The sequence below is a fragment of the Mesorhizobium sp. M5C.F.Ca.IN.020.29.1.1 genome (genome assembly GCF_003997375.1).
GTDB lineage: Bacteria > Pseudomonadota > Alphaproteobacteria > Rhizobiales > Rhizobiaceae > Mesorhizobium > Mesorhizobium wenxiniae.
On record NZ_RZSW01000003.1, the window covers coordinates 1 to 44,894 of the forward strand.

Below are 44,894 nucleotides of genomic sequence, written 5' to 3' on the forward strand. Positions count from 1 at the left end.
GCTCATACTGGGGAAGTGCAGGACGGCGATTTACGGCTTCGGCGGCGGTGGGGTTGCTATCACCAATAAGTCGCCTCCCAAAGCCAACGCCAGACAGTCAGAATCTCTGTGCACTTCCACTTAGCAGAAGGCGGCAGGGGCTATCTGTCCGGCTCCGCGAGGCCTGCTCACGTCGCTTTGCCGACGGCAGCGTCCATTCCCATCTCCTCGGAAATGTCGTCGAACGAAGCGTAGTTCATGTTGTAGAGACGGGCGTAGAGGCCTTTTTTTGCCATCAGCTGTTCGTGGTTGCCGCTTTCGACGATCTCGCCGTTCTGCAGCACGACGATTCGGTCGGCGCCGCGGATGGTGGCCAGGCGATGGGCAATAACCAGCCCTGTCCGGCCTTCCAGCAGTTTTATCAGCGCCTTCTGGATCAGCATCTCCGTATAGGAATCGATGCTGGCCGTGGCTTCGTCGAGCACAAGGATCTTGGCGTCGGCGACCAGCGCCCGCGCGAAACTGATCAGCTGGCGCTGGCCGAGCGAGAGATTGCCGCCACGCTGCTCGAGTTCGGTGTCGTAGCCATCGGGCAAGTTCTCGATGAAGTCGTGCGCGCCGACGGCCAGTGCGGCGCGGACCACCTCCTCGCGGCTGGCGCCGGTCTTATGATAGCGGATGTTGCGAAAACGAGAGCGGGTGATGCAGGGCTTCCGGTCGCCAGGAAGCCTGCAGCGTTTCGTCTCGATCTTCTCGGCTCTGCGCAACCTCTTCGTTCCACCTCGCTCAAAACGCTCCGCTCTCGCCACACATATTCACCGCCTGCAGGCCATGGCGGAATGGAAAGCCGTAACCGTGGTCAGCTGACAACAGCGCCGCAGCTCTCAGCGCGTTCATGGCCAGACAACGTGACATCGCCGCCGAGAGGATCGATGACCCTGCAGTGTCGATACCGGATCAATACTCCCCAGAAGTGCCGTTTGAATCTTCCCCAGTTTAGCGCCGCCGCCGGTCTCCCGGGGCGCGCTCCGGGAGACCGGCGGCGCGTCATCGCCGATATTTCTTCCGATGGTCGGGAGAGAGGTTTCGGTGGTCAAGATCGGGGAGATTGTGATGATATTGGATTTGCATCGGCAGGGCCTGTCGGTGTCGGCAATCGCCAGACAAAGCGGCATCGACCGCAAGACGGTGCGCAAGTACATCGAACGGGGTTTGGAGGCGCCCGTCTACGGGCCTCGCCAGCCGCGCGAGACGGTGATCGATCCCTTCACGGCCTATCTGCGCGAACGGGTGACGCGATATCCCGGCCTCACAAGCAAGCGGCTTTTCCGGGAGTTGAAGGAGCTCGGCTATGGCGGCGGCTATACGGCCGTCACCGACTTCCTGCGCGACGTCCGCCGGCCGCGGCGCAACGCGGCTACGAGGTCCGCTTCGAGACCCCGCCCGGCGAGCAGGCGCAGGTCGACTTCGCCCGCTTTCACGTCGTCTTCACCGACGAGCCAACGACGCCGAGGATCGTGTGGTTGTTTTCCCTCGTGCTCGGCTTCAGCCGCCTCATCTGGGCGCGCTTCGTCGTCCATCAGGATCTTCCGACGGTTTTGCGCTGCCATGCGAGCGCCTTCGAGGCGCTGGGCGGCGTTCCCCGCGAGGTGCTCTATCATCGGATGAAGACCGCCGTCATCGGCGAAGGCGAGGCTGGCGGGATCGTCTACAATCGCGCACTCGTCGACCTCGCCCGCCACTACGGCTTTCATCCGAAGGCCTGTCAGCCCCATCGCGCCAAGACGAAGGGCAAGGTCGAGCGGCCGTTTCGCTATATCCGCGAGGACTTCTTCCTGGCCCGCTCCTTCCGCAATCTCGACGACCTGAACGCGCAGCTGCGCCATTGGCTCGACACGGTGGCGAACCCGCGGGTTCACGCCACCACCAGACGTGTCGTCAACGAAGCCTTCGCCGAAGATCGGGCGGCGCTGCGGCCGCTGCCCCTGGCGCCGTTCCGATCGGTCCTGAAGCTTGAACGGCGCATCAGCAGGGAGGGGATGGTCAGCGTCGGCGGCAATTTCTACAGCGTGCCCGATGCTACAAGGCGGCGGGTCGTGGAGGTGCACACGCTCGCCGACGAGATCCGCATCTTGGAGAACCGCGTGCTGATTGCCACCCATCCCGTTCTCGATGGCCGTCATCAGCGCCACGTCCTGGCCGGTCATCGCGTTGCTCAAGCTCGCCCGCGTCGGCAAAGATCGGAATCCGGGGAGATCATCCTTCACGGCTCCGGCGACAGGGTCGTCCAGCGACCGCTGGCCTTCTACGACGCCGTTGCCAGAGCGATGGCCCGGGAGCAGCGGCCATGACCGGCGCGCTCGACACCACGCCGTCGACGATCGACCGCATCCGCCATGACCTGGTCGGTCTGAAGATGCCGCGCGCGCTGGAAGCGCTCGACCATGTCGTACGCCGTCTCGAGAAGGGCGAGATCGCCGCGCTCGAAACCATCGACATCCTGCTTTCGGAAGAACTGACCCTGCGCGAGAACAGCCGCATCAAGACGGCGTTGCGCATGGGGCGCCTGGCCACCATCAAGACGCTCGCCGGATTCGACTTCTCCTTCCAGCCCTCGCTCGACCGCGACCGGATCTTCACGCTCGCCCAGCTCGGGTTCGTCGCCGTTGCGAAGTCGTTCACTTCCTCGGACCGCCCGGCACCGGGAAGAGCCATCTCGCCATCGCGCTGGCCGTTGAGGCCGTGAAGGCGGGAAAGAGCGTCTACTTCTGCACGCTGGCCGAACTCATCGCCGCACTGGCACGGGCCGAGCGCGAAGGCCGCCTGCAGGAGCGCATACGCTTCTTCTGCCGGCCCGCCCTCCTGGTCGTCGACGAGATCGGCTACCTCCCCGTCGTCCCCGGCGGCGGCAACCTGTTCTTCCAGCTCGTCAACGCCCGCTACGAAAGAGGCGCCATGATCCTCACCTCGAACCGCGGCTTTGCCGAATGGGGCGAGGTCTTCGGCGATCCCGTCGTCGCCACCGCGCTGCTCGACCGGCTGCTGCACCATGCCGTCGTCGTCCAGATCGAAGGCTCGAGCTACCGGCTCAGGCAGCACGCCGAACTCATGCCGGAACACCTGCGATCCAAAGCCGCCATCACGCCGCCGGCGATCAACCCGGCGCCGCGGCCGCGCGGAAGACCACCGAAAAATCCGCAACTCTCCGCGACGAGCTGAGCGGCCGAACTGGGGAAGTTTACTTCGGCACTTTTGGGGAAAATTCACGCGGCATTGACATGCAGATCGCGTCCGGGCCTTTCGAGCCCTCACGGGAGGCGAGTCGCCGCTTGCGGCCGAGCTAAGACCGCGTCTGAATGTCATTGCGAACGGTTTTGCCGAGCCGGAGGATCGGGCTCGGCCCCTGGCAGCGCTGTTGCCCACTCGGCAATAATCAATGTGAGGCAATGCGCGTCAGCGCCAAACGCGGTCCATTCAAGAGATCGTTCAAGTGGCCCGTTATTTGCTGGGTGATCTCGGATGAAGACCATCCGGCACATCCGGCTTGCGCCGGTCACAAACCAAAGGTGAGAGAAATCATGAGGGATTTTGACGTGCGAGGTAAGGCGCCCATGCCTATCGCCTTGGAAGCTGACATCACAAACGATTCTCCAGCCGAGCCGGTTCTTGAAGTTGAAGGACCGGGCCAATCATCCACTTCTGTGGTGGAGCAGACGCACTTTGAGCCGCAAGCGGCGAGCGGCGCTTCCTCCTCTCGTCGCAGGCAGCACACCAGCAGTCTCCTTTCTCTCCCACAGAACGCGCTCAGTAACATTGCCGACAGGCTCAGGCCAGTGGATGTGCTGAGCTTGGCGTCGTCGAGCCGTGAGCTGCAGACTGCCGTCCAGCAAACTCCGCTCGCTGAAATAAGGCGCCGGACGGCTAGGCGGGTTCAGGCCATCTGGAACGGATTGATCAGATATGACGTCGATAATCCCTTTGCCGCGCTGATGTATCCCGGCGTGACCGAGTCACTCGCGCCGAATTTCGATTGCCTCACCAGGGCGCAGCAGGGGCGTCTCGTCGCGTTCATCGAGGGGCAGCTTGGCCCGGAACGGAACTCGGTACTGAACGACATCGGAGCGAACTTGGCAGGATTAATGCCCGAGCTCCAGGAGCGCCTAGTCGCGCTGGTCGAGGGGTTACAAGACCCCGAGCATCGCGGCTTGGCCTTGCAGGCCCTCGGAGGTGGCGCACCAGCAGTTGCAGCTGAGCTACAGGAGCGTCTCGTCACGGTCGCCGAGGGACTCGACGGGTACGATCGCTCTTTGGGCGTATGGGGCCTCGGACTCGGCGTGGGACGGCTCTCGCCCGAGTTTCAGGAGCGTCTCGTTGCCCTCGCCGAGGGACTTCATGAAGCTGAGGATCGCGTCTACGCCCTGCGGGGCATCACACTAGCAGGACTTCGCCCCGACCTGCAGCAGCGCCTGTTCGTCCTCGCCAACAGCATCAACGAAGCCGAGCAGCGCGTTTGGGGACTTGCGGCATTCGCACAGGAAGTGGCGTCGCTTGCGCCCGCCCTTCAGCAGGAACTTGTCCGCCTCGCGGAGGGCCTCGGAGAACAAGATCGCGCTTCGGTCCTCAGGGGTTTCGGAGCGGGCGTGGCGTCGCTTGCGCCCGCCCTTCAGCAGGAAGTTGTCCGCCTCGCGGAGCGCCTCGGAGAGCAAAATCGCGCTTCGGTCCTGAGGGATTTCGGAGCGGGCGTGGCAGGGCTTGAGCCGAACCTCCAGAAGCGTCTTGTGGCCATTGCCGAACGGCTGGCATCGGCTGCAGACCGCGCCTCGGCTTTGGAGGGCCTCGGAACCGGCATGGCTAGGCTTGCGCTTGAGGTCCAGGAGCGTCTCGTCGCGCTCGTCGAGCGGCTCGACCAGACCGAACGCGCTGCGGCTCTGCAGGCCCTCGGGGCGGATCTGGGACGGCTTGCCTCCGAGCTCCAGGAGCGTCTCCTCTCAGTTGCCGAGGGAATCCATCACCGTGCAGATCGCCTCCGGGCCTATCGAGCCCTCACGGGAGGCGTGTCGCCGCTTGCGGCCGAGCTAACACCGCGCCTGACTGCTTTTGCGAACAGTCTTGCCGACCCGGAGTATTGGGCTTGCGTCCTGGCAGCGATGCTGCCCACTCGGGAACAATCAAAGTGAGGCAATGCGCGTCAGCGCCAAACGGATCCTATCAACAAGTGGCCCGTCATTTGCTGGGTGATCTCGGACGAATACCATTCGGCACATCCGGCTTTCGCCTGTCACAAACCAAGTGAGGGAACTCATGAGGGATTTTGACGTGCGAGGTAAGGCGAGACCCGTGCCGGCCGACAGGGACGTATCGCCGACCATCTCACTCGGCTCGACTTCGTCGTGTTGGATGAACTCGGCTATCTTCCCTTCGCCCAGGCCGGCGGGCAGTTGCTCTTCCATCTCGTCTCCAAGCTCTACGAGCGCACCAGCGTCATCATCACCACCAATCTCGCCTTCGGCGAATGGCCGAGCGTCTTCGGTGATGCCAAGATGACCACCGCGCTGCTCGATCGCCTTACGCATCATTGCGAGATCGTCGAGACCGGAAACGACTCCTGGCGCTTCAAGAGCCGCTCTCAAAGCTAAAGCCAATCAGCCGCGCCCGATCAGGCTGTGCAACCCCGACCAGCTCCGCCTGATCGGGCGCTCATCGGCGTGCCCTTCACCGCCCCAAAACCGGGGTCCCTTTTGCGCGAAAATGCGGGGTCCCGATTCCACGGTCATTGACAAGCATCGGCCGCACACGGCGCTTGATGCGCCGGTGGTCCTGCTCGATCCTGTTGTTCAAGTATCGACTTTTCCTGACCGTGATCGGTTTCAGCCAGCGCCGGGAACGATCCTGCAATCGATTTGCCGTGTCGCAGGAAGTGATGGCTTCGTGATTGGTCTGGCTGCCGTTGATGACGATGCGATCGGGCCGGCCATGGCGCTCCAGGGCTTTCCTGAAGAAGCGCTTGGCCGCCAGCAGGTCGCGATGCTCGCTGAACCAGAATTCGACCGTGTCGCCGACGCTGTCGATGGCGCGGTAGAGATACATCCACTCACAGCGAACCTTGATGTAGGTTTCGTCGACACGCCATTTGCCGGTGACGGCACGCTTGCGGCGGTTGAAGCGCTCCAGCAACCGCGGCGCGAAATGAATGACCCAGCGATGGATCGTCGAACGATCGACGCCGATGCCGCGTTCGGCCATCATTTCTTTCAAGTCGCGCAGGCTCAGATCGTAGGCCAGATACCAGCGCACGCATAACAAGATGACGGACTGGTCGAACTGACGGCCTTTGAACATCTCGAACCTCGCGAAAATTGATGCAGGGTTCTCCCACGCGACCAGTTACCAAAACTTTGCAACACAACCTGGCCGCTGCCATCCAACTGGGGCAGCAGCGACGTCACGGTCCGATCGTTGCGGTAGCGCGCCAGCAGATTGTAGACTTGGCGGGTCGAGAGGCGCAGCTCGGCCGCGGCCCGGTTGATTGCCGCGCGTCTTGGCCCCGAACCGTCGAGAATCCTGTCGAGCTCGCGAGCGAGTCGACGTGCCGCCGACCATGCTTCGTCGGAATGCGACGTGCCGGGTGCGGCTTTGCGGTTGTGCAATCGGTGTGGCAAATCGAGCAGTCAGTGAAATCGTTAGCGAAAAAATCGAGGGCTGTCGTAGCGCCTAAACCTAAACAATACCTGACTTTTCCCTGTTTGAAATCGGGAAGTAAAAGCGACAGCCACCGAGGTTTTGGCCCGCCTTGACGAGCGGCTGGCTCGTTCCCCCGTCCGCGACGGTTTTGTCGAGCGCCAGCACTTCGCCGACGCTGCCGGCGCGCTCTGGCTCGAAGGCGAGCTCGTCCACCTCGAGGACCTTGTCCTGCACGACGCCCACATGGACATTCGCACCCTGACCCACGAACTCACCCGCGCGCACGCCGTGCTGCGTACCCGTCGGCGCATTTTTGTGCAGAAGCCGGACTGGGCGCTCAGTCGCGACGGTTTTGGCTCTGACCGGTCGGGACGGCGCTACGCCTGCGGCGGGACAAAAAAGCCGGGAAGGGGAGGGGGCCAGCCCCATTGAGGCTGATGGTCGGGATGACGCTGACGACGATCTTCTGGCCGAAGAATTTGCCGAGATCGATGCTGTCCTGGCACGCTCGTCAAAGATTCTCAGCGGCGCCGACGTGCATGGTCGAAAGCATGAAACGTCACGACGTGACCAAAACGGCCTGATCTACGATCTCGACTGGAATGAAGAAGAACGGCTGGCCGAATGGCGGGATGTGATGGCCAAGACCCGCGATCTGCCGGTCGTCCTGCGCGCCGCGGTCCTGCTCGAAGCCTGGTCGGACATCGAGGTGCTGCAGCATGCCACGTGGCTCGGGGCCGCTGTTCGTCGCCGCGCTGCTGCGGCAGGAGGGTCTTACCCCCAACCATCTCGTCAGCCTGCAGCTCGGCGCCAAGAACATTCCACGAGAGCGGCGGCGGGCGCGCAATCGCTCGGATCGGTTGTTGGCTTTTGTCGATGCCATCCACGAGGCAGCGCTCGCCGGGTTGAAAGAGCATGACCGGCTGGTGATGGCGAAAAGCCAGATGGAACGGCGGCTGCGGGAGCGGCGCGTCAGTTCCAAACTTTCCGACCTGATCGAGCTGGTGCTGTCGCGGCCACTTGTCTCGACTGGCATGGTTCAGAAGGGGCTAAAAGTGACAAAACAGGGGGCGCTGAATCTGGTCGGTGAGCTTGGGCTGCGCGAGATGACGGGCAGGGGAAGGTTTCGGGCGTGGGGAATTGTGTGAGCCTCAGTCGGTCACGATAACAATTCCACCGCCTCTACGAAATTATCGAACTTGACGAACTTACGATCTGTAACCATATTGGTGACAGCAGGAGGTTGTCATCATGGCCGCTCCAAAACGCAGCAATCATAGCGGGACCGCATCCCATGCGGGAGTCGCCCTGAGTTTTACCACGAAGTTGCCGGCACAGGCCGATTTCAAAAAGGTGTTGCTCGAACGCTATCAGGAGGCGATCGCACGCAGCCGCAAGATCGGCCATCGCGTATCGTTCCGGGTAGAGGTCGATCCGGCCGCCGGCGCGCAGACGATCACGCCGGTCGAGGAACAGCCGAGCGCTTCAGATGAGATGTTTCCCGTCGAGGATACGGGCAAGGCCGACGCTGAGCTTGAAGCGGCGCTCGCCAAGGCGCGCGAACGCGGTCGCAAGCGTGTTGCCGAAATTGTGGCCGCCGAAGACATGCTAAGTGCCGAAGCTTTTGCCAAGCTGCTCGGCACGTCGCGGGTGACGGTCAACGCTAAGCGGCAGCGCGGGCAGGTGCTCGGGATCGATGGCGCCAAGCGCGGCTTCCGCTTTCCTGTCTGGCAGCTCGACAAGCATGGCCGGCCCTTCGGGGCCTTGCCGGCGCTCCATGCGACGTTGCGCAATAATGCCTGGGTGGTCTATCGGTTTCTGGTGTCGCGCCATGGCGCGCTCGATGGGCGGACGGCACTCCGAGCCCTTCAGCAAGGCGATGACGGCTCGGTGTTGGCCGCGGCGGAAGGCATAGCCAGGGGCGATTTCGACTGAATGCCCGGCGTTCCACCTCCACCCGATTTCGGGCGCGCAAAGCTCGAAATCGAGACCATACCGCCGGGGCGGACATTCGGTCGGATCTACTGGAGCACCTATCCTGATCCCCTCGGATACGGGAAGTCGGCGAGCCGTTTCATCGATCTGCGGCGTCGTGTTGCTGCCAACCGTTTTGGCGTTCTCTACCTCGGCGACTCTCTGAAGGTTTGCTTCCTCGAGACCGTGCTCCGAGATCGGCGCGAAGGACTATTCGACGACCTCCCGATAGAGGAGGTGGAACTGACCCAACGGCGCTATGCGGAGATCACGACTACGGCGGAGCTTCGCCTGATCGATCTCAGGGGCGACAATGCGGTCAGGATGGGTGTTCCCACGGACGTAGTTCGGGCGCAGCGCCAGAACTTGGCTCGCCGATGGTCGGTGGCGTTTCACGAGCACTCGTCTCGGCCCGACGGCATCATTTACCCCTCTCGCCTCAACGGCGCGACCAATCTCGCCATCTACGATCATTCCATTGCAAAGCTTCAGCCGAAGCGCATTTTGGCGCTTCTCGGCGCGCTAGGGCTAGCTCAGGTTCTGGAGGATTTCCGGATCGGCTTGGCGTAAGGAAGCAGCGTCGGTTCGCGGGGTGAGGGATCTTCGGCCTTCAAAGGCCTGCAGTTCAGCAACCTCTTACAGTAGCTGTCCCTCATTGGTACGGTGTCGCGATCCATCGTTCACTCCCGAGCGCGGGTCGCACGCTCTCACTTCAGGCGATCGACCTGTTGCTCAAGACCGACCGGGCGCTCCAGAGCTTGAGGCGAAAAGTAATGTACGCCCTCATTCCCACCGGGAGGGTTTCATGCCAACTTGCCCAGTGATAGTATGTCATATACTTGGGGGGCACGTTTGGAAAAGTTGTTGCTGGATCTCGAGCATTGCTACGGGATCAAGAAGCTGAAAGCCGATCTGGATTTCAGCAAGAAGAGCGCGATTGCGATCTATGCGCCGAATGGTGCAATGAAGTCGTCACTAGCAAAAACGTTCCAAGACATCGCTGATGAGGAAAATAGTGGCGACCGGATCTTCAAAGACCGCATCAACAAGCGAGTAGTCACCGACGAAAAGGGGACAGCGTTACCGCCGGAAAGCGTTATGGTCGTGCTTCCTTACGAGGAAGCGTTCGGTCACAGCGAGAAGACGTCCACTTTGCTGGTGAACAGCAAGCTTCGCGAGGAGTACGAAAAACTCAACCTCGGCATGAAGACGCTAGGCAGCGGCTACTCGCCGCCCTGAAACAGCACACAGGCTCGAAGAAAGACTTGGGACGCGAGATATCTTCGACCTTCACGCAGGGCGAGGACCAATTCTACAAGGCTCTTTTGCGCGTTCAGGGACGAACTCTTGAAGCAGAAGACCGCGCCGTTTGCTACGGTCAGATATGACGTCATTTTTGATGACAACTTTTTAGCCTTGCTGGACAACGCAGATGTTAAGGCTAGCATCGAAAATTACATCAAACAGTACAATCAACTAATCGGAAAATCGACGTATTTCAGGAAGGGGAGGTTCACTTACTATAATGCTTCGGAAATCGCGAAAAACTTAGCTGACAACGGGTTTTTCAAGGCCAAGCACTCTATTAATCTTAACTCAGGGGCGAAGCTGGAGATCACGACCGAGAAGCAGCTGAAGGAGCTGGTGGAAAAGGAAAAGGAGGCGATCAGCAACGATCCAGACCTGCGCAAGAAGTTCGCCGCCGTTGAAAAGCTGATCACCAAAAACGTCAACGTCCGGCAGTTTGAGACCTACCTGACCGACAACGAGGACCTGCTACCCCACTTGGCAAACATGCCGGCGTTCAAGGAAGAGGTCTGGAAGAGTTACCTGTTCGCGTTCCTGGATCTCTACAAGGACGTCATCGAAAGGTACCAGGCTGCGGAGAAGCGTCGCGGCGAGATTGAGCAGAGGCTGCAAAAGAACGGACGCAGTGGGCGGACGTGATCGAGATATTCAACGACCGCTTCTTCGTGCCGTTCAAGCTGGTGCCTAAGAATTTCAGGGAGGTGGTACTCGGCCAGGAACCAATACTCAGCGTCGGTTTCACATTTGAGGATGGGGCGGACACTGCGTCGGTAGAGCACGCCGATTTGTTGGCTACGTTCAGCACGGGCGAGAAAAAGGCACTCTACATCCTAAATATCATTTTCGATATCTGGAGTGCCTGCGAACCGGAACGGAATTGGACAGCGGCGGCTGATCGCTACCAACCGCTAGATCACACCACACAAAGCCCACATCCTGGGACTGCATGAAGCCCCATCTTATGCAGCGTCCTTTGCTTAGGCGCGGAACCATACGGAGCGATACGGGAAGACTTCTGATTTTGGCCCGCCAAGACAATGAAATCAAAGCTCTTGATACATCCGGCAACTTTTTTTGAGTACTAGGTAAGCCTGCAAATGGGTGCTTCTCCATGAAGGGTGCCGCTTCATCCGCGGCGTCCGCCGGTACGCCTGAAAGTGGTGGACGCTACCACAGATACGTCGGCGAGGCATCAGGTCTGAGAGGCGGCTTGTACGGTCGGGTCGGCTTCCTCTTCGAGAACGTCGTCGAAGGACGAGTAGTTCAGATTGTAGAGTTTGGAATAGAGCCCACCCATAGCCATCAGTTTGTCGTGGTTACCGGTTTCACTAATTTGGCCATTCTGAAGTACGATGATTCGATCGGCACCGCGGATTGTGGCGAGCCGGTGAGCGATGACAAGCCCAGTGCGGCCTTCCAGGAGTTTTGTCAGAGCCTTCTGGATCAGCATTTCCGTGTAGCTGTCGATGTTGGCGGTGGCCTCGTCAAGAACTAGGATCTTGGCATCGGCAACGAGAGCGCGGGCGAAACTGACAAGCTGACGCTGGCCGAGAGAAAGGTTGCCGCCGCGTTCGCCGAGCTGGGTATCATACCCGTCGGCAAGGCTCATGATGAAGTCGTGGGCGCCCACCACCTTGGCGGCCTCGATCACTTTGTCCCGCGTGGCTTCCCTCTTGTGGTAGCGGATGTTCTCGAAGACCGTCCCGGTGAACAGAAACGGCTCCTGCAGCACCATGGCGATCTGGAGCCCGAGCGATTCCTGGGTGAGATCGCGCACATCATGTCCGCCGACCAGCACTTGGCCTTGCTGAACATCATAAAAGCGGTGGACGAGGGCCATCGCGCTCGATTTGCCAGAGCCGGTCGGCCCGACCAGGGCGACCGTCTCGCCGGGATTGACGCCGAAGGAGACGTTTTTCAGCACCGGATTTTTGGGATCGTAGCCGAACGTGACGTTCCTGAACTCGACCGAGCCGTCCATTTCGGGCGCAAGGACCTTGGCATCCGGTTTGTCCTGGATCTCGATCCTGACGTCGAGCACATCGGTCAGGCGCTTGCCGGAGGCCATGGCGCGCTGCATGACGGAATATTGCAGAGTAAGTGAGCGAATTGGGTCAAAGAAGCGTTGGATATAGAGTATGTAGGCAACCAATACCCCCACACCGACACGGCCATTCACGATCATGGAGCCGCCGACCACAATGACGACGGCCATGGCGAGACCCGTGAGGCCATCAACGATCGGCACCATGACCTGTGCATACCTGGCAGCGACCAGGTGTGTCCTGAGGTCGGCATGTGCCTTGTCGTCATACAGCAGGAAGTTTACCTGCTGGCGGTCCATGGACTGGACGGTGCGCACGCCGTGAATGGCTTCGGCCAACGCGCCGTTGACGACTGAGTTGGTCTCGTGTGCAGCCATGAAGGCCTCGCGGGCACGCGGCAGCCAGACGATGCGGATCATCAACAGGGCCGGCAAGATCGAGAGCGTGAGAAAGCCCAGGCTGAAGTTGACGTACAGCATTACGAAAACGATGCCGAAGAGAAGCGCGATATCGCCTACGGAGTAGATCGAGCTTTCGAGGAATTCGTGTATAGAGTTGACGTCGCCTTGAAGGCGGGACATCAGTCGTCCGACCTCGGTCTTGTCCATGAAGGAGAGCGACACCTTCTGCAGATGGGCAAACATGGCGCGCCGGATGTCGAAGAGGACGTTCTCGGCCATTTTCCCCACCACGGTTTCCTGCGCGTAGGCGGCGCCGAAGTTAACCAGAATGGTGAGCGCAAACGCGCCGGCGGCCGCGAGAACGGCCGAGCGATCAACACCTCCCGGAGTTGTGGCGTGATCGATCGCGTGGCGGATGATCAGCGGGATGAGAAGCTGCGTGCCGGTGAAAACCAGCAATGCGGCAACCGAGACGACTGCCATGGCTCGGTAGGGACGAACGAAGGCCCAGATGCGCCGGATGATTTTCTTGTCGAAAGCCCGGCCGAACATCTCCTCCTCGACGCGGTGGGAGCCGACGACCGCGCGCGGGGGGCGCCTGCCGCTGTCATTGGGTTCGGTTTCGATTTCGCTGGCATGCACCTTGGCCATCAGGGCGCGCCTCTGGACGTGGTCGCAATGTGATCTTCCGGGCGCAACTGAAGATCATGAAGGGCCTTATAGCGCCCCCGCTTGGCCAAAAGCTCCTGATGGGTGCCGCATTCCACGATCTCGCCATTGTCGACAAACAGGATACGGTCGGCGTGCTTGAGCGAACTGAGCCGGTGGGCGATGATGATCGTCACCCTATCCTGGGCGAAACGTCGTATCGCCGCGCGGATGCGCTGCTCGGTGGCGGCGTCGATCGAGGCCGTTGAGTCGTCGAAAATGACGATTGATGGGCGCAACATCATCGTGCGAGCTATGGTGAGACGCTGGCGCTGGCCGCCAGAGAGAGAGGCGCCACGTTCGCCGACGACCGTCTTGTAGCCCGCGGGGAGGCCAAGAATGTAATTGTGTAACTGGGCGGATTCGCTAGCGCGCGCAATCCGCGGGTCCTTCGCCCAGGGATCGCCATAGGCGATGTTGTTCTCGATCGTGGTAGTGAACAGGAATGCATCCTGTTGTACGACGGCGACCGCCTGGCGAAGCGTGGCGAGGGTAACCTCGCGGATGTCCTGCCCGTCAAGCATGATGGCGCCACCAGTGACATCGTAAAAGCGGGGGATCAGGTGAGCCATTGTCGATTTTCCCGAACCCGGCGGACCCACGATCGCGATCGTCTCGCCCCTACGGGCGCTAAAGGTGATATTCTTCAAAATGGCGCGGTTTCCGGTGCCGGGATATGCAAACGAGACATTGTCGAAGCGCAGAGTGCCTTCACCGATCTCAAGCGGTCTGGCGGTGGAAGCATCCCTGATCGTAATGTCCTGGTCGAGCAGACCGAAGAGGCGCGAACCGCAAGTGTAGGCGCGGGCGAAGCCGTTGACCATCAGACCGATCTGGCGGACGGGCATTTGAAGGATCGTCATGAAGGCCAGGAACGTCGTGAGCGTCCCAACGCTGAACTGGCCGGCGATGACCTTGTTGCAACCGATCCAGAGGACCAACCCCATGGCGAAAAAGAAGGCCAGGGTCATTGCCGACGTATTGGGCACGTGGACATCAACCTGCTCGTGGGCGAGTTCGAGCGCGTTTTTCGAGGCGCGGTCGAACTTTACCATTTCATAAGCTTGTGCCGAAAACGCCCGGACAACGCGGATCCCCGCGAGATTTTCCTCCATCACCCGGCCTAGGACGGAAAGCCGCTCCTGCAGGTCAAGCCAGATGACGCGTAGCTTAAGCTGCGTGACCGACGATCTCCAGGCCACGAAAGGCACGAAGCTTAGCGCGATGAGACCGAGCACCGGGTCGGTTGAGATCATCATGTAGGCGCCGATCCCGATCAGCATGGTGAGCAGAAGCAAGCGAACCAGGGCGGTGGAAAAATACATCCGCACGCCGTCGAGATCGAGGATGCCGAGAGTAATCAGGTCGCCTGAATGCACCCGGTCGTGAAAGGAAAAGTTGAGGCGCTGGACCTTGTCGTAACAAGCCAGCCGCAGTTCATACGCGACGTGATGCCCGACGGCTTCGGCAAAATAGTTTTGCGCCATCGTGAAGATGCCGCGCAGCGTACTCGCGGCGAGAAGCAGGAGAGCCAGAGTCAATAGCGCTTGTGCTGCATCCGTCCCAGTGACACTACTCCCGATTGCCGCCTGGGTCTGGTCGACAGCCCTGCCGAGAAGCCGGGGTATTAGCAACTGCAGGATCACGGCTATGATCGTCGCACTGATAGCAATCGCGACCTGCCACGGGTGCCTCAAATTCATGCGCGTAATGCGCAGCAGAGTGCTCAAGCCTCGGCCCCACCCCGCCGCTTTCACATGCCCGGACGATTTGAGAGAGGTCATGCCAACAGCATCTCTGCTCACGGTGTGTTCCCGACTGAATTTTGCGCCTTCGGAAGCAAGCCGGTCGACTTACATCAAAGGCGCCCTCCAAGTTGATCCTGACCACTATCGGCTCAAGACGCTGACCCGGCGAGCTGCGCCACGGCTTCGCTCGCTGGCATGTCGACCACCGTGATTCCGCTTGCCGCAAGGAAACGGGCTTCGTTTCTGGTCAGCGCTTGCCCATCCATGATCGCGTAACGTGGGCCTTCTGAGCGCTTCATGATCTGCCTGGCGTAAGTACGCAGCATCTGATCGTTGAAGCGGCAGCCGACGAAGAAAAAGCCCCGATTGGTGCGCCGTTGCTTCACCAGATCAGGGATAGGTGTCTGGATATCGATTTCAGTCAGGGCTTCGACATAGTCGGAATCGGCGATGAGAAAATTGGCAGCCGGCCTGATACTGCCATGAGGGGTATAGAGAACCGTCGTTGTCGCTGCTGCGGCGTCGAGTTCCCTTCCGGACAAGTCGTAAGTTCTGGTCCAAATGTTACCGACTTCATTCGCCCGCGTGACGCCTTGTATCTCGATGACGTCGGTTCGGCCGGCCTCTGCTAGCGACGCGCGCATGGCGCCTTCGTACCAGCTGTCGATGATGAGGGAGAGGGGGAGTCTTGCGAGCCAGGCGTGGAGGAGGTTCGGCGCGGCCGGCTCCGCGAATATATCAGTCATCCAAGCTTGAAGCGTGCGGCGGTGCCGGCGCTGTTCGATGAACTGCGCGACTGACCACATATTGGTGCGGATCTTCGAGGGGGCTGGCGCGCGCGTGTTGAGTGCCGCGGCAACTGCTTCGGGGGTACACGGTACAGGCGGCTCCGCAGAGCCGAGCCGGAGGAGACCCGGACCGAGATAAGGGATCACCTGATCGGAGACGAGCGCTTGTCTTGCCAGCTCAAGCAGCTTTCTGGCAAAACTGTCCCGGACGACGACGAGGTGGCCCGAGGTCGGGGTCGTGTTCATGCTCGTTTCCTCTCGATGCCTCTCATAAGGGGCAGCATTAGTCCTCGTCGGAAAGCTTCCTTGCCTCGACGGTGATCGGCAGACGCGTATGTGGCGGAAGATCGGGTAAGAGGAGCCGCCAGCCGTTCCTGAGCGTTACGACCCCGCCCCACAGATCTTGGTTCTCGAATTTGATAATCGGCTCTTCGAGATCCTTCTTGGGGACATACGCTGACAACCCGGCATCGGTCCTGCGGATCATTACTTTCATCCGGACGTTCCTTGTTTCGCGTTTTCTTCGGCACTGCAGGGAGCGTCGGCTTTGTCGAGGCTCATCAATTCACGCGCTCGCATGCCAACGACGGTGCCACGGTCGATCCATTCGACCGCATAGATGAAGAACTGCTGTAGAAAGGTGCCAATGTCCCGCACATAGCCCTCTTCACCCTTGCGCACGAGATTTTCGCCGATCTCCCTGCCAGGATAGGTGCCGTCATTCTTTATGTGACGGATGGCACGGACCCGCTCTCCCGGCCTAAATCGGGGAGGCCTGTGGATTTCGACCTCCTGTTCGCGTGCGAGCCACATGGCGGTTCCTTGTTTCTTTGAGGCTACAGTTGTTGATGTTCGCAGGCTCCCGGAGGCAGCCGCTATGCGGTAGCCTGATTGGGGTCAGGCAGGAACGCAGGTCTTCGGCACGGGACATACCGAGGCACATTGCTGCGTCTCGAAGGCTCCCTCACATTCGGTGCACTTCTGCGGCTCGACCACGTAGCTCTCGCCTTTGAACTTGATCGCACCGGACGGGCATTCGAATTCGCAGGCGCCACATTGCGTGCATTGGGATGCGATGATCTTGAAAGCCATTTTGACTCCTGGTTCGAGTGGAATGAGACGGCTCAGGCGGTCGCCGTGAGTGCCGGGCCGCCAGACTCGGCGGCGTAAATGGCGCCGATTGCCGTCTCAATGTAGTCATGACCGTAAGCGTCGGTCGCTCGGATACCGGCGTCCGCGAGCTGATCCTTGGGGCAATTTCCAATCTTGGCGCAAAGCACGAAGTCTATGCCTTCCAGCGCAGCGATGACGCCGTCGAGAGTGGCATTCTCGCCCCAACCGCCAAGGCAATACTGCTCAACCTTGCGGTGCCCGACAAAGTTGATCCCTGTCGGCGAGGCTTCATACACTTGGAATTCTTTGGCATGGCCGAAGTGTTCGTTGACGCGGCCGCCGCCCTTAGTCGCCACCGCGACGAGGAGGGACTTGCCGGAGCTCGCTGTCTTGACCATTCCGATCGCTTCGCTCCTGGCCGCCAGGTGATCGCGACGCTCGTCCGCGACCAGCTCCCGATAGGTTTCGCGCTTGCTGGCATCGTATGTGAGCTCCCTGGGAATCTGATCGAGTGTGAATTCCTGGCCACGATCCTCGCCCAGCAGGCCGACGGCATCTGCCCGGCACTGCCGGCAGTGGCGCATCAACTTGGCGCCGCCTTCAAGACGATCCTGAAGAGCCTTCATCTCCATTGCATTTGGGCCGCGCTGCCCGGTCAGTCCGTAGTGCGTGCCGTGCGCCGGGTCCGAGATCAGAGGCATGACGTTGTGCAGGAACGCGCCTCGTTGCTTGACCCACTTATTCACCTCAATCAGGTGCTGATCGTTCACGCCAGGGATCATCACCGAATTGATTTTTGTGAGGATGCCGCGCGCGCTCAGCATCTCTAATCCCAGCATCTGCCGCTCGTGCAAAATCCTGGCGGCTTGTGAGCCGACGTAGCGGCGATGGTCGTGAAAGATCCAGGGATAGATCTTTGCGCCGACTTCCGGATCGACCATGTTGATGGTGATCGTCACGTGATCGACATTCATTTCGGCAAGCTCGTCGACGTGGTCTGGCAGCGCGAGCCCGTTGGTAGAGACGCACAGCTTTATGTCGGGGATTTGCCTGGCGACGCGTTCGAACGTTGCCTTCGTCTTCTCCCAGTCGTAACAGGCATCGCCCGGTCCGGCGATGCCAAGCACGGAAAGCTGCGGTACTTCGTTGGCGACCGCGATCACCTTGCGTACCGCCTGGTCGGGCGTCAGCTTTTCCGACACTACCCCGGGCCGGCTTTCGTTGGCGCAGTCATATTTGCGATTGCAGTAGTTGCACTGGACATTGCAGGCCGGTGCGACCGCGACGTGCATGCGCGCGAAATAGTGATGCGCCTCTTCTGAAAAGCACGGGTGATCCTTGATTTTGTCCCAGACAGCCGGATCAACATCGCTGGGCCTTGTCGACGAGCCGCAGGAGGAAGATGCGCAGCCACCCGAATCCGCGCTCGCCAGCAGCTGGTCGGAGAACCTACCGGTCAGGCTCTCAACCGAAATTACCGGTGCGGACATTGAACGGCTCCGTTGCGGGTTAACGTCGCCGTTCAAAGCGCAAGCGCAATGCCAAACTCAAAAGGTGGCGCTAGATCACGAATTGGCTTTCGCGTCTGATATCGTGGGGTTGCCCCGACATGACTTTGTCGGACCTCCGACAGTGGCTACGCACACAACGTGAGGAAGACGACTCCGGCGGACATGATTCCGAGAGAGAAAGTCGACCCTTTCACCCGTGATCGCCTCGGCACAACGTGCTCGACCGGTCTGCGACGAAGATGTCGGTCTCGGCGACGGCAAACTCGCCCGTGGTGAAGTTATCGCGCGATACTCGCGTCGGCATGGTTCGGATAAGGATTAGTCAGTGCGCCCCCCTACGCTTGTCAAGACGCTGGAAAGGGCCCCGGTGGCGTCACCGCGATGAAGGCGTGACGATCGTCGCACGCTCGCGTAGATTTGGCTCGGGCTCCGACAGGTTCTCGCGAACCTGGCGCATAGTCTTGTTCTCAGGTCACGAGCACGCTAGAATTTCTTCACCTCGATATTGTGTCGGCGCAGAGCGTATCCGACCTGCCGCGGCGTGACGCCGAGGATACGAGCGGCCTTGGCCTGAACCCAGCCGACCTTCTCCATCGCTTCGAGCAGCCGGTCGCGTTCCGTCAGGCGCGGGCCTATTGCAGGAAAAGCGGGATCGTTTGGAGCGTCGGCCGTATGAGGCAATACGCTGTCCTGTGGGTCGCGGAAGCGCCCGGCCGGCATCCGCGATCCAACGGGCGTAATGTTGCTTCGAGCCCGCTCGTCGCCGGTATTGCCGCCGTGCGAACGATCAGCTCTTTTCCAGAGGAGCCAAGACAGGCATTGGTTATTGTAGCAGGCAAAATCCGACGGAGCGATTGTCCTTGAACGCGCTAGCGTCGCCGTCCTTTGCACACAGTTCTCCAACTCGCGGACGTTGCCGGGGAAATAGCATTGCGAGATCAGCTCCAGCGCCGACGGCGCGAAGGCGAGTTCGCGATGGTTGTCCTTGTTAAATCGGTCTAGGAACGCGTTCGCAAGGCGCGGAATATCCCCGGGTCGCTCTCGAAGCGGAGGCAGGATGATTGGCATCACATTGATGCGAAAATAAAGGTCGGCCCTGAAACTCCCGTTTACAACAGCCGTCTCAAGGTCCCTGTTGGTGGCGCATATGAGGCGGACATCCACCTGTAGCGTCTTGGTGCCGCCGACACGCTCTAGTTCGCCTTCCTGCAAGACGCGCAACAGCTTGGCTTGAAGGGCAGGCGAAATCTCGCCGACCTCGTCCAGTAGCAGCGTTCCGCCATTTGCCAATTCAAAACGGCCGGCGCGCTGCGAAATGGCCCCTGTGAAGGCACCTTTTTCATGCCCGAACAGCTCCGACTCCAGAACGCTTTCAGACAGTGCGGCGCAGTTCAATTTGACGAAAGGCTTCTTCCTCCGACGTGAGAGCTTATGGATCGCCTGCGCAAAAAATTCCTTGCCCGTGCCGCTTTCGCCCCGCAGAAGCACGGTAGAATTCGTCCTTGCAATTATGGATACGGTTTCGAGCACCTGCTTGAGTGCGGGACTTTCCCCGATGATCCCCTCCATTTTGACAGGCGGATGCGGGATGGAGTCGGTCCTGTCCTCATCGGACGAATTCTCCAGTGTCCATTGCGAATCGACGCGCCGCTCACGATCCGTAGTCAGGGCGCGATGGAGGCGAACAGTTCGGCCGACGAGGTCGGCGACCATCGTCAGGAACACTATGTCCTCATCGTAGAGGGAGCCGGTGGGGCTGTCCCTTGCGCGGTCGAGCGACAACACTCCAAGGATCTTATGCTCAGCCTTCACCGGGATGCCAATAAAGGCAATTGGGAGGGAATTGCCGCTGTGATATGTTTCAGGGTCAGCCTGAAATAGCTCGGACGTGCTGACGTCCGGTATCATGAGCTTCGTCCCCGTAGCGACGATGTGCTCTATCACGGCCCGTGGTACGATGGGGTGTGTGCCTGATCGGGCGGTATCGGCGTCGCCAGCACTCGCGGCAATCTCCGGATCACCTTCAGCGTCCAGTACAACGATTGCTCCGTGACGCATTTGCACAAACGATGGGAGTATATTCGTGACATTGGCAAGCGTAATCTCCAGCCGCGCCGGAGCGGTCAGGGCTTTCGATATCTCGTAGATTCCCCTGACCCGGATATCTGCATGGGACAGCGCATCGCTGCCCGGTTCGCGGCGGGTGTCTCGAGGTCCTACTTCGTTAACGCGATCCGGCGGTATGTCAGCCATGGAAACACCTCAGGAGTTGTGGTCCCGAATGCTCCTCCCAAGCGCCTTTTGCATTTCAAGCACAGTGTTCACCCGCTCCCCCTTTTGCGAGATGGTGCCAGGAAGGGTCGGCGCTTGGTCGTAACTTCAGGAGTGCACAGGTGCGTACCCATCAAACGGTGCGGACGCCGATCATCCGAACTTGAAGAGTACACCGAAGCCACCGCGCGGATAGTTCCATTCAATCTCACCGCTGGTCTCGCACAAGATCCGGCAGGTGCCGCACTCCATGCAGCCATCAGCGGTGATTTCAACCTGACCTTTGTCGTTTAACTCGTAGCATTTCGCTGGACAGACACGGGTCAGCGCGAGCAGATTCGCGCTTGGTTGCTCGTGCGGTCGCACCTTTATATGCGGACGGCCGGAGTCCACCAGATAGCGGTTCTGGTAAAGCTTGTCCTCGACCCGAAATTTCGTCATTGGATTTGTCATGTCGTCAGTGCCTCACCGCCACGCCAATGCCAGGCGGATCGCGTCGCTGACCAGCCCCAACCGCGATCGCGCCTTGATGAAGGCTGCCGTGGTCGCCTTTTCCTTATCGATCTTTGGCGTGCCGTCGACACGCATGAAGTTCTGCGCGGCTTGCGACATCAACTTCGGGTAAGTCGTGAAGAAATTGCCGGCGTTATTATGGAGTAGGGATGGCATGTCTTTGTATTTCCGCAGGTCCTTCACCACGAAGGATTCATCCAGCATCGTTTTGTATAGGGCGAGGTTCCGTTTGGTCATAGGATCGTTGCGTCTCTTGACCTGGATGATAGCCTCAGCCGCAATCCGACCGGAGGTCATGGCGAGGTTCGAACCCTCGCGGTGAATGGCGTTGTTCAATTGCGCAGCATCGCCAACAACGACCCAACCGTCGCCAAAGAGCTGCGGAATTGCCTTGTAGCCACCTTCAGGAATGAGATGCGCCGCGTATTCTTTCACCTCCGAACCGGCGATCAGCGGCCGGATCGAAGGATGGTGTTTTAGCGCGTCCAGGAGGGTGTAAGGGCTCTCCATCTTCGCGGTGAAATCCGAAACGAGGCAGCCGATCCCCAGTGAGATCGATTCCTTGTTGGTGTAGAGGAACCCGAGCCCGGCCATTCCGTGGGATATCGTGCCGACTGCCTCGATCACGCAGCCTTCACTCCCTTTGACGCCGAACCGCTGCTCAATGATCTCTTCGGGCAGGAAATGCATTTCCTTGACGGCCAGCGCCACGGCTTCCGGCTTCAGCATCTTTCGCAGGCCGCCTCGCGTGCCAAGCAGCCCGCAGACACCTTCTGCAAGAACCACGACGTCCGCGTAGATCGCTCCGCCGGCCCGATCTGTCCGGACCCCGATTACCTTGCCATTGCCATCACGGACGAGTTCCGTCACGGTCGTCTCGCACAGAACCGTCGCGCCGGCCTCGCGCACCTTGCGCGAAAACCATTTATCGAACTGGGCACGGATGATCGTATAGCGATTGGGCTTCACTTCATTGAAATCCTCCGACCGATAGTGAATCCCGGTGTGGGAGGTCTCGTCCATCACCCATAGGCGTTGTTCGACCAGATGCCGCTCGAGCGGTGCATCATCCCGGAAGTCCGGGACGATCTTCTCCAACATGTTCGCGTACATGATGGCGCCTTGGACATTCTTGGAGCCCGGATATTCACCTCGCTCCAACTGGAGTACCTTCAAGCCGTCGCTTGCCATGGTGTAAGCAGCTGCGTTCCCGGACATGCCGGCCCCGATGACAATGGCGTCAAACTCTTCGTTGATCATCTCCATCTCCCTTAGCTCGCAAGCTTGTCGCGACTGTGCGGTGACAGCCGCCGGGTGAAGGCCTCGGTCAGCGCGGGCAGGAAGCGGACCGCATCAGTTACGATCCCGAGGTGAGCGAAATCGAAAATCGGAGCGTTCGGGTCGGTGTTGATGGCCACGATGAGATCGGCTGCCTCAACTCCGACGCGGTGCTGGATCGCGCCGGAAATACCAGCGGCTATGTAAAGCTTCGGCCGGATTGTCTTGCCAGTCTGGCCGATCTGCCGATCGGCCGGCATCCAGCCCTTTTGGACCAGCGGCCGCGAACAGCCAAATTCGGCGCCGATCGCTCGCGCGAGACTCTTCACAAGCTGCAGGTTCTCCGCCCCGCCGAGACCGAGCCCTCCCGCAACGACCACATCGGCATAGGCGAGATTGGCCGTGCCCGACTGGCTATCCGGCAGGAAGCCAAGGACTTTGGTGACGATTTCATCCTCGGCCAGCGACAACTTGTGCGTGACGACACGCCCGATCCCTCTGTCCGCCCGGTGCGGCATGGGCATGACTCTCGGTCGCACCGTCGCCATCTGCGGCCTGTAGTTGAGCGTGTAGATCGTGCATAGCAGGGATCCCCCAAAAGTCGGACGGGTCGCTGCGAGCGAACCATCGGCATCAACGTCCAGTTCGGTGCAGTCGGCAGTGAGTCCTGTCAGCAAGGTCGTCGCGACTGACCCGGCGAGATCCCTGCCGAGCGTGGTCGCACCGAGAAGCAGGATCTCGGGTTTGTAAGTGTCAACCAGATCGGTCATCGCCTTGGTGAAAGGCTCATTCCGATAGTCGGCGAGCAGCGGCGCCTCGACGAAGTAGACAAGGTCGGCGCCATAGGCGAAGGCTTCGGCGACTGCGTTCTGGGTGGCTTCTTCCGGCGGTCCGAGCACAACGCCCGCGAGCTGGACGCCAAGTTTATCTGCTAGCTTGCGGCCCTCACCGAGCAATTCGAAGGATACGGGGTGGACCTGGCCGCGTTCGAGCTCGATGAAAACCCAAACGTGCCGGTAGGCCCTGAAACGCTCGGGCAGCTCCTTCTTCATCCCGGCACGGCCGGCGGGCGGGCGGGGAGTGTCTGGGTTCGCGCTCGACATATGGTCTGCTCCTTGCCGTCAGGCGCCGTCGAAGGCGAGTTCCGGTTCCAGTGCCGGTTGGCGGGTGAAAATTGCAACAATCAGTTCGTCGGCGAGATCGCGCAGCGTCTTCTCGGCCGTGTCAATTTGCGCCGCCTTTTCCGACCGCGCGGTAGGGGCGAAAACGCGTTTGACGACCGTCGGCGAGCCACGCAAGCCGCACTTGGTGAGGTCCTCAATGCCGGCCTCGGCCGCACTCCATTTCACAATCCGGCTGCGCGCGGCGCACAATGCGTCTTCGATCGAGCCCCGACGCATCTCGTTTGTGCCTTCCAGCATGGTGATGAGGCAGGGCAGGCTGCTCTTCAGCTTCTGGGTGCCGCCCTCGCAACGGCGCTCGACCGTGATCTCGCGCGCAGCAAGATCAATGGAGGCAATTTTCGCGACGTAGGTGAGTTGCACAAGATCGAGACGCTTGGCTATGCCGGGCCCGACTTGGGCGGTGTCGCCGTCGATCGTCTGTTTGCCCGTGAAGACCACGTCCGGCGGGCCGAACGTCTCGCCAATCTTCGCGATTGCCTGGGAAAGAGCAAAGGAGGTCGCCAGTGTGTCGGAACCGGCAAAATAGCGGTCGGTCAAAAGCACCGCGCGATCAGCGCCATAGCCGAGCGCCTTGCGCAGGGAGTCCTCCGCCATGGGTGGACCCATAGTGAGCACTGTGACCTCCCCACCATAAGCGTCGCGTAGCCTAAGTGCTTCTTCGAGAGCGAATAGGTCATAAGGGTTGATGATGGTCGGCACACCCTGGCGCATGATGGTGTTCGTCACCGGATGGACCCGGATCTGAGCCGAGTCCGGCACCTGCTTGATGCTGACGACGATGTGCATTGGCGTTTCTCTACGCTGTTATCCGATGCGGAATGGCGGTGCGAGTTCTTGGCTGCATCATTCGTGCCAGTGTTTTGAAGCTCGAATTCCATGGAAATTCGGCTGGTCATTTTGGGAGGCGTGGTTGCGATGCCCGAATTGTCGGCTTCTTGACATTGTCTCGTCGCAACTATGTCGCGCTTATTCCCTGCCGAACCGCTTCAGGACTGAATCGAAAGGAACAAAGGTGCTGCCTGGCGTGCAAGGCCTGTCTGGATCGTGATCTTTGAGCACCTTAAAGACCCGGTGCGTGAGCGGCGAGGAAACCGCGAAGTCCTCGTAGGCGCGTTCCAGCATGGCGCGTACGCGCGCGGCGATCACCTGGTCGGGCAGACCGGAGAAATCTTCCTCGGCAAGGTATTGGCCCACGCGCTTCATGATATGGAGCCGTGAGACATTGAGCACCTTCGGATCATATGAGACGCCAAGGACAGCAAAGAACTCCTCCGCCGCCGACAGGCCTTTCAGTCGCGCGAGGACGTCGGTGACATCGATGGGACGGCCGTCAGCGGAACAAGTCATTGCATTCTCCCTTGTCGGAAAACTGTGGGGCCAGATACGAAAAACTCTGTCTGCAGCCGCGAAATCCGCAACTTGATGGACGAGTGGGGCGGAGCCAGCGAGGCAATCGCTTCGTCGACAAGGCTGTGCATCCGGTGGCCGGGCGTGGCGCACGGGCGTGCATGGCCGCAGTACCGTGCAGAGGGAATGGGGGACTATCTCCGCATTGGGCCTCGACCTGGGTCGGCTCCGACCGAGCTGGGACCACCGTCTTGTCGGCAGCACCAATGAGGACACCGGCCGGCTACGGCCGTATCCCGCGCCTTGGTCTCCGCAATGTTTGGACGTCATAGCCGATGGGACGGCCGAACGTCTTCTGCGTCGCGCCGCGTGGCTGCTTTTCCGATTTGAGATGATGGCGAGGACAGCCGACATCACCACCTTCACCCAAATCCAAGATCTCTGCCGACCGCATCGCTGCACATTTTGTCGTAGAGATCGACCAGTTGAATCGCTGTGATGCTCGATTTGATCTCGGCCGCCTTGCGACGGACGCAGGCAAGCATCGCGGGTGCCAGATCGGGGTCAAGATCGCGGCCGCTTTCGCTCAGCACATGGGCAATCGCGGTGGCGCCAGAATGCTTGCCGATGACGATACGTCGGCAGCGGCCCACGAGAACTGGATCGAGCCCCTGATATGTACGCGGGTCCTTCAGCAGCCCTGCGACGTGAATTCCTGATTCATGGGCAAAAACATCAGCTCCGACGATCGGCTTAGTGGCGGCTATCGGTCGGCGGGCTGCCTGCGCGACCTCGGCTGCCAGTGCGGGCAGTGCGGTCAGGTCGATGCCGGTATCTGCGCCCTGGAGCACGGCCATCGCGGCGGCCACCTCTTCCAGCGCGGCATTGCCCGCGCGCTCGCCGAGTCCAAGGACGGTGACCGAGGCATGGCGCGCGCCGGCGCGGATCGCAGCCAGCGTGTTGGCGGTAGCGAGGCCGAGATCGTTGTGCGCATGGAATTCAAGGTCGACGGGAGACTGCGCTGCGAGCTGGGTGACAAGTTCGAAGGTCGAAAAGGGGTCGAGGACGCCGACCGTGTCGGCCAGCCTGACACGGCTCGCGCCGGCGCGCGCCGCCGTCTCAATAACGCGGGCTAGATGATCCCGCTCGGCCCGCGAAGCATCCTCGCAGCCCACCGCGACGAAGAAGCCGCTGGCGACTGCGCGCCCGACCATACGCTCGATGAGCCGGAGCGCTCCTGCCTGATCGAGGCCGAGCTTGGCGGCAAGTTGCATGTCCGACGCAGGCAACGACAGATTGACGGCGGGGACGCCGCTCTCGACCGCTGCATCCAAATCCTGCGAGGTCATCCGGCACCAGGCCGTGAGCCGCACCGGGAGACCCCGTGCGACCGCAGCGCGAATTGTGTCGATTTCGTCGGCGCCCATAACCGGCGTGCCGATCTCGATCTCCGGAACGCCGGCTGCCGCAAGCGACTCGGCGATCTCAAGCTTTTCCGCCACCGTAAAGGCAACGCCGGGTGCCTGCTCGCCGTCACGCAGGGTCGTATCGTTGAGAAAGATCCGACTGCTCATGAATGGTCGCCGGTTCTTCTGGCGCTGAGACCTGCAACGCATTGAAGGTCTTCGGTAATCCGCCTATCCGGCCCAGAAACGGGGGCGTCGCGCAGCTTCTCCACGATTGCCGGCAAGACCTCGAGCACCCGGTCCACGTCTTCTTGGTCGTTGTCACGCGCGAAAGAGAAGCGGACCGCCCCATGTGGTATTTTCATCGCACTCAGGACATGGCTCGGCTCCGAACAGCCGGAGGTGCAGGCGGATCCGTACGAACAGGCGATCCCCTCGCGGTCGAGGAGTTTCAGGATACCATTGCCTTGGATAAATTCGAAGGTGATGTTTGTGGTGTTTGGCAAGCGCTCCAGCGGGTCGCCGTTGACGAAGGTGTTTGGCACACGCTGGAGAAGCCCTTTCTCCAGCCGGTCCCGGAGCCGCTTTATCCGTCTGGTCTCGCCATCCATGAATTTCAAGGCGAGTTCGGCTGCCATGCCGAGCCCGACGATGCCGGGCGTGTTTTCGGTGCCCGCACGCCGGTCGCTCTCTTGGTGACCCCCCTTGATCAGCGAGTGGAAGCGCACAGTGCGCTTGACGAAAAGTGCGCCGGCCCCTTTCGGTCCATGTAATTTATGGCTGGAGAGCGACAGCATATCGATTGCGGTCGATTTCAGGTCAATCGGGAGCTTGCCGACTGCCTGCACGGCATCAGTGTGGAAAAGAGCGCCGACTTCCTTGGCCAATTCGGCGAGCTTGGCGACAGGGAAGATCGTACCGGTCTCGTTGTTGGCCCACATGATCGAGACGATTGCCACGTTCGGGCTGAGAGCAGCCCGGTAAGCGTCAACGTCGAGCCGGCCGTGGCTATCTACCGGGATCCTGTGCACCCTGACGCGGCGCGTCTCCTCAAGATGCGCGCAGAGCGTCAGCACGGCCGGATGTTCGACGGCGGAAGTCACGATCTCTGTCCGGTCGGGCATCACCTCGAGCGCCGAAAGAATGGCCGCATTGTCGCTTTCCGTTCCACCCGAGGTGAAGGTGATCTCGTCGTCGAACTCCGCGCCGATCAGCGCCTGCAACTGCCCCCGCGCGTTTTTCAACGCGGCGCCGGCAAGGGCGCCAAAACCGTGCGCCGACGAAGGATTGCCGAATTGATGCGTAAGCAACGGCAGCATCGCTTCAACGACTTCGGGATCAACCCGTGTCGTTGCGTTGTTGTCGAGATAGACAACTTTCATGGGCTGTGGTCCTCAATGGATTGGAATGACGTGAAGGCGCAACCCGGTTTCACTGAGCCTTGCGCATGCCGTTGCTGGCGGAGACGATCTAGAGCCGGTGCAGGTGCCCCACATGTTAGCGTAGACTGGGCCGCCATCGCACCGACAAGCTCACCTCAGGCGCCCTCTCTTCTTCGGCAATCAACTAAAGGACTTGCCGCAGGAGCACTTCCCGCTCGCATTCGGATTGTCGAAGACAAAGCCGGAGGTTTCGAGACCCGTGACGAAGTCGACGGCCATGCCGCCGACATGAGACTGGGAGCCGGCGTCTATGAACACCTTGATCCCATCGGCCTCGATGATCGCGTCGCCCTCGCGCGAGAAGCTCTCCAAGCCCATTGAGTATTTGAAGCCGGAGCAGCCGCCGGGCTCGACCATGATGCGAAAGCCTTCTGCCGGCTCACTAGCGGCGGAAAGAGCGGTCTTAACGGCGGCAACGGCCTTCTCGGTGAGTGTAATCATTGCTCCCTTTCTCCTCGGTGCGTGACGGTTTGGGCATCACCGCGCATGAACCGTGCCAACGGGAAAAACCCGTTTCCGAACAGTGGAACTTCGCTAGACGGCCACGATTCTGGTTCGGCTATTGTCGCTAAGGCGTCGGCTTTCGACACGTGTTGTCGGATTTGTCGAGACCGCCACAGAGGGTTGGACCGGAGTTTCCGCTGAACGGGCACGTAGGCCAGGTTTTCGAGACCCTTCGAGCAGTTGGTACGAGTTTTGAGGCTCTCTTTTGGCGAGGGCTAAGGCTCCCGACCGACAATGCGCAAGCAGGTAACACATGCACCAGCCAGAGAAACCTTCGCCGGAGAGAATTCGGCGGGCACGGGAAGACAGTCCCAAAATCCGCGGCCGGGATCTCGCTGCCCGATTGGGTATTTCGGAAGCGGAGCTCGTCGCGGCACATTGTGGTTTTGGCACGGTGCGCATCGAGCCGCGTGTGAATGACGTGTTAACCGGTCTCGGCGCGGTTGGCGAGGTCATGGCGCTGACCCGCAATGACAGTGCCGTGCATGAGAAGATAGGGATCTACGATAGGGTATTCACGGGCAAGCATCACGCTATCGTGCTCGGCAATGACATCGATCTGCGCATCTTCCTGAAGGTGTGGGCGCATGGCTTTGCCGTCGAGACATGCGATGGCGGGGAGATCTGCCGCTGCCTGCAATTCTTCGACGCCGCCGGCGAGGCAGTGCACAAGGTGCATCTGAGGCCGTCCTCCAACCTCTACGCCTATCAAAAACTGACAGACGAGCTCCAATCCTCAAACCAGGAACCGATCCTGTCGGTTAAGCAGAGGTCAGCCGAAAATATCGCAAAGATTCCGGACCAAGCCGCTATCGTCGACGACCTACGGGAGCACTGGAGCCGGCTGACCGACGTGCATCAGTTCTTCGACATGCTGAAGACGCTGAACCTCAGCCGCCGCCAGGCGGTGCGCATCGTCGGCCAGGATTACGCCTGGCTGCTCGACAACGATGCCGTCAGCGCCATGTTCCATCATGCGGCCGAGGACGAGATGCCGATCATGTGCTTCGTCGGCAATCGTGGCTGCATCCAGATCCATTCCGGCCCTATCAAGTCGGTCAAGCAGATCGGGCCTTGGATCAACGTGCTCGACGAGACTTTCCACCTGCATCTCAGGACCCACCACATCCGCGAGGTTTGGGCCGTGCGCAAGCCGACCAAGGACGGCCATGTCACGTCTCTCGAAGCATATGGCGCCGACGGCAAGATGATCATCCAGTTTTTCGGGACGCGCAAGGAAGGCGAACCCGAGCGCGACGATTGGCGGTTACTGACCGAGAACCTGCCGCGCATTGCCAGTTCATCCGCCGCTTCAGGCAACACCGATGCATATTGATTTCCGTGTTCGCTCGGTGTCCGCGTCGCTACCCTGGATTCTCCTGATCACCGCTCTGCCTGCCGGGGCCAACGAAAGCACAGCTGTCTTTTGCGGCCCGCCGCGGATCGCCTCGATCGGAGGCTCCTTCCCGAGAGCGCCTTCGCGCTTGGCGAGGACCGCCATCATTGCTCCCGTTGCGATGAGCCACAACCGGAACCCCGCGGTCAAGCTGCCCAATGTAGGCAAAATGCGTCAGCTACCTGCGGAGGAGTGTGCTGTCGGTCAATGTCCAACCCCAGCCCTGTACGGCAGCTGGCGGGAGGAATTGGTCGAGGTGAAGTCGATTGGTCCCTCCGTCAAGTTTCCAGAGGACGGCCTCCACAAAGGCATCCTCGAATACTTCTTCGCCGGCAAGGGCCTTCGGGTCTAGATCTAATGCCAAGCTCGAAAAGCTAGCGTCCGAGACGGATGCAAAGCTGAAAGCCGCCAAAAAAAGCAGACCGCATCATCAAAGAACGCCACGCATCCTGTTCGTGCTATCGGCGCAGGGCAGCTAGATTCTTGCCACCAGCAGCGACACAGCAGTGAACGGCCGGCTTGCCGGTGCGGCCAGTGCGGTCGAGGATTTCTCGGGCTAGCAGGGGACGTCCGACGATGGCGATCGTTACCGCCAGGCCGATGTGATCCTGACGTAGAAGAATGCGGGCTGCCGATCTCGGAAGTGCGCTATTTGCGGGCGCTGTGATGGCCTAGGCGCCGGCGGGCGTAGGCCTTCTTCTTGCCACAGGCGGGGCCGGTGGCGGCCCCAACCTCCAGCGCCATCAGCCGCTCGGCGGCAAAGCCAATCATCTCGCGCAGGAGATCGGAATCCGGAGTCTTCTACACGAGCGCGCGCAGGTTCATCATGTCGTCGGTCATCGATGGTTCCTTCGAATCAGGTTGGTGTCAGCAACCCGACCTTACCGGCGAACTGTCGAGACCACCGCAAAGCCGCTCGCACGCTTGTATGGGCTAATCTTTGTAAGGTGATCTTTCAGTCGTTCCGTCTCCTTGTTCCTTGTTCCTTGTTCAGCCGTGGCGCCCATTTGTTCCTGCTTTGGCTTCGGGGTTCATTGTCATTGGGCGCCGCGCGCAGTGACGGTCAAGGGTGGGCCTTTGGCCATCGCGAAGCGACTTGCCCTTGATGGTCACGAGCACGGCGGGCAGCGTTACATTGAGCCGGCAGGTGCTGTTCGTAGAGGTCTTCAACTTGCAAACCGAGGGGAGCTCGCCATCAGGCGCCGTAAACGCGCCGCAAGCTTGTATGCGGTTGATCCTGGCGGATCGAAAACCATGATGCAGCCATACGCATCGGCGGCGAAGCTCCGGGCGGTGGGCCCATTCTACAGCGCGGCGTAGTAAGCCATGTGAGCGACCGGGATCACCACTACCTCGGATCGTTATCGGCAGACTATTGCAGCTGCCAAACTTCAATGCTCGTCCTGTCGAACGTTCCTCCAAGCCTTATGCCTGGCGCAGGGCTACTCCCTTCGGGATCTCGCCGGTCGTGACAAGTCGCCAGAATGCAATCAGCAGCTTGCGCGCCAAAGCCACGATCATTGTCTTGCGCGTTCCGCCACGGCCATCGGCCGTCCTCGCGCAAAACCAGTGCGCCAGCGCGCTGTCCTTTTGGTATTGGAGGAACCGCCAAGCCAACAGGATCATGCCATAGCGGACGCGAGCATTGCCGGCCCGCGCAAGGCCTTTCTCGCGCCTGCGTTGGCCGCTCTCATCCGGCGCCCCGGTAAGTCCGGCATAGCGGGCGACGGCTCTCCGATCACGCAGGCCGCGTGAGAGAATCTCGTTCACCAGCATGTCCGCAGTCTCGATACCGACACCGATGATCCGCGCAAGAAGGCGAACCATCGCGAGCGGACCCTTCTCCGTGTCCAGAACGACCGAGAGCTGCCGCAGCCGTTCGTGCTCGATCTCGTGGATTTGTTCACGCAACAGGTGAAGCCGTCCGAGATTACGGCGCAACTCGGCTCGGCTTCGTTCTGGCAGGGGCATACCTTCCGCCGTATGCAGAGCTTCCAATTTCTCGGCAGCCTTGCGCAGATTGGGTTTGAAGGTGCGAATGCCGAAGCGAGCGAGGATTGCCTTGATGCGGTTGACGATCCGTGTACGTTCGCGGACGAGATTGTCTCGTTCACGGTTCGGACGGTGGCCCTCCTCCTCATTGATGGTTGGGATGGCTGCCATGCTGCAGTGGCGCTTCTCGCCCCGCAGCCAGCCAAGAAAGGCGCGCATCAGCAGTTCTGTATCAAGGCGATCGGTCTTGGCGCGCCGATGTTCGCGGAAAACCGCTACGCTAGATGGATGTATGACATAAGCCTCGACAGCGTGCGCCTGGAGCCAGCGCGCCAACCAAAAGCCGTCGCGTCCAGCCTCATAGGCGACAACGATGCGCCGGACTTCACGCCCGGCTTGGATGGCTTCGCTGCGCCAGCGGCGCAACAGCCTGAGCACCGAATCCGGGTCGGCATCGAGCTTCATGAGAGGGTTACGTTCAAAGCCAGGGACCGTCGCAGCAACGAGCCACTTTGTCTGGCTCATCTCAATCACTGCGACCAACGTGATGTCCTGATCAAGGGTAGTAAGGGATTTGCTTGCATCAAAGGATGGTGACATGGGGGCGCTCCTTGGGTAGCTGCTCAACAGCGCCGAAGGTGCCACACACTCGCCGCCGCCCATAGCATCTACAGCGCTATCGAGGGCGCGCTCGCGAGCGGCTTCGCTATCGCCGAGCTATACCTGCTCTGGCAGGTGACCTCGTTCGATGCTGAGCCACTTTCACTCGGCCCCTCGTAAAGCCTTCGATGCGCAATCTTGTCGTGTCTGGAAACGGACAAGAATGTCGAAGCCCTACCAATGGGTAGCCTCATACGGGCCGATACTACGGAGAGATGAGTAGCGCCAACGGTGCGCGTATTCGGCACGCAATTTGCTCGATCTGTCATCGGAGGCGATGTCGGCAGAGCGATATGGAGCTCAGCGGGCTCTGATGAACAGCCTTGCGATCCAAGTTGAGCCCGTCAGCGTCTGAGCGCGGGAGAAACCATATGGCGACCAAACCGGTTCCAGATCATGTCCCGCCGGAAATGGTGGGCGACTTCAGTCTTTTTACGTCACCAGGCATGTCCCCGACGCCCAATGGCGACCCGCACGCAGCAGTCGCTTGCGTGCATGCCGGGCCGTCGATCTTTTATTCGCCGTGGAATACGCGCGCCGGGCTGGGTACTTGGGTCATCACTCGCGCCGCAGATCAGCGGCGTGTGCTCCAGGAGACCGAAGCCTTTTCCAGTCATCGCAGCATTTTCGCATCCGCACTGGGCGAAGACTGGCCCATGATCCCGCTCGAACTCGATCCACCGTCCCACGGAGTCTTTCGCTCACTGCTCAATCCGCTGCTTTCGCCAAAGCGGGTAACGGAATTGGAACCGACTATCCGCGAGCGAGCGGCAACGCTCATCGACAGGATCGCCTCGTCGGGCACAAGCTGCGACGTGATGAAGGATTTCGCCTTTCCTTTCGCGGTCAACATCTTCCTTCGCTTTCTCGGACTGCCGGATCACCGTCTCGATACATTTGTCGGCTGGGCGAAAGATCTGCTCCACGGCGACGATGTGAGACGGCCGGCGGCGGCTCGGACGATCGTGTCGTTCATTGACGAACTGGCGGCGATGCGCCGCAAAAAGCCCGTCGACAATTTCATGAGCTTCATCGTGCAGGCACAGGTCGAGGGTCGCGGCCTGACAGACGAGGAGGTCCGGGGCATTGGCGTGCTTATCTTCGTGGCGGGGCTCGACACGGTCGCTGCAGCCATAGGCTTTGACTTGGCCTATCTCGCGCGCAACCTGAAAGATCAGGAATTGCTGCGCAACGAACCGGACCGGATCGTGCTCGCAGCCGAAGAATTGCTGCGCGCCTATCCAAGCGTTCAGATGATCCGCGTGGCAAGGAAAGATGTCGATTTCGAAGGCGCGCCGATCCGCAAGGGAGACTATGTTTCCTGCGCCACGATGATTGCAAATCGTGATCCGACGGAATTCGAATCCCCCAATACGGTCGATCTGACGCGACAGGACAACCGCCACGCCGCCTTTGGCTATGGTCCCCACCGTTGCCTTGGCTCACACCTTGCCCGGCGGGAGATTGTCATTGGCCTGGAGGAGTGGCTGGCGCGCATACCGCCCTTCCGGATCAAGGAGGGAACAGCACCCATCACCCATGGCGGCCATGTGTTCGGGATCGAAAATCTGGTCCTGGACTGGGCTTGAGTAACCCCCGCCCTGGGCCGGGCCACAGACGTTGGAGGTAGCTGTGCGCATTATCGTTCACAACGCCAGATGCCAGGGTCATGCGCGATGCGCGGCGCGAGCACCGGCAGTCTTCAGGCTCGATGAGGCGGGCTACATCTTACCAGGTAACATTGATGTTGCGGATGGGGAGCAACTGCTGGCCTCAGATGGCGTGCGGTCCTGCCCCGAACTTGCGCTGGAAGTCGATGATCCACCCGCCGCGCGAATCCTATCGGAAGCCACCCGCAAACCGACGGCCGGCGTCCCGGAGCACCTCAGAACCACGGAAGAGCCGATGGACCAAGCAAAAATTACCGAACTACTCAACCGTGAGGCGATCCGTGACTGCCTTTATCGGTACAGCCGCGGGATAGACCGCGCCGATGAGGCGGCACTGCGCAGCGCGTACTGGCCCGATGCGCATGACAGTCATGGGGCCTATCGCGGCTCAGCCGAGGGCTTCGTTCGGTTTGCGCTCGGTGTCTTCAAGACCGGACCGCGCAACGTCCATCAAATCACGAACATCCTGATTGAATTTATCAACCCGGCAGAAGCTGCTGTCGAGAGCTATTTCTCCGCGCTCCAGCGCGGCCCAGACAATGACGGAGGAGTACGCCAGATGCTGCTATGCGGCCGTTACTGCGATCTGTTTCAGAAGAGGGAAGGGGAGTGGCGGGTTGCCGAACGGACGGTGGTCTACGATTGGCTCGAGGAGCAGATCCCACCGGCGGTACTTGAGACAGAACGGTTCGGGCCGCGACAGCCCATTGGAGCACCGCACCCGGACGATCCGGTCTACGCGCTCGGGAAGCGTCGCATTGCTTCCCGCGACGATGCCTTCTCAGCTTCCGAACGGGAGAGACGCATCAGTGGGGACGACGGGCTATGACAACTTTGCAACGCCATTAGCGGTCCCCCAGACCAACCCTGCCCGGTTAAGATGCGGCCGGCAGGGTTGCCTTTCCGCCCGCGACAGCGCGACCGCGACAGCGATCCGCTCTACCGCCACGAGCGCGCCGAGGACGTCGGTCTGCCTCGATTGGCTGGACCAGGCAGAGCCGCTCATCGAGGTAAGCGTCTGTACCTCGAGGGGTCCCTTATCCCTTTCGGCTATCCAATTGGGAGTTGGACTGCAGCCGAAGCGGACGACCTCTATCTGGTAACACAACCGACCGTCACCAGCACATATTGCTCTACTGCGGCGCATCGATCCGCACGCACAACATCGAGGGCAGAGATTCTGAGCCTCCTGGAGAAAGTTCTCATGACGCAGGCAGGACGCATCGTCATCGTAACAGGCGCCACTGGCGGGATCGGCCGTGCCCTGGTCAATATTCTTGCCGCAGATGGAGACACTGTTATTGCGGTGGACCTCCCGGGGAGCGGCGTGGTTGAACTGGCCCGTGGTCTCGGCGAGCCGCATCTCGGCCTCGAGTGCGATCTCTCGCGAGAGGAAGATATCGTCGCGCTCTATGGCCAGGTCGAAGCACAGTTGGGGCAAATCAGCGTCCTCATCAACAACGCCGGAGTGGGACCCACTATAGTCGCCACTGTCGACACCGATGTCGATGACTTCCGACGCGGCCTGGCGGTAAACCTGATTGGGCCGTTCCTCATGGCGGGGGCGAGACGCATGAGGCCCGCGGTGCCATCGTCATCGTCGCTTCGATGTCGGGCGTAGTAGGCAATCCCAAGCGCAATGCGTACGCAGCCTCGAAAGCGGGCCTGATCTCGTTGACGAAGTCGCTTGCATGCGAGTGGGCTTCTCGCGGTATCCGGGTGGCTGCGGTAGCGCCGGGCTGCGTGCGCACGCCGATGATTGCAGAACTGGACCGAGCGGGCAAAATTGACCTCGCGGCGATGCGCCGTCGTGTGCCGATGGGGCGCCTGGCTCGTCCCGACGAAATCGCCAGGGTTGTGAGTTTTCTGGCCAGCGCGCAGGCATGCTACGTCACTGGATCGGTGCTGGCGGTCGACGGCGGCTGGATGTCATTCAACCAACCCGGGGATGCCAGCCCTGAGGTGGAAGGAGTCCTCAGAACCGAACTCTCCCGTCCGGCCGAATGCACCGACGCGCGAGTCGTGCTCGTCACGGGCGGCGCAAACGGTATAGGCGCCGCTGTTGCTCTCCGTTTTGCCGCGAACGGTGACACCGTCGTGATCGCCGATAAAGGTAGCGCCGCAGCGACACTCCTGGCTGCATTGCTCGGCGGAAAGAACACAGCGAAATCCGTCGATGTGGCAATCGAGAGCGAGGTGGTGGCTCTGTTTGAGGGGCTGAGGGGGCGCTTCGGCCGCCTTGATATCCTTGTCAACGGTGCTTCTATCGACACTTTTGCGGCGGGCGTCGAACAAATGCCTGCAGAGATCGAACGTGTCCTGCATGTCAATCTCACCGGCGCCTTCACTTGCGCGCGTGAAGCGATCAAGATGATGCGCCCCGGCGGCATGATCCTCAACCTGGGATTGATCAACAGCTTTGTGCCCTTCGCGCCGCGTCATGCCTATGGCGCCTCGAAGGCGGGGATGGACATGCTGACCCGCTGCATGGCGGCCGAACTGGGGCCAATCGGCATTCGCACAGCCACCGTCGCTCCCGGCTACATCCGCACGCCTGCCATTCGTGAGTTGGCGAAGGCCCGCCGCATCGACACGAAAACGATCGAACGGCGGATCCCCTTGGGTAGGAGGGGACGGCCGGAAGATGTTGCAGATGCTGCTTTTTTCCTGGCTTCGTCCGACGCCTCATACATCAACGGCTCGATCCTCTATGTGGACGGCGGCTGGACCGCGTTCGGTGACGCAGGAAACGCCAGCGGCTCTACGACGAATGCTTTGCGAAGGCCGCTGGTTGAACATCGACCATTCGCCAGGCGACCGGGTGCGGTTCATGAAAGCGGAGACCCCGGCTTGGGACGCGCCCGCAGCGCGGCCCCAATCGAAGATGTCGGCGGGGCAACGTCCCTCGGGATGGGGACAAGCTCTCCGGGCGTGCCCGCAACCGCGAATCGCACAGGGGCCCAGAGCAACGCGGTGCTCTGCCAGGCGCCTGATCCGAGGCAATCGGTGTCTCGGACGAGCGCATTTCCAGATCCGCCAACCAGCAGCAAACAAGGAAACACAGTGGAATTCGCCACCTTCATCCTGGCCGCCCAACGTGGCTATCATCAATCCTCCGACATCGTCATCCGAAACTCCATCGAACAGGCCGTCGTTTCGGAGCAGGCCGGCTTCGGCACAGCCTGGTTCGCAGAACACCACTTCAACAATTACAGCCTGATTCCGTCGCCTTTGATGATGGTGGCGCACTGCGCCGGCGTGACGAGCACCATTCGCCTCGGCACTGCCGTCTGCGTGCTGCCGCTCTACAAACCGCAGCGCCTGCTCTCCGAGATCGGCTTCGCCGATATCGTTGCGAACGGTCGCCTGGATCTCGGCGTCGGCTCGGGATACCAGCAGTGCGAGTTTGAGCGCTTCGGCGTCAATATCGATGAGGCGCCGGCCATCTTTTCGGAACACTTGGACATCCTTCTGAAGGGTCTCAACCACAATATCTTCGAGCACGATGGCCCCTACGAGAAGATACCTCCGACGGCGATTTCGGTACGCACCGTCCAAAGGCCTGCCCCGCCGATCTGGATGGCCGGCGGGCCGGCCCGCATGAAACGGGCCTACCGCGAGGGCCACAATTACTTTGTCACGGCATTCCACGACGGCCTGGAGACTTTGAGAACGTTGCGCGGAGCGATCGAGAAGGCAGCGGCTTCCGAGGAGCGGAATGTCGCCGATGCCAAGGTATCGCTGCTGCGTTGCTGCTATGCCAGCGACAACGAGGCGGAGATCAACAGCTATCTCGACAACGCCCGTTTCCAGCGCCGCCTGTCGGAGGCGTTGCATCAGCGCCGCCAGCAGAGCCATGACGGCTATCTGCTGCAGGAAACGCCCACCCAGAAGGATCTATCGTTCGAGGCAATGCGCAAGAACCTGCCGATCGGCAGTTTGAATCGCGTGATTGATCGCTTGCTGGAAGAGATCGACATCCTCAAACCGGATCAGATTGCAACCCAGACCCAGCTGGGAGATTTCGACCAAAAGACAATGCTGCGCCAGCTCGAACTTTGGGGAGACAAGATCATTCCCGCGATCAACAAGGCGCTGGGTAATGCGCGGGTTTGAATTCGCGATGGGTTATGCTCCTTTCCCGCAGCCGTTAGTCGTTCAGGTGGCATAACGCACGTTCAACGGCCGGCTCATGAATGGAACTTGTATGCTTTCGATGAGTAGCGCTTTCGTTACCCTGGACGGCTCCAGGTGGTGCCCGAATATCTCACCTTTCGAGGGCTCCGCTTGTGCGGGCTAAGGCCGCTCTGCTGGAAAGTCTGCTCGCGCGCGGCGCTTTCAGGGCGTCGTTTTTCTGGTGAAATCCTCGCACTTGCGACGGGTAGCGCGGTGACTTCGAAGGCGAGCTAGATCGCATGATCATGGCGCCGACCCCGTCGGCCGCTGCACTGGGGTTGAGCCTGCGCAGCGTGTGCCCGAAAGACTGCCAGACCCATGTTGCTGCTGGCAGAGCCGCTGTGGACGAGACAAACCAGGAGAACGGGACCATGTCCGCTCAAAACGATGTGTGTGTCGGCGCCGGCCAACGGCCTGCGATCGGGCCGGAGAAGGGGTTCGACGAGCATGTGCTTGCCTGCGTCCTCTCGTGTGCGCTGAAGGAGGTCGAGGCCGGCGAGGCGACAGCGACGGAGTCAACCGGCCTTTCCCTTACCGAGCTGCGCGAGATCCTGCCCCGCAGTTTCCCCGCTGCCGCTATGGCAGCCTTGGCCTTCAAAGACGCCAGCGACCCTGAGCCGCTTATGGAGGAAGAACTTCTGCGCGGCCTGCTGCTGGCGCATGCCCGGCCGAGCGACCCGGCGAGCGCCCGCTTCGCTAAGATCCTCGCCCGGCGCGCCATGCGCAATGGCCATCTGTGGCAAGACCTTGGGCTTCTCAACCGGGCCGAGCTCAACCGCCTGCTTGCCATGCATTTTCCGACGCTAGCGGCGGGCAACGCCCAAAACATGAAATGGAAGAAGTACTTTTATCGCAAACTCTGCGAGGCCGAAGGGTTCTCGCTATGCACTGCGCCCAATTGCCGCGAATGCAGTGATTTCGAAAGTTGCTTCGGCCCGGAGGAAGGCGAATGCGAAGAACGCGTCACATTGATTTAAGGGCCGCTTTCGTCACGAGGCCTTGAGGCCTCGATCGCCGTCGCGCCACAAGCGCTTTTCCCTGCGCCGCTGTATGGAGGAGGGGATATTCATCGCCTCGCGATATTTAGTGACGGTGCGGCGAGCGAGATGGATGCCGCATTCCTTGAGCCGGTCAGCGATGTCATCGTCCGAAAGCACGTTATCAAGGGATTCTTCGGCGACCATCGCTTTGATCCGATGGCGGACGGCTTCGGCGGAGTGCGCGTCACCGCCTTCGCAGGAGGCGATCGCGACAGTGAAAAAGTACTTAAGTTCGAACACCCCGCGTGGGGTAACCATGTACTTGTTCGACGTCACCCGGCTTACAGTCGACTCGTGCATGTTGATCGCGTCAGCGACCGTCCTGAGATTGAGGGGTCGTAGGTGGGCGACGCCATATTCCAGAAAGGCCTCCTGCTGGCGCACGATTTCGGTCGCGACCTTAAGGATGGTCTTGGCTCGCTGATCGAGGCTGCGGATTAACCAGTTCGCGTTTTGCAAGCATTCGTTGATAAATGTCATGTCTTTCGATTTTTTGGCGGCTCGGCATGAAACCTCCGCGACATAGCTTTGGTTGATCAGCACCCTGGGCAGCGTGTTCGGATCGAGCTCGATCTGCCATCCACCTCCGGGCGAGGGCGTGACCCAGACGTCCGGTACAACGCATTCCGGCGCGCCCGATTGGAATGCGTTTCCAGGCTTGGGATCGAGCGCACGGATTTCCTGCAGCATATCGAGAAGATCCTCTTCATCGACGCCGCAACGCTGCTTCAACGTCTGAAAATCGCGTTGCGCAAGCATCTCAAGGTTGGCAATCAAAACCGCCATCGCCGGGTCGAACCGGTTTCGCTGGCGCAGCTGTATCTCAAGACATTCGCCGAGAGTTCGTGCGAAAATTCCCGGCGGATCGAAGTGCTGCAAGGTACCTAGAACCCGTTCCACATCGGCCGGAGGAATGTTCTTGTACCCAGCCAGGTCCGAAGGACTTGCCTGAAGATAGCCAGTGTCATCCAGATGACCGGCAAGCTGACTAGCAATCAGCCGTTCGTGCGGTGTGAAGGCAGTGAGGGAGATCTGACGAGCGACATGGTCGTGCAAAGTTTCGGCTAAGGCGACAAACTCCTCGAAGGCAGGACGATCACCAGGCGCGGTGTTGGTCTCGTTCGGCTGGGATTTCCCTTGCCGGGGATGGTCCGGGGGCCCGCTCCAGGTCGGTCCTGCAGCCTCGCCAGACAGCCCGTCGTCGTTTGGCGCATGCTCCAGAAGCGGATTCTTCTCGAGCTCCTGGTCCACGAACTGATGCAGTTCGGCATGCGTCAGTTGCAGCAAGCGAATCGACTCGATGAGTTGAGGCGATGCTGCAAGAGACTGTTTCTGAAGTAGGCCAAACGATGATTTCATGGTCAGCTCGGTATTCCTGTCAAAGAAGCTCTTGGCCGCGGCTAATTGGATCTCTCACAGGTCGACGCTTCTGACGCGCGTCACGTTTGGACACCTCACGGGACGCGCCTTAGAGTTTCGCCTTTTGTGCTCGGTCTCGTCCAAGACACCGCTGCACATGGTCGATGTACACCAGGTCATGCAGCGGTCTTCAATTTGTGAAGGACGTTCTGCGGGGATGAGACGCCATAGGGATCGGTCTCGCAGTTGTCGGAGAAACCTTCCTCCTCAAACCACTGCTCCACCACGCCATCATTGACCAGAGCCGCGTAGCGCCAGGAGCGCATACCGAAGCCGAGATTGTCCTTGGCAACCAGCATGCCCATTTTGCGCGTGAACTCGCCTGAACCGTCCGGGATCAACTCGACCTTCTGCAGCCCCAAGGACTTCCCCCATGCATTCATGACAAAAGCATCGTTGACGGAGAGGCAATAGACCGCGTCAACTCCTTCCTTCTTAAATTCCTCATAGAGATCTTCGAAATTTGGCAGTTGGTAGGTCGAGCAGGTCGGGGTGAAAGCGCCAGGGAGCGAGAACAGGATGACGCGCTTGCCGGCGAAGTAGTCGTCGGATGTTCTTTCCTCCCAGCGGTATGGATTTGGCCCCTGGACTGAATCATCGCGAACACGCGTGAGAAACGTGACGAAGGGAACCTTCTTTTGACCGGTCATCAACTTGCTCCTTTAGAAAAAACTGGCGCACCGGATTTTGGCTGAGGCTGGCGCCACCGCGCCAGGGCCCGCATGCCGGTCACGAGGTGAGATCCTCGCGGCTCCAAATCTCACTTCCCCATCCGAGTGTATGAGAACGGCCCGGCTCACCAGCCATCCACAAAGCAGGTACCAACAACTGACCACGCAACAGACCGGCGCGACTGAACTGGTTCAGCGCAATTGTCTGGACTTTTGCCGCTGCCCGTTGCTCGGCCTCGGGCGATCGTAGAGAGCTTCGTGTGTCAGCCATGGTTCGGCAAATAGCTTTCTTGTGATTTGATGGGCTCTAGCCACGAGCAGCAAGCGGCATGCCATTTCCAATGAAGCTGCTCCCGCACCAACGCTTTCGCTTCAGGACGACGTCTTCGCCAAGCCGGATACGCGCTATAACCGTCGCGTCATCACACTGAACAAAAGTCCTGTGTAACGCGGATACTCACGCTCCGCACCGGCTGGCAAAGGACGGACCAGACAGCGCAAGCCGATGCAATACCGCACACCGGCGGGCACTGCAGCAACTGCATAGTGTCTGCCCCGGCGTGTTTTTGTGCGACTAACGCCAACGCAGGCCCGGGGCAGCAAGCCGTGGCCATCGGGGATCGCCCTGGTCCAGAGTCGATGAGGATCGAATTCGAATCGGGTACGATTTTTACATGCTTGGCGTTCCAATTAGTCTCGCCGAGCGTCTCTATCGAAACCTCTCGTGTCGGAAACTCGACAAGAATTGTCGCAAGGCCGACCGAAAGGTCGCCAAGCCGCTGGTTAGCGGGAAGCGGTGGAACGCAACGGAGCGCCAACCGGGCACGCAAATTGCTCCGATGATCTTATCGGTGGGACGTCCGCAATTCGAGGGAGATCGGCGGCGCCGCAACGACGCTCGATGCAGGAGCGCATTGATCTCCCGCTCAACTCGACCCGCAGAGGATTCTGCTGTGACCGATATCGATCGCTTTGCCTGGCAGGCACTAAATCGGCATTTCAAAACCGATGATTTAACGGGTCTCGCTAGCTCGCGCCGTAAGTTTGCTGCCCATTTGCTGCCTGATATTCAAACCGGCATTGAAGAGCAGATTGCACCTTTATCTCCCAAGCTCGTCGGCGTCCACCAGCGGCACGAGTTCGATGCCATGAAATTGTCGGACATGGTGATTCGCGACGGTGAAGCCGTAGCGCTGACACCCTTGCAATAACAGGACGGGATGCCGGGAGCGATGCGGGTTCATCGCCTTCCTGACGTACCCCGGAACGGCGTGGTGCTTTCGGAGGCAACTATGGCGCGTCTTGATGCCAACGTCTTCGACTTTGATCGACACCGAGAGGGGTTGAAGCGCCTCGGCCAACACGCGCAAAAGGGTATTCTGCTTTATGGTCCCCCTGGTACAGGCAAGACACACGTCATCCGTTACGTTTCTGCCAACCTGCCCGGACGCACTACCGTTCTGGTTACGGCTGAGCAGACAGCGGCGATTGGGTTCTACATCGCGTTGGCCCGCACCCTTCAGCCAAGCATCGTCGTGCTTGAGGACGTCGACCTGGTGGGTCGGTCGCGAGAAAACGTATATAGCCCGAAAGCCGAACGTCTGCTCAACCGTCTGTTGAACGAGATGGATGGTCTTGAACCACATGCAGATATCCTCTTCCTCCTGACGACTAACCGGCCGGAGGACATTGAGGACGCGCTCGCCTCGCGCCCGGGCCGCGTCGACGAAGCAATTGAGATACCGCTTCCCGACGCCGGTTGCCGCGAGCGGCTGATCGCGCTTTATGGTCGTGCGCTCGTCTTCGAAAACGGAGCGGTGGCGGACGCCGTCGCGCGCTCGGAGAACAGCAGCGCGGCCTATGTCAAGGAAATGGTCCGTCGTTTGGCTCAACGGAGCCTGGCACGGGATGGCAGTGATGTCGTCTCGCGCGAGGATGTGGAGATGGTCTTCGGCGACACCCAAACCTTGTCGAGCCGACTCAATAGGCGCCTTGTCGGCCTAAGTGAGAAAACCTTAAGAAGACGAGGAGCCGAAGAAGATGAGAGTGGCTGCTGCAACTGATGTTCTGACGGCCAGAGTTCGCGTTGCGCTGGTTTTTCAATGCTGAGTTCTGCACGGCGCCGAAAGTGCCGCATACGTGCGGCCCCGTTCGGGCGCGCCCCCGCCAGGTCACTTTAGCGGATGCGCCCCTTGTCGAGCACGACGCGCTTCCATCTCGGCGCAGTCCGTTCCGACTCAGGTGGATGCCCCGGTGAGCCGATGGTCTCAATTCCGGCCGGGTGTGCTTGCCACTGGTCACGCCGAGGCGGAAGGGCTTGCACCGCCGGCTCTGCAGGTCCACGAGGCGCTGAAACCCGATCCTTTGGGACTTCTTTTCTGTTTCGGCGGCATCTTGAAGGTGATCTGGCACGGTGGCTAGCGGCATGCCGGTTCACCAAACGGCTGAAGCTGGCCGCGATCACTGAGGCGCCGGTTCTGATCTCCACCGCTCGCCTAGCCTACCTGCTCTTAGAAATTGTCCAGGGTAGGCAATTCTGACAAGCCGTTCCTAGGTTTGCTCCTCGGCGCCGCCTTCATGTTGTGGGAGGATCCTTTTGCGGAGCCGCACAGAGAACTCCGTAACAAACTTCTCTGGCTCGCCACCATGGACTATCGCAGCCCCGCGGCGTGCTGATCGGATAATCGCTGCCGCTGCGCCTCTCGCCGCTGGTTCAGTGATCTCTCGGGCCGTCATCCCGGCAACGTCGACTCCGCGACACCTTTTGTCGCGTTTGTCAGGTTCCCGCCACTGGCTCGGCGACCCAAGTCTGTGTTTGCCACAGGCTATCGGCGTGAAAACTAAAGATAAACTTCTGTCGCCGGCTCGATCTGCCAGATCGGCACGAGCTTTGCTCCCTTCGGGGCGAGACGACGGCAGCAGCCGACCGGCCCTCCTGTCGCGGGTCCCGCGATAGACAGATGGAAGGAACCCACCATGGCACGGCCGCACCGCACCCTCCACAATGGGTTGCGAGATGGGTGGGCTGCAGCTCGGCTGGTCAGCATCGACCTTGCTCGCGGCTTGGCTGTCTTCGGGATGTTTGCCGTGCATGTCGGTCCCGACAGCGGCGAAGGACTGGTCGGGCGTGTGATGGAATTCGCCTATGGGCGCTCGTCCGTCCTGTTTGCCGTGTTAACGGGTTTTTCGCTCATCTTGATTACCGGCCGCAACGCGCCGAAATCGGGGGTAGCCAGTAGACAGGCCATTGCCAAAGTCGCAGTTCGTGCCCTTATTCTGCTCGCCCTTGGCTCAATCCTGAAATACCTCGATGTGGCGTACGAGCCCATCCTGGCATACTACGGGGTCTGCTTCCTGTTGGTCCTGCCGCTCTATCGGCTCAGCGCACAGCAACTCGGTTTGCTCGCCGCGGCGACAGCATTGGTTCTCCCGCAAGTGCGCTTCCTGCTTCTCCCAATGTTTGGCTCCGAGAGCTCGGCCCCCGAGGTGTTCAAGCTTTTGGTCAGCGGCGACTATCCCGCGTTGACCTGGGTTCCTTTTTTGATCGCAGGCATGGCCATTGCGCGCTTTGACCTTCGCACGCGCGCAATGCATTGGTGCCTTGGTCTAGCTGGCGTCGCGCTGGCCGTGTTAGGCTTTGGGGGATCCTCGCTCGCGCTGCATTTGCTG

Annotated in this window: 37 protein-coding genes and 10 pseudogenes; 23 read left to right on the plus strand and 24 right to left on the minus strand. The window is 60.4% G+C overall.

Translation table 11 applies throughout. The features are described 5' to 3' along the window. Positions 1-167: 167 nt before the first annotated feature. Positions 168-662 (minus strand): annotated as a pseudogene (locus EOA85_RS00605) (ATP-binding cassette domain-containing protein); the annotation flags it as partial. On the opposite strand from EOA85_RS00605, the pseudogene EOA85_RS00610 reads away from it, so the two are divergent. The 5 genes and pseudogenes from EOA85_RS00610 to EOA85_RS00630 all read left to right on the plus strand — a co-directional run. After that, a pseudogene (locus EOA85_RS00610) lies at positions 661-846 on the plus strand (IS6 family transposase); the annotation flags it as partial. The pseudogenes EOA85_RS00605 and EOA85_RS00610 overlap by 2 nt on opposite strands. Positions 847-1,047: 201 nt before the next feature. Beyond that, positions 1,048-2,330: pseudogene (gene istA / locus EOA85_RS00615) on the plus strand (IS21 family transposase). Next, positions 2,327-3,198, plus strand: a pseudogene (istB, locus tag EOA85_RS00620) (IS21-like element helper ATPase IstB). The pseudogenes istA and istB overlap by 4 nt, the downstream one beginning before the upstream one ends. Before the next feature lie 227 nt (positions 3,199-3,425). Then, complete coding sequence (locus EOA85_RS00625) at positions 3,426-5,156, plus strand: hypothetical protein (protein WP_127207965.1); 1,731 nt, start codon at positions 3,426-3,428, stop codon at positions 5,154-5,156. A gap of 159 nt (positions 5,157-5,315) precedes the next feature. Then, a pseudogene (locus tag EOA85_RS00630) lies at positions 5,316-5,615 on the plus strand (ATP-binding protein); the annotation flags it as partial. Between the two features lie 142 nt (positions 5,616-5,757). Here EOA85_RS00630 and EOA85_RS00635 read toward each other — a convergent pair. From EOA85_RS00635 to EOA85_RS38485, 3 genes and pseudogenes are all read right to left on the minus strand, one after another. Further along, positions 5,758-6,318, minus strand: a pseudogene (locus tag EOA85_RS00635) (IS6 family transposase); the annotation flags it as partial. A gap of 86 nt (positions 6,319-6,404) precedes the next feature. Next, a pseudogene (locus EOA85_RS38480) lies at positions 6,405-6,638 on the minus strand (transposase); the annotation flags it as partial. Between the two features lie 58 nt (positions 6,639-6,696). Beyond that, positions 6,697-6,945 (minus strand): hypothetical protein, encoded by a 249-nt coding sequence (locus EOA85_RS38485; protein WP_127207966.1) that lies wholly within the window; start codon positions 6,943-6,945, stop codon positions 6,697-6,699. A gap of 434 nt (positions 6,946-7,379) precedes the next feature. On the opposite strand from EOA85_RS38485, the gene EOA85_RS39755 reads away from it, so the two are divergent. The 6 genes from EOA85_RS39755 to EOA85_RS00675 all read left to right on the plus strand — a co-directional run bounded on the left by EOA85_RS39755 (position 7,380) and on the right by EOA85_RS00675 (position 10,892). Beyond that, complete coding sequence (locus EOA85_RS39755) at positions 7,380-7,808, plus strand: helix-turn-helix domain-containing protein (RefSeq protein WP_281033686.1); 429 nt, start codon at positions 7,380-7,382, stop codon at positions 7,806-7,808. A gap of 103 nt (positions 7,809-7,911) precedes the next feature. Further along, complete coding sequence (locus EOA85_RS00655) at positions 7,912-8,595, plus strand: XRE family transcriptional regulator (protein ID WP_127207967.1); 684 nt, start codon at positions 7,912-7,914, stop codon at positions 8,593-8,595. Further along, positions 8,596-9,204, plus strand: coding sequence for an RES family NAD+ phosphorylase (locus tag EOA85_RS00660; RefSeq protein ID WP_127207968.1), 609 nt, complete (start codon positions 8,596-8,598; stop codon positions 9,202-9,204). Positions 9,205-9,498: 294 nt separating this feature from the next. Next, on the plus strand, positions 9,499-9,873 hold the full coding sequence (locus EOA85_RS00665; protein WP_127207969.1) for a hypothetical protein: 375 nt from the start codon (positions 9,499-9,501) through the stop codon (positions 9,871-9,873). 108 nt (positions 9,874-9,981) lie between these two features. Beyond that, a complete protein-coding gene (locus tag EOA85_RS00670; protein WP_127207970.1) occupies positions 9,982-10,581 on the plus strand; it encodes a hypothetical protein in 600 nt (199 codons plus the stop codon). After that, a complete protein-coding gene (locus EOA85_RS00675; RefSeq protein ID WP_127207971.1) occupies positions 10,578-10,892 on the plus strand; it encodes a hypothetical protein in 315 nt (104 codons plus the stop codon). The genes EOA85_RS00670 and EOA85_RS00675 overlap by 4 nt, the downstream gene beginning before the upstream one ends. 242 nt (positions 10,893-11,134) lie before the next feature. On the opposite strand, the gene EOA85_RS00680 is transcribed toward EOA85_RS00675, so the two are convergent. From EOA85_RS00680 to EOA85_RS00755, 16 genes are all read right to left on the minus strand, one after another. Continuing rightward, positions 11,135-13,039, minus strand: coding sequence for an ABC transporter ATP-binding protein (locus tag EOA85_RS00680; RefSeq protein WP_127207972.1), 1,905 nt, complete (start codon positions 13,037-13,039; stop codon positions 11,135-11,137). Continuing rightward, on the minus strand, positions 13,039-14,880 hold the full coding sequence (locus EOA85_RS00685; protein ID WP_164759428.1) for an ABC transporter ATP-binding protein: 1,842 nt from the start codon (positions 14,878-14,880) through the stop codon (positions 13,039-13,041). The genes EOA85_RS00680 and EOA85_RS00685 overlap by 1 nt, the downstream gene beginning before the upstream one ends. Before the next feature lie 113 nt (positions 14,881-14,993). After that, entirely contained in the window at positions 14,994-15,878 is an 885-nt protein-coding gene (locus tag EOA85_RS00690) for an SIR2 family protein (RefSeq protein ID WP_127207974.1), read from the minus strand. 37 nt (positions 15,879-15,915) lie between these two features. Further along, positions 15,916-16,128 (minus strand): putative nitrogen fixation protein NifT, encoded by a 213-nt coding sequence (gene nifT / locus EOA85_RS00695; RefSeq protein WP_123150881.1) that lies wholly within the window; start codon positions 16,126-16,128, stop codon positions 15,916-15,918. Then, positions 16,125-16,445 carry a nitrogen fixation protein NifZ gene (locus EOA85_RS00700; protein WP_127207975.1) on the minus strand — a complete coding sequence of 107 codons (321 nt, stop codon included), beginning with the start codon at positions 16,443-16,445 and terminating at the stop codon, positions 16,125-16,127. Before EOA85_RS00700 ends, nifT begins: the two co-directional genes overlap by 4 nt. Before the next feature lie 84 nt (positions 16,446-16,529). Next, positions 16,530-16,724: a 4Fe-4S dicluster domain-containing protein gene (locus EOA85_RS00705; protein WP_127207976.1), complete on the minus strand. Its 195-nt coding sequence runs from the start codon at positions 16,722-16,724 to the stop codon at positions 16,530-16,532. A gap of 32 nt (positions 16,725-16,756) precedes the next feature. Further along, on the minus strand, positions 16,757-18,235 hold the full coding sequence (nifB, locus tag EOA85_RS00710) for a nitrogenase cofactor biosynthesis protein NifB (protein WP_127207977.1): 1,479 nt from the start codon (positions 18,233-18,235) through the stop codon (positions 16,757-16,759). A 504-nt stretch (positions 18,236-18,739) separates the two neighbouring features. Beyond that, positions 18,740-20,509 carry a nif-specific transcriptional activator NifA gene (nifA, locus tag EOA85_RS00715; RefSeq protein WP_127207978.1) on the minus strand — a complete coding sequence of 590 codons (1,770 nt, stop codon included), beginning with the start codon at positions 20,507-20,509 and terminating at the stop codon, positions 18,740-18,742. Between the two features lie 171 nt (positions 20,510-20,680). After that, positions 20,681-20,980 carry a ferredoxin family protein gene (locus EOA85_RS00720; RefSeq protein WP_127207979.1) on the minus strand — a complete coding sequence of 100 codons (300 nt, stop codon included), beginning with the start codon at positions 20,978-20,980 and terminating at the stop codon, positions 20,681-20,683. A gap of 12 nt (positions 20,981-20,992) precedes the next feature. Beyond that, complete coding sequence (locus tag EOA85_RS00725; protein WP_127207980.1) at positions 20,993-22,300, minus strand: FAD-dependent oxidoreductase; 1,308 nt, start codon at positions 22,298-22,300, stop codon at positions 20,993-20,995. A gap of 11 nt (positions 22,301-22,311) precedes the next feature. Beyond that, positions 22,312-23,421 carry an electron transfer flavoprotein subunit alpha/FixB family protein gene (locus tag EOA85_RS00730; RefSeq protein ID WP_127207981.1) on the minus strand — a complete coding sequence of 370 codons (1,110 nt, stop codon included), beginning with the start codon at positions 23,419-23,421 and terminating at the stop codon, positions 22,312-22,314. Between the two features lie 18 nt (positions 23,422-23,439). Beyond that, on the minus strand, positions 23,440-24,288 hold the full coding sequence (locus EOA85_RS00735) for an electron transfer flavoprotein subunit beta/FixA family protein (protein WP_127207982.1): 849 nt from the start codon (positions 24,286-24,288) through the stop codon (positions 23,440-23,442). A gap of 180 nt (positions 24,289-24,468) precedes the next feature. Then, the gene (gene nifW, locus EOA85_RS00740) at positions 24,469-24,849 is read right to left on the minus strand and encodes a nitrogenase stabilizing/protective protein NifW (protein WP_127207983.1); all 381 of its coding nucleotides are present in this window, start codon (positions 24,847-24,849) and stop codon (positions 24,469-24,471) included. A gap of 422 nt (positions 24,850-25,271) precedes the next feature. Further along, positions 25,272-26,423 carry a homocitrate synthase gene (gene nifV / locus EOA85_RS00745; RefSeq protein WP_127207984.1) on the minus strand — a complete coding sequence of 384 codons (1,152 nt, stop codon included), beginning with the start codon at positions 26,421-26,423 and terminating at the stop codon, positions 25,272-25,274. Next, entirely contained in the window at positions 26,420-27,637 is a 1,218-nt protein-coding gene (nifS, locus tag EOA85_RS00750) for a cysteine desulfurase NifS (RefSeq protein WP_127207985.1), read from the minus strand. Before nifS ends, nifV begins: the two co-directional genes overlap by 4 nt. 180 nt (positions 27,638-27,817) lie before the next feature. Continuing rightward, positions 27,818-28,138, minus strand: coding sequence for an iron-sulfur cluster assembly accessory protein (locus EOA85_RS00755; protein ID WP_127207986.1), 321 nt, complete (start codon positions 28,136-28,138; stop codon positions 27,818-27,820). A 316-nt stretch (positions 28,139-28,454) separates the two neighbouring features. On the opposite strand from EOA85_RS00755, the gene EOA85_RS00760 reads away from it, so the two are divergent. Both EOA85_RS00760 and EOA85_RS00765 read left to right on the plus strand, forming a co-directional pair. Continuing rightward, positions 28,455-29,537, plus strand: coding sequence for a ChuX/HutX family heme-like substrate-binding protein (locus EOA85_RS00760; protein WP_127207987.1), 1,083 nt, complete (start codon positions 28,455-28,457; stop codon positions 29,535-29,537). Next, positions 29,527-29,949: a hypothetical protein gene (locus EOA85_RS00765; RefSeq protein ID WP_127207988.1), complete on the plus strand. Its 423-nt coding sequence runs from the start codon at positions 29,527-29,529 to the stop codon at positions 29,947-29,949. Before EOA85_RS00760 ends, EOA85_RS00765 begins: the two co-directional genes overlap by 11 nt. 338 nt (positions 29,950-30,287) lie before the next feature. Here EOA85_RS00765 and EOA85_RS00770 read toward each other — a convergent pair. Further along, positions 30,288-30,437 (minus strand): annotated as a pseudogene (locus EOA85_RS00770) (IS256 family transposase); the annotation flags it as partial. Positions 30,438-31,022: 585 nt separating this feature from the next. Continuing rightward, on the minus strand, positions 31,023-32,189 hold the full coding sequence (locus EOA85_RS00775) for an IS110 family transposase (RefSeq protein WP_127207989.1): 1,167 nt from the start codon (positions 32,187-32,189) through the stop codon (positions 31,023-31,025). A 431-nt stretch (positions 32,190-32,620) separates the two neighbouring features. On the opposite strand from EOA85_RS00775, the gene EOA85_RS00780 reads away from it, so the two are divergent. The 6 genes and pseudogenes from EOA85_RS00780 to EOA85_RS00800 all read left to right on the plus strand — a co-directional run bounded on the left by EOA85_RS00780 (position 32,621) and on the right by EOA85_RS00800 (position 39,072). Further along, positions 32,621-33,838, plus strand: coding sequence for a cytochrome P450 (locus tag EOA85_RS00780; RefSeq protein ID WP_127207990.1), 1,218 nt, complete (start codon positions 32,621-32,623; stop codon positions 33,836-33,838). Between the two features lie 43 nt (positions 33,839-33,881). Continuing rightward, positions 33,882-34,052 (plus strand): annotated as a pseudogene (locus tag EOA85_RS38500) (ferredoxin); the annotation flags it as partial. 102 nt (positions 34,053-34,154) lie between these two features. Continuing rightward, positions 34,155-34,748: a nuclear transport factor 2 family protein gene (locus EOA85_RS00785; RefSeq protein WP_245485545.1), complete on the plus strand. Its 594-nt coding sequence runs from the start codon at positions 34,155-34,157 to the stop codon at positions 34,746-34,748. 375 nt (positions 34,749-35,123) lie between these two features. After that, a pseudogene (locus tag EOA85_RS00790) lies at positions 35,124-36,714 on the plus strand (SDR family oxidoreductase). A gap of 268 nt (positions 36,715-36,982) precedes the next feature. Then, the gene (locus EOA85_RS00795) at positions 36,983-38,035 is read left to right on the plus strand and encodes an LLM class flavin-dependent oxidoreductase (protein WP_127207995.1); all 1,053 of its coding nucleotides are present in this window, start codon (positions 36,983-36,985) and stop codon (positions 38,033-38,035) included. A gap of 431 nt (positions 38,036-38,466) precedes the next feature. Beyond that, complete coding sequence (locus EOA85_RS00800; RefSeq protein ID WP_127207996.1) at positions 38,467-39,072, plus strand: nitrogen fixation protein NifQ; 606 nt, start codon at positions 38,467-38,469, stop codon at positions 39,070-39,072. Positions 39,073-39,084: 12 nt separating this feature from the next. Here the strand turns inward: EOA85_RS00800 and rpoN are convergent, their stop codons facing one another. Both rpoN and EOA85_RS00810 read right to left on the minus strand, forming a co-directional pair. Then, positions 39,085-40,494 carry an RNA polymerase factor sigma-54 gene (gene rpoN, locus EOA85_RS00805; RefSeq protein ID WP_127207992.1) on the minus strand — a complete coding sequence of 470 codons (1,410 nt, stop codon included), beginning with the start codon at positions 40,492-40,494 and terminating at the stop codon, positions 39,085-39,087. Between the two features lie 176 nt (positions 40,495-40,670). Then, entirely contained in the window at positions 40,671-41,204 is a 534-nt protein-coding gene (locus tag EOA85_RS00810) for a peroxiredoxin (protein WP_127207993.1), read from the minus strand. 974 nt (positions 41,205-42,178) lie between these two features. Here EOA85_RS00810 and EOA85_RS38505 point away from each other — a divergent pair. From EOA85_RS38505 to EOA85_RS00820, 4 genes are all read left to right on the plus strand, one after another. Further along, positions 42,179-42,436: a hypothetical protein gene (locus EOA85_RS38505; RefSeq protein WP_245485542.1), complete on the plus strand. Its 258-nt coding sequence runs from the start codon at positions 42,179-42,181 to the stop codon at positions 42,434-42,436. A gap of 81 nt (positions 42,437-42,517) precedes the next feature. Beyond that, positions 42,518-43,288, plus strand: a complete 771-nt coding sequence (locus EOA85_RS38510) for an ATP-binding protein (protein WP_245485543.1) — start codon at positions 42,518-42,520, stop codon at positions 43,286-43,288. A gap of 190 nt (positions 43,289-43,478) precedes the next feature. After that, complete coding sequence (locus EOA85_RS37195) at positions 43,479-43,646, plus strand: hypothetical protein (protein WP_164759429.1); 168 nt, start codon at positions 43,479-43,481, stop codon at positions 43,644-43,646. 555 nt (positions 43,647-44,201) lie between these two features. Further along, the coding region (locus tag EOA85_RS00820) for a heparan-alpha-glucosaminide N-acetyltransferase domain-containing protein (protein ID WP_127207994.1) at positions 44,202-44,894 on the plus strand (693 nt) is incomplete at its 3' end.

Excerpts from the sequence above, each read along its gene's own strand:
- EOA85_RS00780 (WP_127207990.1), top strand. The coding sequence starts at position 32,621 with ATGGCGACCAAACCGGTTCCAGATCATGTCCCGCCGGAAATGGTGGGC.
- EOA85_RS00765 (WP_127207988.1), top strand. The coding sequence starts at position 29,527 with ATGCATATTGATTTCCGTGTTCGCTCGGTGTCCGCGTCGCTACCCTGG.
- EOA85_RS00625 (WP_127207965.1), top strand. The coding sequence starts at position 3,426 with ATGCGCGTCAGCGCCAAACGCGGTCCATTCAAGAGATCGTTCAAGTGG.
- nifS (WP_127207985.1), bottom strand. The coding sequence starts at position 27,637 with ATGAAAGTTGTCTATCTCGACAACAACGCAACGACACGGGTTGATCCC.
- EOA85_RS00755 (WP_127207986.1), bottom strand. The coding sequence starts at position 28,138 with ATGATTACACTCACCGAGAAGGCCGTTGCCGCCGTTAAGACCGCTCTT.
- nifT (WP_123150881.1), bottom strand. The coding sequence starts at position 16,128 with ATGAAAGTAATGATCCGCAGGACCGATGCCGGGTTGTCAGCGTATGTC.
- EOA85_RS00730 (WP_127207981.1), bottom strand. The coding sequence starts at position 23,421 with ATGTCGAGCGCGAACCCAGACACTCCCCGCCCGCCCGCCGGCCGTGCC.
- nifV (WP_127207984.1), bottom strand. The coding sequence starts at position 26,423 with ATGAGCAGTCGGATCTTTCTCAACGATACGACCCTGCGTGACGGCGAG.
- EOA85_RS00655 (WP_127207967.1), top strand. The coding sequence starts at position 7,912 with ATGGCCGCTCCAAAACGCAGCAATCATAGCGGGACCGCATCCCATGCG.
- EOA85_RS00785 (WP_245485545.1), top strand. The coding sequence starts at position 34,155 with ATGGACCAAGCAAAAATTACCGAACTACTCAACCGTGAGGCGATCCGT.
- EOA85_RS00735 (WP_127207982.1), bottom strand. The coding sequence starts at position 24,288 with ATGCACATCGTCGTCAGCATCAAGCAGGTGCCGGACTCGGCTCAGATC.
- nifB (WP_127207977.1), bottom strand. The coding sequence starts at position 18,235 with ATGTCCGCACCGGTAATTTCGGTTGAGAGCCTGACCGGTAGGTTCTCC.
- EOA85_RS00705 (WP_127207976.1), bottom strand. The coding sequence starts at position 16,724 with ATGGCTTTCAAGATCATCGCATCCCAATGCACGCAATGTGGCGCCTGC.
- EOA85_RS00775 (WP_127207989.1), bottom strand. The coding sequence starts at position 32,189 with ATGTCACCATCCTTTGATGCAAGCAAATCCCTTACTACCCTTGATCAG.
- EOA85_RS00700 (WP_127207975.1), bottom strand. The coding sequence starts at position 16,445 with ATGTGGCTCGCACGCGAACAGGAGGTCGAAATCCACAGGCCTCCCCGA.
- EOA85_RS00800 (WP_127207996.1), top strand. The coding sequence starts at position 38,467 with ATGTCCGCTCAAAACGATGTGTGTGTCGGCGCCGGCCAACGGCCTGCG.
- EOA85_RS00760 (WP_127207987.1), top strand. The coding sequence starts at position 28,455 with ATGCACCAGCCAGAGAAACCTTCGCCGGAGAGAATTCGGCGGGCACGG.
- EOA85_RS00660 (WP_127207968.1), top strand. The coding sequence starts at position 8,596 with ATGCCCGGCGTTCCACCTCCACCCGATTTCGGGCGCGCAAAGCTCGAA.
- EOA85_RS00690 (WP_127207974.1), bottom strand. The coding sequence starts at position 15,878 with ATGAACACGACCCCGACCTCGGGCCACCTCGTCGTCGTCCGGGACAGT.
- nifA (WP_127207978.1), bottom strand. The coding sequence starts at position 20,509 with ATGGCTGACATACCGCCGGATCGCGTTAACGAAGTAGGACCTCGAGAC.
- EOA85_RS39755 (WP_281033686.1), top strand. The coding sequence starts at position 7,380 with ATGCCACGTGGCTCGGGGCCGCTGTTCGTCGCCGCGCTGCTGCGGCAG.
- rpoN (WP_127207992.1), bottom strand. The coding sequence starts at position 40,494 with ATGAAATCATCGTTTGGCCTACTTCAGAAACAGTCTCTTGCAGCATCG.
- EOA85_RS00725 (WP_127207980.1), bottom strand. The coding sequence starts at position 22,300 with ATGATCAACGAAGAGTTTGACGCCATTGTCATCGGGGCCGGCATGTCC.
- EOA85_RS38510 (WP_245485543.1), top strand. The coding sequence starts at position 42,518 with ATGGCGCGTCTTGATGCCAACGTCTTCGACTTTGATCGACACCGAGAG.
- EOA85_RS00720 (WP_127207979.1), bottom strand. The coding sequence starts at position 20,980 with ATGACAAATCCAATGACGAAATTTCGGGTCGAGGACAAGCTTTACCAG.
- EOA85_RS00680 (WP_127207972.1), bottom strand. The coding sequence starts at position 13,039 with ATGGCCAAGGTGCATGCCAGCGAAATCGAAACCGAACCCAATGACAGC.
- EOA85_RS00685 (WP_164759428.1), bottom strand. The coding sequence starts at position 14,880 with ATGACCTCTCTCAAATCGTCCGGGCATGTGAAAGCGGCGGGGTGGGGC.
- nifW (WP_127207983.1), bottom strand. The coding sequence starts at position 24,849 with ATGACTTGTTCCGCTGACGGCCGTCCCATCGATGTCACCGACGTCCTC.
- EOA85_RS00810 (WP_127207993.1), bottom strand. The coding sequence starts at position 41,204 with ATGACCGGTCAAAAGAAGGTTCCCTTCGTCACGTTTCTCACGCGTGTT.